Below are 57,671 nucleotides of genomic sequence, written 5' to 3'. Positions count from 1 at the left end.
CAGGCCTGCGTAAAACCCAGACAGGATATTAATACCCGGGAAGATTTCGATGCAGCCTGGCTGATGCTTGAATCAGAGTAACTTTTAACCCGCTACGTACCGCGACTTGTGTGTACAAAACCGTCTTTGCGAGCGTCAGTGAAGCAATCCCGATCCTAAATTGTCCTGATTTCGATCTGGATTGCTTCACTTTGTTCGCAAAGACGCAGGTTGGTTGTTTGGTTCTATTTATGCAACAATGCCAGTCAGGCCGCTGGAGCTGTTGCTGCCAGCTCCGAGGACATTTCATTGCCCAATGCAATCAGGTTTTTCTCAGTCTCGCAAGCGCCGGGAGTCGCATAAAAGAATTGGTGCTTATTGTCTCGTTTGGCAAAATAATCATAGGTACCAATTGCGGTGGTTTGTAGTGGCCTGAGCACATAAGTTCTAATCCATTGCGTAAAAGAATGACGTGTGCCGTCAGAATAATGTTCCATATTGCCATTATGAAGATGGTCATTCACATGTTTTATTAAAGCCTCCCTGTATTGCCTAGGATTAGTCAGATGAGGGTTGATGCTGATGTAGCTATTATTTTCCTTAATAAAGAGTAAGCGAATATTAATTAATTTCATGATACGGCGATCGATTTTGTCATACATGTTACTCTCATCATCACTGAATTCTTTCTTTGCAAGACACAAAGCAGGATTTTGAGCGAGGTCAGCCAGCATGGATTGCTCTTCTTCATTGCAAAAATTCCGCATTTTAGGGCTGTATTTTTGCAAAAGACGAATAATCTCTTTATCCAGGGCATTAATAATTTTAATGGAAGCCTGATAAGTAGGATGCTCCAGGCGTTGCTGGATAATTTTCGCCTGACGCTCCAGAGAATTTCTATATTGGATATCATAATACAGTTCATCACGATGCGATTGGAGATTGCCAAGCCAGGCTCGTATTTCAGCACCCCCTGTCGTGTCCAGATTCCTCCAGTGCGTATCCAAACTCCTCTTCTGTCGGGCCATTGCCAGATAGTGCTGTTCGAGCAATGGTTGACAGGGGTTAGTTTTACTGTACTGGGTGTAACCGGAATGAGGAGCATAATAGGCCTCATAAAGCTGCTGAAGATCTGGCTGCCATTTATTCTTAATCAGCTGTTTTACGGCACTTACGTGCTTCTCTAATTTGTTTGCAATGTATTCGGCATGCATTCTTAGCACATAGAGTGGTTGTTGTTGCTGCAAAATTTTCTCGCAAAATGAACGGGCTTCTGAAAGTTCGAAATCGACCGTTACCTTATCCCTGATTACTAGTAAGGCTTGATTCGTCTCTTGAATGCTCTGACTAAGCTTATGAAAAAGCAGTTTCTTTTGAGATTCATACTCAAGACTAAGCTTTTGCTTGAGCATCGAGTGTTCTGGCTGGTACTGCTCCATCAGCCTCTCAATTTTCTGAAGTGCCTGTATACAGGTTTCCTGCTGTTCGCAAATGGATTGCAATCGTTCCAATGCGGACAGCGATGGCGCTAGCTGACTGCATTGCTGCTGATAGGTTGCCAGGATGGCATCGACTTGATTTGACCATTCATTCAATTGAGGCCGCTTTGTTCTGGCTTTAGCAATAATCGGTTTTTCGCTGTCTTCACTGCTAAAAAGTCTGAGCCGCTCATTCAGGTCCCTGGAAAACTCACTGAGTTCTGCGGGTAATTTCAGGGCATGCGCTTTAATCGTTTGTTCATTTTGTTCAGTGAGTTGGCTTAGCATGTCAAATTCCTTAATAGCTTGAAGAGGAAAAGCAGCAATTTTAGCGTTCAGATGATGCAGCGCGACTAGCTGCTTTTTTAAAGTGACTATGGATTCCTGGCCTTGCCAGTAAAATAGATTGGTAATCAATTCACTGGTGTTTTGAGAGGCTGCTGTTTTCATAAACCAGCTCTTTACTCCAAGATGAGCATAAACTGAACGCTCTAATGTCTTGACAGTTTCCATATTCAGACCGGTAGTTTTGTCTTTGAGTAAGAGAAAGGTATCATTCAGAAAATTAATTAACTCTTTGGTAAGTTTGATACTGGTCGGATCTTTTCTATTCCCGATCCTGAGTATAAAAATGCTTAGAAAGAATTTGTCCAACTGCTTTTGAAGCGCTTTGGCTGCCCACTCTCTATGATCCTGCAGTTCATCATTATTATTGGTATCAGGGAATACTTGCGCGAATCGCTGTTCTATTGCATTCTGCAGGCTAGTACGCTGGATTGCCAGTTTCTGTAGTTGCAGGATGGTCTCAGTGATTTCTTTGATGAGAGACTGATGGTAGGCAGGGTGATCAATTCGGTTTCGATAGTGCATCAGGATTTGTTCAATGAGACTATTGGCTTTGGCTGTCATTTTCTGAAAGGCAGTGACGTACTGATTTAAACTGAATTCTCTATCAGCCACCCTGGAAACAGCATCTTCCAGCTTAAGATTGCTATGTATTTTTGCAAGGGAGTGGAAGTGCTTCATTAATTCATCAATTTCAGCAGATTGGCTGTAGTTTTCTTCGGTATCTGGGGAGAGAATAATGACTTGTCTTGGTTTTTTTGAGTTATTTCTGCGCATTTGGAAGCTCAAGACTCATTCAAGTAATCCCAAATTATCATTCGATTCTTAAGAAAATATTAAAGAAATGTAACTAAAGTGTAAATTATTGAGCTCAATAAATCATCTCGCGCTGGCATTGTTGCATAAGAAGAAAGTGACTACTGTTGTCTTTGCGAACGAAGTGAAGCAATCCAGATCGATACTTGAACATGTTAGGAGATGGATTGCTTCGCTGACGCTCGCAAAGACTTTTCAAACCGTTCATTTTTGCGAAGGCGGAAATCTATTTATGGTTTGTCACAGTGTCATCTTTGCGGATGACTTGACTCACTTGGAAAGCAGGATTCGCCGTCTCAAATAAAGAATAAAAGCAGGAAAGATCATTAGTAATATTCCACAGCTGAAAACCAGGCGAAAACGATCTGCACCGCCAATATCCATACTGTTTTCAGGAGGTATAAAACCTACGACCAAGGTAATGAAGCAGCCGATTAACCCCAGGAGGCAAGTCGCATAATAACCTGCTTTACCGCCAGGAATCTGAAAGGTTCTCGGCATGCCTGCGGCTTTACTTTTTAAACGCCAGGCGGCGATAAACATGAACACGTACATCAGAATATATAATTCAGTGCTTAAGTCGGTGAACAGCCAATAGATGGCATTCACACTCGGAAATAATAAAAACCCACTGCACAATAAGGTAACAAGAATCGCTTGCAGAATCAGAATTCGGGAAGCAATCCCATGTTTATTCAGCCGATAAAGCCAATGAGGCAGAAAACCGTTATCAGCGGCAAGTAACAGGCCTTTGGCGGGCGAAATAATCCAGTTCACCATTCCGCCGAGACTGCCTAATAGAAGCATGACGATAATTAGCGGCATCAGCCAGGTCATGTGGTAAGCCTGAAAGAAATTATTAAATGCCTGCATAACACCATCGACAAGACTGATTTGGTCTTGCGGCAAGACAAAGGCAATCGCCAGGGAGCCAAAAATCATGGTAGACAAAATCAGCAACACTGAAAAAAACATGGCTTTAGGGAAATTATGTTGAGGTGATTCCACATTTCGTACATGGACTGCAGCCAGCTCCATCCCCAGAAAAGACGTCATGATAGCCGTTAGTGAAACCCAGGATTGAGTATCCCCCCAGTGAGGAAGAAGATGAGCAGGACTTAAATCAACTGCAATCGGCTGGCCTTTGATTAGCCAGATAATTGCCAGCAGAATAATAAAGGCCATAGGAATAATCATTCCAAAAATGGCGCAAAAACTGGCAAAACGGGCAGATGCTTTGAGGCCGCTTAATCCCAGCAAGGTAAGAGACCAAAACACTGTTAGAATGACTGCGATGAGATAGTATTTATTTTGAGCCAAAGCAGGATTAACCAGATAGGCCAGTGTGCCGGCGATAAACGAGAGAATGGTAGGATACCAGACCATCGTATTGATCCATTGCAGCCAAATGGTGAAAAAAGCGAGAGTTTCTCCAAAGGCATGTTTTACCCAGGAAAAAACCCCGCCTTCTTCTTCTGACCAGGTCGAGGATAATTCGGCGGATACCAGTGCCACCGGAATTAAAAATACAATAGCTGAAAAACTGAAAAAGAATATCAGGCTGGAGCCAAAAAGGGCTGTTGCGGGTAAGTTACGAATACTATCGATCGCTCCTGTAATTAAGAGTACAAGTGCTAACACAGATATTTTTTCGGAGGACCAGGCTTTCATTAAAAAAAGTTCCAACAACAGAGATTGACAAAAAGATATACATTATAGGGGATTGAGCCTTTTGAAGAAACTGATTTTATTTAAAATTCCATATAAAAAACTTAGATCCGAATGCTTGTATCTCTTTTTTTCATGATGTTTAATGGAGGTTCTATATTAACAGGAGTTCAACATGTCTGGTTTTTTTAGTGCAAATAGTTCCTGGCGGGCCGCCTTGCAGAGACTCAACCTTGCAGCAACAGTAGCCGCTGCAGTCTACCTGCTGGCCAGTGAAGATGCGAAGGGCAGCGAATTAGCCTTTAAAATGCTGGTGCAATTGGTTACTGCTATGGGTCTTCGCGACAATAACAGTACGCTGGCTTATATTTCAAGCGTCATATTAAATGGAATGGCGCTGGGAACTGATTACTCCGCATTAACAATGTGCAGCAGCCTTCCTGACAGCGTCAATTATGTATTGAGCGTAATGGATGGAGTAAATCTGGGGACTGCTATTTTAAATACGCCAGAAGAGGAACAGAAGCAGGCTGCAGAATTAAAACCTTCCTGATTTTATGGTCTTGCGAACAAAGCGAAACAATCCAGGCCACGCTCGCGCTGGGGTATGTTTCTGATTGCTTCGCCAAAGTTCGCAATGACACTTAAATCAGCTTAGCTGCCCTGAATGGTCACTATTAATCGGCGAGCACTGGCCTGATTCCGGTGTTCACAAAGGTAAATTCCTTGCCAGCGGCCAAGCAATAACCGCCCGTCCTTTAGTGGAATGGTAAGGCTTGAGCCAAGCATCACATTTTTAATATGAGCCGGCATATCGTCTGAACCCTCAAGAGTATGACGAAACAACTGATCATCATCAGGAATCAAGCGATTAAAATGGGTTTCCAAATCTAATGGTACGTCCAGGCAGGTATTTTCGCTTATCGCCAGCGAAGCGGAAGTATGTTGAAGAAAGAGATTGGCCAGGCCAGTTTTAATCCTCGGTGCCGCCTGCATCGATTCGATGACTTCGTTTGTAATCAAATGAAAGCCGCGCGATTTGACTGGAAGTTGAATGCCGGTTTGCCAGTAAATGGATTCAGCCATGCTTGAATCCGCCCCGACAATGAGGAGAATTGCTTGTTTCCCCTTGTCGTTCTTTCCATTCATCCTCAGTGAATAAATGCATACTAAGCGCATGCAGACCCTGGCTAAACTCTTCAGCTAACAGTTTATTGATTAAACGATGCCGGGCGACTCTCGATTGGCCTTTGAATGAATCAGAGACCAGAACCAGCTTAAAATGAGTTTCTGCTCCCTCTGGTACATGATGCTGACTGGATTCATCAAGAACTTCCATGAGATAAACGGGAAGCTCCCGATTTAAAATAGATTCAATACGAGTTTTACGATTCATTGTTGCCAGTTAAAAAATGGGGTGCAACAATTATAATCCATTTACGTCTGAAAACTATGTCATTTAGTGACTGGATTGGTCCATTTTTATAAAAAATTATTGCCAGATTTCCATTTGACAAGATGCTCTACATTTGAATTAATAATAGATGTTTGAAATATCAACCATTTTTTAAGACTGGCATTTAATTTGCTTAGTTAAATCAGAATGCTGAAATTAATCGAAGGAGAGTAGCATGAAGCAAAAAGGTTTTACATTAATCGAGTTGATGATCGTAGTAGCGATTGTCGGTATATTGGCGGCGATTGCAATCCCTGCCTATCAGGATTATACCATTCGTGCTCGCGTAACTGAAGGACTCAATCTGGCCGCATCGGCTAAACTGGCTGTCTCTGAAACGGCAATTTCCAATAATGCCTTGCCGGCTACACAAGCTGCTACAGGATATGTTAGCCCTGCGGCAACAACGAATGTACAGTCCATTGCCATTGGCGCCAACGGAATAATAACGGTTACCTACACTCCTGCAGCGGGTGGAGGAACAATTATTCTGCAACCAACCCTGCAAGCGAATGGGGATGTGACATGGACCTGTACTGGCGGAACTTTACTCGCTAAATATCGTCCTGCAAGCTGCAGAGCCTAGTGACTGGCTTATATTGGCGGGAATCTTCGAGATTCCCGTCTGCATTTTCAGGTTCCTCTGTTTTATTGGATAGGGAGTTTTGGTATGAACAACAAAGAAAAAGGTTTCACACTTATCGAATTGATGATTGTCGTAGCAATTGTCGGAATTTTGGCTGCCATAGCGATTCCTGCCTATCAGGATTACACAATCCGTGCCAGAGTAGCTGAAGGATTAAGCCTGGCGTCCTCTGCAAAACATGCAGTGTCAGAAACCACTCAAACTCGCAATGCTTTACCGGCAACACAGGCAGCAACAGGCTATGTTTCTCCAGCAGCAACTGCGAATGTCTCATCAATTGCTATTGGAAATAATGGTCTGATTACAGTGACATATACACCTGCTGCGGGTAATGGAACCATTATTTTACAACCAACCCTGCAAGCCAATGGCGATTTGACCTGGACCTGTACGGGTGGAACATTATTAGCCAAGTACAGACCTGCCAGTTGTCGATAGTATTGTCATTCCCGCGGATGCGGGAAATCTATTTCATTATGAGCACAGTACCAAATCATTGATGGATTTCTGCCTTTACGGAAAAGCATGTTGCGTAAATGAGATTGGTGCACAAAAAAACGTCTTTGCGAACAAAGTGAAGCAATCCATATCCTGGCTTTGTTCAGGTTTCGATCTGGATTGCTTCACTTTGTTCGCAAAGACGACATGTTTGTTGCTTGGTTCTATTTACGCAACAATGCCTCGCGGAAATGACAGTATACCTATGCAATTCACTGCAACCGCAAGAAATTGATTTTTACATTATACTTATATGATTGAATATCGATCAATTGGGTGTAAAAATGGCTAGTGTAAAAGAATATGATGATAGAATCCGGGCAAAACAGAATGACATTTCTGCAAAAGAAAAAGAGTTGAAACAACAGGATGCGTTTCTGTTAGGAAGAATAAGGGAGCTGAAAGGCTTAGAAGAGACTCTTGATAATGTTAGAAGCAAACTGGCGAGAGTGGATTCAGAGTTTAATAAAGAGGATGCTGTTCTTGAAAAGAGAAAATTAAAGGATGAATGTGAGCAAATTGAGGAAAGCCAGAAAAAGCAATCTCTCTCTTGTGACGAAGCATCGGCAGCTCGCAACAAGATAGCTGAGGACCTTGGAAAATTAAGAGCAGAGATTGTTGAGTTAAAAAGTGCAAGAGAAAAGCAGGCAGAGCTTGAAGACCTGGAGGCAGGAAAATTGCAGGCAGAAGCAGAAGCAGAGGCTCAGAGAGTTAAGGCAGAGGCTTTGGAGGAAGAGAAAAAAGCTTTGGAAGCAGAGAAAGAGGCTGCCAGACAGAAACTAGAGGAATCTCACTTGGAAATTAACTCCATTTTAAAACCAATTGAAGATGCACTGACAACTTTAAAAGAAGAACTGGCTGCCATTGATCAGAAAGCGCAGCCGGAGGCGTTTAAAGCCGCAAGCGTTCTAATACAAAGCCTGGAGGGGGCTTTTAGCCAATACCAGCAAGCTTTAGTTATTGCTGTGGGTGCTAATCACTCTAAGGAGCTAATCAATGATGCGGGGAAAACATTCAAGCAAAGCTGCAAGAATGCAATAGAAATTGCCAGTCCAAAACTGGAGATTGGTTGGGGAGATAAACTCAAAAACTTTTTCATAGCTATTGGCAATGGAATAAAATATGTTGCTAGTAAATTGGGAGCCGATGTTAATTATTACGAATACAAGCAAAGCAAGTCACTCGGAGCAGTCGGTGTTTTCAAAACTGCTACGAAATTAGATAAAGAGGAGCCTGCAGAGTTGGAGAAGGGGAGAAGTATTACTCCTGGGCAGGGTGATTAGTCTTTGAGACGGTCGCGGTATCCAGATCAAACCAGCAGATATAATTCTGACCTTTTTAGAAACAATCCTGGATACTGCGGACAAGCCGCAGTACGTAGGAGCGGTGGTAAGACTAATAGAACCTGCAGCTCTGGCTTTGCTTAGCACACACACTCATAGCCTACGTACCGCGACTTGTTCGCGGTATCCAGACAATGCTTCTGACTGGGGAAAGCATGATAAACACACTATCCCTTTTATGGATACCGCGCATAAAGCGCGGTACGTAGGCACTATAAGCTGTTTCAATTCTGTTACCATCAGTGTCAACCGCAGTACCTGGCTGGGTGGTAAGTCATCATTATAATTTCTGATTAACAAGCTGATTCTTCAATCGAATATAAACAGGCAGACCATTATTATAATGAGGATAGGCTTCACCCTGAATCAACGGACTCAGATAACGCCGGCAGGCCTCGGTAATCCCAAAACCGTCTTCACTGATAAAGTCCGCAGGCATGGCTTTTTCCTGATTGGCCACTTCACTTAATGGAACATGACTGATTGACCAGCGATAGGGTGAATCCTGTTCTCTTTTAACGATTGGCATAATGGCATTGTGCCCGCTAATTGCGAGTTCAACAGCAGCCTTGCCCAAGGCATAAGCATGTTCCAGATCAACCTGGGATGCTATGTGACGCGCTGCGCGTTGTAGATAATCAGCAACCGCCCAATGATATTTATAACCCAGATTGCTTTTTATCAATTGCGCAATCACAGGAGCAACCCCGCCTAGCTGGGCATGTCCAAACGCATCGCGAAGACCTGCGTCACTCAGGAACTTTCCTTCTTTATTCTTAATCCCTTCCGAAACCACGACTACACAATAGCCATATTCTTTAACGCAGGCGTCTACTTTAGCGAGAAATTTCTGTTCATCGAAAACGTTTTCCGGGAATAAAATGATATGGGGCGGCTCGCCTTGCTTTTGTGAAGCCAGGCCGCTGGCGGCTGCGATCCAGCCAGCATGACGTCCCATGACTTCAAGAATGAACACTTTTGTCGAGGAAGCGGCCATTGAGGCAACATCAAAACCTGCTTCCATCGTTGAAACAGCGACATACTTAGCGACAGAACCAAAGCCCGGACAGTTGTCTGTGAAGGGTAAATCATTATCTACTGTTTTGGGAATGCCGACACAGGTAATGGGATAATTCATCTCTTTACTCATCCTGGCAATCTTATTGGCCGTATCCTGAGAATCGCCGCCCCCATTATAAAAGAAATAGCCAATATCATGCGCCTTGAACACTTCGATCAGGCGCTCATATTCCGAGCCGCTGTCTTTCAGTTTGTAACGGCATGAGCCGAAAGCGCCGGCTGGTGTGAACATTAGTCCGGCGATAGCTTCATCGCTTTCAAGTGAGGTGTCGATTAACTCTTCGTTCAAAGCGCCAATAATACCGTTTTTGGCGGCAAAGACTTTCCCGATTTTTTCTGGATGCTGGCGTGCAGTTTGAATGACCCCGCAGGCCGATGCATTGATAACTGCGGTAACCCCCCCGGATTGTGCATAAATTGCATTTTTCACTGACATTAGGACTCCCTAAATAATTGACGTGTTAAGTGGCGTAAAGGCTATCATATTCATCGATGACTTCATCAATATTACGGATTAATTCAGCGAAAGTGGTTTTCATTTCATCAATTTTTTTCGCTTCTTTAGCCTGTTTTTCCAGTTTGGAGACCTGAGTTTGCAGATGAGGTACGCCACAAAAGCAGCAGGCTCCGTATAGTTTATGGGCTGCATTCTGTAAGCCCTGGATATTCTGTTTGTTGTATAGCTCAAAAAACTCGACACGGCTTTTGTGCAGCTCCTCCACAAAGCGATTTAAAAATTCTTCAGCCAAAGCCTGATTACCGGATACCTTTTGTACGCATAATTGCCAGTCAATTGCCTGGTTTTTTGATTTTTTCAGTAAACGCAGCAGATGAGTTAATAATTGCTTTTCATCAATAGGTTTTTGCAGACAAAGGTCTACGCCTGCCTTTTTCATTTTATCTTTATTCATGTCATTGCCGCTGGCACTGATAACTACAATTGGGGTTAGCTTATTCAACATGGATTGCTGGCGTATCTGCTGTGCGGCTTCCAGTCCGCTAAGCTGCGGCATTTGCAAGTCGAGAAGCAAAAGATTATAGCGTTTGCTATTACAGGCTCTCACTGTTTCCTTTCCATCTTCAACCGCCTCAATATTACTTAACTCGCTAAGAAGTGAATTTAACAGCATGCGGTTGACTGGATTATCTTCGGCAATCAATATTTCAGGATGAATCAAACGCAATTGCTTGCGCAAATTGTCGAGTTCCTGATCCATCGCAACAGGAACGGTGGTCTGACTTGAGAGCTGCTCGATGACTTCATGGAGTTTCTGAATGCTGATTGGCTTGAACAGAAAGCCATTGGCTCCCAGTGACTGCGGATTGTGGATAAGCCACTTGGAAATCAGGACACTGGGCATTTTTTGTTTGCCAAGAATTTGTGCCACCTGTTTTTCGCAGCCTTCATTCACATTAATAAAAGCAATGGTGCAATCCCGGTGTGTGCTGAATGCTTTCTCCAGTTGATTAAAGGAAGTGACTGGCACGCATTCAATTCCCCAATAACCCAAGCCATTACACAATGCCTCCAGCTGCAGGCTGTTATCATCAAAGCAAAGCGCTTTTATGTTGTTAAAGCGGTGGCTCTGATTTTTCTCCACTTCATAGGCCGATAATTTTTCAAGTTTAATATACACTGAGAAAGTAGAGCCTTTGTTAAGCTCACTGTTAAGCACAATGCGCCCTTGCATGGCTTCAACCAGCTTTTTGCAAATCACAAGCCCAAGACCTGTACCGCCATAACGTCGGGTGATAGAGGTATCTGCCTGATTGAAGGCATTGAACAGACGGGTTTGATCATCAGGTGAAATACCGATACCAGTGTCAGTCACTGAGACACAGAGCATATAATCTTTGTCTGATTCCTGTTCAATGGAGGTGCGAACCAGCACATAGCCATCATCGGTGAATTTCACCGCATTACTAACCAGATTGGTCAGGATTTGCTTGATTCGCAGAGGGTCACCAAGCACTGTTTTAGGTACATTAATTTGGGTTGAGGGGATTAGGTCGACTCCTTTCTTATGGGCATTGGGTGCGGCCAATGTCAATACCTCATCAATACAGCCTCTCAAATCGAGTGGAATGCAATCGAGATGGAGTTTTCCAGCATCCATTTTGGAGTAATCCAGAATATCATTGATGATGGCCAGTAAATCCTGGGCCGATGACTTGATTGTTTTAACGTAGTCAAGTTGCAAGGCATCCAGCTTGCTTTCCAGCAACACATTGGTGAAGCCGATAACGCCATTCATGGGGGTGCGGATTTCATGGCTCATATTGGCAATGAATTCGGATTTTTGCCGGCTTTTTTCTTCTGTTTTCTTCTTTTCCAGAGATAACTGGATATTTTTTTCTTCAAGCAGTTCGAGACCTTGCTGTAAATCGGCTGTAGCCACCTCAATGTGATGATTGAGTTCTCGTACAATATTAAGATATTGTTTTTGTAAATGCGCGCAGCCCTGTTCAATTTCCCCAAGTTCCCCAGGACTTGAAACGGTAATTTTTGTTTCAAATTCATTGCTGAGAATTTGTTTCATACTGCGGCGAAGACGAGATATCGGCTGATAGATTCGTTTCGAGAGAAAATAGTGAATTGTCAGGCTGATAAGTAAGCCGAGTAAGGTAATAAAAATAGTAATAATATACATTTTATACTGCTTAATCAGAGTCGATTGAGTATCGATATCGATTGAAAGCCAGCCTAAAATATCGTCAGCCTGCAGAGGAATATAATCCGAAGGGGCTCTGAAAGGAGTCGTCGCATATAGGTTATATTTTGGGATAGTAATCGGTGCGACAAAATTAATAGAGTAGGGGGTGATTTGCTTACTCTCGATATAATCCCCGGTATATTCTGGCGGTTTAAATGGTTTATGAATAGAATGCTTGCCCCCGCGGTAGGCAACCAATTGTCCTTCAGCATTATAAAATGCCAGCGCCTGAACCTCTGGATTGACGGTGGAGGCATTAATTAAACCCTGCAGCGTTCGACGGTCATTACGCATCATTGCCAATTGGGCTGCTGGCAGTAGTTGTCTGATATAAGCTTCGCCCAGACGGGACATGTGTTGATGTAAATCTTTACTGAACTGGCCGTTGTAAAAAACAGCAAAAAGAAGAGCGACCAGAAATACTGGAATTAAGGTGGTTAACCTGAGTTGGTATTTAATACCAATTCCCTTCATGTGGGAATCCTGTTTTTGTGCATAAATAATAAAAAAGAAAAAATTTGGAAAACAATACAAAGTTTAGGTGAAAACATCAATCAATTCCCGCATTTTATTTTAACTATTAGTAAGCAGAACTCTTGTCATGCCTTACTGCAGTGACAGTCATTGTGCCGGGTGTCTAAACTGAGCTATGATAGCAGGTTATTAGTAACTCCCCGCGTACGTCATCCTGAACGAAGTGAAGGATCTCCTGAATCTGGCTCAGTTCTAAGCAGTTTGAGTTCCTTCACTACGCTCAGGGATGACGTGCCTGGGGAGTTACGGTTATTATTAACTAATTAATGGAGAGCCTGATGGTTGTCAGAACAAGGTTTGCCCCAAGCCCGACAGGGCTGCTTCATGTAGGCGGTGTTCGCACTGCTTTGTATTCATGGCTTTACGCCAGGCATCATCAGGGTGAATTTATACTTCGGATTGAAGATACGGATCAGGAGCGTTCGACCAAAGAATCAGTGCAGGCCATTCTCGATGGTATGGCATGGCTTAATCTCCACTCTGACAAGGGACCTTTCTACCAGTCAGAGCGTTATGAACGTTATGAAGAAGTTGCCAGCCTGTTGCTAGAGCAGGGCATGGCCTACCGATGTACTTGCTCAAAAGAACGTCTCGAAGCCTTGAGAGAAGCGCAATTGGCTGCTAAACAAAAGCCTCAGTATGACGGGCATTGCCGGGAAATGAATCTCGCGCCTACTGATGAAGCGCATGTGATTCGCTTCAAAAATCCGAAATCGGGAGTGGTTAGTTTCTCTGATCAGGTTTATGGCGATATTCACGTGGATAATGCTGAACTGGATGATTTGATCCTTGTCCGTTCGGATGGCCATCCAACTTACAATTTTGCCGTGGTTATTGACGACCTGGATATGGAAATTACTCACGTTATTCGTGGAGATGATCACATCAACAACACTCCGCGCCAAATTAATCTTTTCAAAGCCCTGAATGCGCCAATTCCTGTTTTTGCTCATTTGCCAATGATACTCGGTGATGACGGAAAGCGTTTATCAAAACGTCATGGTGCGGTCAGCGTCATGCAGTTTAAAGAGGAGGGGATATTACCTCAGGCCTTGTTGAATTATCTGGTTCGTTTAGGTTGGTCACATGGCGATCAGGAAATATTTTCTCTGAAAGAGATGATAGAGTTTTTTGACTTAAAACATGTCAGCCGCGGTGTATCAAGCTTTAATTATGAAAAATTATACTGGCTTAATCAGCATTATCTGAAAGAACAAGACCCTGCTCAAACGGCAAAAGCGCTTGCATGGCATTTTGAAACACAGGGCATCCACACAGAAAAAGGGCCCGAGCTTTCGAATATCGTCGCGCTTCAGGCGGAACGTTGTAAAACGCTGGTGGAAATCTGTGATAAAAGCCGTTATTTTTTTGAAGACGAAATTGCTTATGATGAGGATGCAGTTAAAAAACACCTGCGACCTGTCATTCTCGAACCTTTGGAAAAACTGTATAGCAGTTTGCTTGAACTCTCCGATTGGAATGCGGAAAAAATACATGAGTCGATTGACAAAGTTTGCAGCGAGTATGAAATTAATATGGGTAAGCTGGGCCAGCCTCTTCGTGTTGCAGTGACTGGTACTGGGATGTCACCTGCGATTGATCAAACACTGTTTTTAATCGGAAAAGAAAAAACTCTTGCTCGTTTGAATTATGCTCTCGAACGTATTCGTGAGCGTGCTGCGGCAAGTGCCGGCTGAGAAAGCCATGTAGGTCGGGCGCTTCCGCCCGACATTCCCGGAAACTAAGCTCTTGTCTCGAAGGCCGTCATCTCGAACGCAGTGAGAGATCTCCCAAGTCATGGTTTGTGCCAGCATTCGGAGATCTCTCACTGCGTTTGAGATGACATGGCATGACACAGTTTGATGAGCAGTCTCACGAAACCTAACTCTTAGCCCCTTCCTGCTTTATCGAACTCTTCTTAAGATTCTCCAGCCAGAGAGCGCGGCGTTCCTGCCCCATATCGGCGCTGCGGTAAACATAATGCAGGACATAAAATCCGTTATCTGTTCGGACAATTTTTTGAATTTCATCCTGCACAGAATTACTGGGCTCTTTAATTCTGAATTCAAAAATAATCTGATCAGGGGTTTCTTCGAGTATGGTTATTTCCGGATTAGCGATTTTTTTCAGGTTTTCCATAATGACGTTGGAAAATTGTTTTAAGCTGGCTTGTTTCTGCAGTTCAGGAAAATACTGAGTAGTCACCAGTTCTTGCCAATGATCAAGCCGTTCACCGGCCGGAAGATACTCTATGGTTACCATGACTGAATCTTTTTTTCCCCAGGCAGCCTGCCAGACACGATTATCAAAGACCAGGTTCTGCTGCTCAGACCTGACTATTTCGGGATCCACTTTAACTTCAGGATTCAAGATCTTTGAACTGCAATATAAACCATCCTGATAAGTGTAATATTCAACGCATTGACTGGTATTCCCCTTATCAACCTTGATGAGATCTTCCGGTTTAACCGTAGCTGCCTCTGCGTTTGGCAGGAAGGAAAGAAATAAACTGGCGCTTAGCAAACTGACAAGCTTTGTCATTGTGGGATATCCTTAATTTTAAAAGAATATTGTAAATGATTTTATGATGAAAGTCTTTTTTGAAAAAAAGTAAAAACAATCATCTATAGTTAGAATAACAAGATAAAACAGGGTGTGCTAAATGAAAATTAAGGGATTTTGTTTTCTTTTCTGGCTAGGCTTTATGATGAATGTTATCGCCGCAACTCCTGTTAAGATCGGAACTCCTTTTTTTGATCCTCCCTTTGCTACAAACGATGGCCACTACTTATTAAATGGATTTGATATCGATTTAATGAAAAAAATCTGTGAGAAGCTGCATTGGGAATGTCAATTTGTTTCCCTCGAGGGGCCGCAATTGTATACTGCCTTGTCCGAGCGAAAAATTGATTATGCGATTGGAGATATCGCGATTACCCCCTCAAGACAGCTGAATTATCTGTTTTCTATTCCATATATGATTACAGAGGGAGCATTTGTCACATTAACAGACAGCCCGCTGACCACTTTGAAATCCTTGTCTGGAAAGCGGGTGGGGGTGATGTCCTGGCGGGTTTACAATGAATATCTGCAACAACATAATGACTTGAATATCACGGTGGTTCCCTTTGATGATTTTAATAATCTGGCGATCGCTTTGGCCAGGCAGGATATTGACGCTGTTTTTATGAATAAATACAGTGCGCTTTATCTGGTTCGTCAGCATCCAGATAAAATTAAACTCATGAATATTGATTTAAAAATTAATGAGGGAATTGGAATAGCAAGCTATTATGGAAATGAGAAGAATATGGATCTGATTAATCATTTAATACTGCAATTTCAAGCCGATGGAACTTTTGTTAACCTGTATAATTATAATTTTGGATTTTTTATACGTCGCTGACTATGTCTAAATCACAAGAACAACACTTACAAGAAGAGCTTTCCGCCGCCGCAGTCATTAAAGAGCAGCTCACTGCCATTACAGATGATTTCATGCGTAAATATGAAGATGAAGGGGCGCGGCAATTTGCAAAAGTGGCGCATTCAAGTACGGACAATGCCCTTGAAGGAATGCTTAAAGCCAGAACCGCAGACGATTTTTTACTGCATGAAAAACGCCTGTCTGCCCTTTTAAAAAGTTTAAAAAAGAAATCAGATCTCCCTGACAATCTCGATGATTCACTGGCCAATTATCGTTTTTACCGATATCTGATGTCATTATTGGGTGCTGTGCATACTCACAACAGTGAAAGAATTTTAGCCCGCCAGCCTCAGTGGTTTTGCGACCATCCTGCTCATGAAGAATGGCAACAAAGACTGACTCAACTCAGCCATTTAAAAAATGAAAATGAGCTTGAAATTACAAAAGGCAAATTGTTTGAAGAGGTCCTTAAAAAAGATGCTGGCATGGATTTAGCCAACCTTGCCTCACTGGCGGTTATTGAACGGCAGGTTCGCGCGTTCAGTAAGCAGCGGCTTTCTGAATTAAAACCCAATAAACGCTGGAAGCATTTTTTGCAAGATGCGGCCTGGATGGGGCTCGGATTAGGATTAGTGATTACCTCTTCGGTACTAGGCCTCGCTTTTCCTTTTCTGGCAATACCAGGTATTGTCCTCGGGGCGGCCGTAGTAGGTTATAGTGTTATTGATTTTATCAAGCAAAGCAAAGAAGTGTATTCGGAGCTGTATCCTGAGGACAAATCTGCCCTTGTTACTCAGGAGTTCATCGAAAATTTGGAGAAAGAATATGGTGAAAGCCTTCCAGACGTTGCCTTTGGGGCGTTGGTTAAACAGCAGCTCGCCGACGATAAAAAATGGTCGCTGGAAAAAACGCTGGTGATCGGTTTAGGTTACGGATCATCCGCCACAGGGCTTGCTCTTGCAGTGGCTGGTATGGCCTTTCTTTTTCCTGGATTGGGAGTTCCACTGGCCATGATTATTGCAGTGACTGTTGCCGCCTTGGCAGTTATCAGTTTTTCCAGTGTTTTATTGGGATTTAAGGCCTATCGCGAGAATGCGGAATACAATGCCAGACAAAGTGAAATGAAGCAGTCTATTATCGAAGATAATCAGTTGATCTCCGAGGTTTCCTTGTCGCCAGTGGGTAAGTCTGAACCCAGCAGTACTGCTAAATTATTTCAGAAGGGGATTGCTCAGGCGGTAGAAGAGGAACCGCAGCCTGTTTTGGCGGATGGACACCAGCAGAATGAGCCGGCGAACCAGAACTCCGAAAATGAGAAGGACAGTGAGCCTGTCAATGTTGCTGGCAGGGAGGATGATGGTGAAAGCGAGGGGGAAAAACAAAGACCCCATTAGAAATCTGGCATGTTTCTTGTTAATAATTTCTTGTTAATAAATAGTAACCCCTTAGGCACGTCATCCTGAGCGTAGCGAAGGATCTCAAACTGCCTGGAACTGAGCCTGATTCAGGAGATCCTTCACTGCGCTCAGGATGACGCAACAATCTGAGGAGAAATACATAAAACAAATCTTCCGGGAGTCAGAGATGCGGTATTTGCCGATAGTCTTGTTTTCCCTGCTGTATTCGTTCACTTGCCAGGCAGAGACAATCCACATCATAGCCGTTGGTGATGTGCTTATTCATAAACCGCTGCGCGACAAGGGTATGAAGCTTGGCTTCACTCAGTTATGGAGTTCTCTAATTCCTGAATTGAAGAAAGCTGACATTACCTACGGCAATCTTGAAGGCCCTGTTGCCGCAATGGTAGATTCCAGAGGCCGAGCCACTGAGAGCGTTCAGGCCTCTTACACTGCCTTCCCAATGTTTAATTATCCGCCCAGTCTGGTATCGGGATTAAAAGATTCCGGATTTGATGTGGTTTCAACAGCCAATAATCATGCACTGGATCGTTATGGTGCAGGCATTGATAAAACAATTGCTGTTTTGAGTAAAAATGAATTGGCCTTTACCGGAACTAAAAAAAGCGGCAGTCAGGAGCGATGGTTCGCAGAAACCAATGCCAATGGCATTTCCATTGCCTGGTTGGCCTGTACCCAGGATACCAATGGAATTAATGATACAGAGCAGCAGGTCTTATTATGCCATCGTGATCAGGAACTGGTTTTAAGTCTGATAGCTGAATTGGCAAAAACGCATGACGCGGTCATTGTCACGCCTCACTGGGGAGTTGAGTATCAGTTAAAACCCGATAAATCACAGCGTCGTTTAGCGCAGCAGTTTGCTGATGCGGGTGCGATGGCCATTTTGGGTTCTCATCCCCATTGTGTCCAGCCCTTCGACTGGATAAAGGCGAAATCCGGACAGAAAGTGTTTGTCGCTTATTCACTGGGTAATTTTATTTCGAATCAGGGCAGTTTGAAAAACCGTTCCAGTGGCTTATTGTCCTTGTACATTGAAAAAAATGAAGTGGGTACTCATATCGATAGAGTCCATTATCAGCCTACGTATATGGAAAATCGTGGGGATGAAATGCAGGTGAATTGGGTTAATTCTCGAAACCACCCGGCCTATTTGTGGCTAAAGAAGGTTGTGGGAGAACAATATCTGAAGCTGGCAAAAGAAAGTGATAAAAAGCCTTGATTCTGTCAAGGCTAATAATTTTCGTTGATGTATATTAAGCCGCTTGAAGTGGCTGATGGCTACTAAATAATGCGTCAGCCAATGCGAGTATGGAGCATTGTGGATTTTGTTCTCTTGCTTTGTTGATATACTCTGAAACTTTTTCCCAGTCCTGATTCAGAATAGCTAACAAGGCCAGACCCGACCAGGCTTCGGAAATTAAAGGCTCAAGCCGGGTGGCCGAATGATAACAGCGTTGTGCTTCAGACAAGTCATTCATTAGCAAATAACACCAGCCCAGACCTATCCACGCTGGGTAAAACTGTTCATTCAAGTGAAGGCTTTTTTCAAGCGAGGCTTGTGCATCTGGCAACTGATGTTTTTCCATTTGCTTAACGCCATAATGATACCAAAGACGGAAGTTGGCTGAATCCACAGCAATGAAGACTTCGATATCGGTTAATGTAGTTTGTTCATCCAGAAATAGCATCACCAGCTGTGCTTCACGATTCGTATCATTTAAAGACAGACATAATTTGGCATAGTAAACAGCCTCGTGCTCATTCTCCAGCTCAAACCAGGATGCTGCCAATATACCCAAAAGCTCCGCATTCTGCTCATAGTGCGCTACAGTACGTATTAGCTCAATACTCTCTTCAAAACGTTCGAGCCGCTGCAATAATCTCGCTTTCATGACGAGTATCTCACTACTGGCCTCAAGCGGCATGAGTAACTCCAAGGCATAGGCATAATTTTTTTGTAAACTATACGAATAAGCCAGATAATAGCGCCGTTGCGGCAGATCGCGTTCCTGCAACGCTTTTTCAAAAACAGCAATAGCTTCCTCATGATTTTCCGCCGATAAGTGTAGCAGGCCCTGTTGCAGCCAAAGCGCCTGGTTGGAGGATTTTTTAGCCTGATCCAGATAGTGTTGAGCCAGAGGCCAGTTTTGCTGGTTTTGGTAGTTTTGACTGATAGAAAGAAGCAGATTGGTATTATCCGGATCTTGTTTTAAATAATGCAGATAACGTTGAAGTGTTTGATTTTCCATTGTTTTAAATCCTTTAATTTGCTTGCGAGGCAGCAGCGATTGTAAAGGATAGTGAGTGACTTAGTAAAGAAATTTAAGATCATTTTAATTACCTCAGCGAAGCGCAATACTTCCGCTGAGGCAAATTGGAAACTTAAGTGGGTGTACTAGAAGAGCTGCTTTGCTCTTTCAGATCATCATCGCCTAGAAATTGGAAATCATCTAAACTAATTTCTTCATCAGAATAAAGATTCTCAAATTCATCGGCGAGGCTGTTAACCTCTTCATCATTAATATTTTCTTTGACTGATGCTGCTGGTGATGATGTTACACTGGGTTGGGTAGAAAGAAGAACGCTCATTAAACCAAAGCCTTTCTGTGCAGCTTGACCGGCAAAAGCAAATCCAGCTCTACTGATATCACCAAATTTATATCCTGGTTTTTCATCAGGTTTTTCAGCGTGCGTCATTTCAGTAGTCGCCTTATTGGCTTCACTTGCACAATGTTTAATATGGGCCGACATTTTCTGGAACTGTTCTATTTGCTTGTCATCCAATTTTACTAAAGGATTTACTTTCGCAGATTGGTTATATTCAATGACATTTTTAATCAGAATGTCATAACGAGGACCACGTTGTACAGGCTCAATGAGATAATCCGATAAGCAAAAACCTTGCTTGTTGCTTGCATACACATAATCTTTTAATGCCAGGAAAGCCTTAGGGTTTCCAGCTTGTTGCGCAAATGCTCCATAATTTGTCGCATATTCAGCATATAGCAAAAAATAATTTTTTAATAATTGCTGGCGCTGCTTTCTTAAGGCATCTAAAGTTTCCTGCTCTTCAAGGGAGATAGTTTCTCCTGCCGCTATTTTTTGAGATATTTCCAAGCCCTTAGTCACATTTGTATCAAGTCTCATCGAAATAGCAACAAGCCTTGGGAGTAATTGTTTGAACTTATTTAAAACAGGATTAGCTCCAATTAATTCAGCTCTCGAAAAAACACTGACCAAAAAAATTAGTTTATCACGATAAGTTTCTTCAGTTTTAAACAACTCTGCCAGGGAGTGGTTAACAGGGTTAACTGGGGCTTTTGGTTCTGACTTTTCTAGCATGGTAATTCCTATCTTCTACATATAGCCTAAAAAATAACCATTTTAATCCACTTTCATTAAGAAAAAATTAAGTATGATTATTTTGACTAACTACTGACCCCTACGTTCCGTGGTTAACCGGTGTTGTGGGGTAAATAGAAAACCTATCGTCTTTGCGAACGAAGTGAAGCAATCCAGATCGAGCGTTGAACAAAGGGAGGAGCTGGATTGCTTCGCGAACGCTCGCAATGACGGTTTTTGGTGCGCCTATCTTTATTCATAGAACAATGTCGAACAAGTCGCTGAACATGGAGTAATAAGTTGCGAGAATCAGGCGGCATTAGCTGTCGTGGGACTTTCGTCTGGGCAGATGACGAGAGTCTGGCGGCTGCGTCTGGAAAGTTTGATATAGGCAAAAGGAACCACGTACAGTGAAAAGAAAGTACCCACTAACATTCCACCGAGAATAACAATACCCAATTGCCGGCGGCTTTCCGCGCCCGCTCCTGTCGCCAGAGCGAGGGGGAGGGCGCCAAGCAGCATTGCCAGGGTGGTCATTAAGATAGGACGGAGTCTGATTTTTGCACTTTCAATAACGGCATTAAATTTATCCATGCCTTCCTGTATTTTCAGGTTGGCAAATTCAGTAATCATTATCCCGTGTTTGGTGATAAGCCCTACCAGAGTCACCATTCCGATATTGCTATAAATTGAAATAGTCTGATTGGTGAGATACTGGGTGAGCAAAGCACCCACCAGGCATAATGGTACACTGAGCAGTACAATCAATGGATCGATAAAACTCTCAAATTGCGCCGAAAGCACCAGATAGATAAAGAGTAAGGCTAAAAGCATTGCGTAAATGCTGTTTCCAGAGGATTCAAGATAATCTTTGGCGGTACCAGTAAAGCGAAACTGAATATCATCAGGTAGTTTTTTATCCAAAATATCCTGAATTTTATCAATGACTTCGTTTAAATGAGCACCGGGTGCGAGTTCAGCGCTGATGCTTGAGGTTCTTAAACGATTCAAATGCGGCAAACTATCTGGTCCAATTGAATGGCTGACGTCAATTAATGTGGATAACGGCACCATTTTTTGCCGCCCGCTTTTAACATAGAGTTTATTAAGAATGGCAATATCGCGGCGCTGAGAATGATTTAACTGCAATATGACTTTGTAGGTTTGCCCGTCATAATTAAAATTAACCGGATTACTTCCGCCAAGCATTGTCGATAATAGTTCAGCGACCTGAGCCAGGTTGACATCAAGATCGGCTGCCAGTTGTCTGTCAATTTCAATATTAACTTGCTCACTATCCAGCGCGAGATTGTTTTTAACATGCCTTAACTGAGGAAACTCGCTTAAGGTTTTGGCTACATCGTTGCTTATCTCGTTGAGCCGTTTGTAACTGGTGTTTCCCATAACTGCCAGGCTGAACTGATTACTGCTGCCGCCGCGATTGCCCAAGGGATTAGGGCTTACCGGATATACATTAACCCCAATCAATTTCTGCATTTTTTCACTGAGTTCGTCACTGATTTCCTTTTGTGAGCGTGAGCGTTCATGCCAGGGGCGCAGTTTTAAAATGGTAAAGGCAGATGAGGGTTTAACGGAAACAAAATAATTCAGCTTTTCCGGAATAGATTCATAAATAGCCTCCAGCTGCCGGCTATAGTGGTCGGTGTATTCGGTGCTGGCATTGGTGGGTGAGGCAATGGGTCCTATGATGTAGGACTGATCCTCGACCGGAGCCAGATCCGCTCCTAACTGATGATAACAGAAGAAACCAAGCAGACAGGATGCAGCCAGAATCATAGATAAGCGGTATGGGCGATGAAGCATCGCGTTTAAGCTTCGGCTATAGCAATCGCCCAGTTTTTTGAAAACCTGATCAAGCCAATGACTGTAGCGGCTTTCTTTTTGATTAAGCAATTGCGAGCACATCATTGGAGATAGACTTAAAGCAACCAGCCCGGATAGTAAGACACAGATTGACAAGGTCGCGCCAAATTGAAAAAACAGTTTCCCGGTAAAGCCATCCACAAAGCCCATCGGGGCATAGACTGCCGCTAAGGTAATAGTCATAGCCAGAATAGCGAAAACAATCTCATTGCTTCCCTTTATAGCGGCTCGAATGGGAGATAAGCCGTTTTGTATGTGCCGGTGGCAGTTCTCCAACACGACAATGGCATCATCAACGACAAGGCCAATCGCCAAAACCATTGCCAGAAGGGTTAATGAATTCAGTTCAAATCCCATCCAGTACATTGGCCAGAAGGTTCCAATCAGGCAAATGGGAATGGTGACGATAGGAATTAAAGCCGCACGGATGCTGCCCAGAAACAAAAGAACCACCAACCCGACAAAGAGAGACGCTTCAAAAAAAGTCCAGTAGACTTCATGGATGGAAGCTTTAATAAACTGGGTTGAATCAAATACAATTTCAGATTTAAACCCTTCAGGAAAGGTTTTCTCCAGGCGCACCAGGCTTTTACGAACTGCTTTGGCTACGTCGACGGGATTGGCATTGGATTGAGCCAGAATCGCCAGACCGACTGCTGGTTTTCCGTTAATGCGCAGCAAGTTATCTTCATTCTCACTGCCGACGGTGACTGTTGCCACTTCACTTAAACGAATTAGCTGGTGATCTCGCTGTGCAATAACTAACTCTGAAAATTTCCTGGCATTTTGCAGCCGTGCATGAGTGACCACTGTGTAATAGCGGTTAGCACTCTTGATTTGCCCGCTGGGTACGTCAATATTTTGTTGGGCAAGCGCTTTTTTTATTTCAGCCACTGTGATCTGGCGGGCAGCCATTTTTACTGGGTCAAGTGCAATTTTGACGGCATAATTACGGCCGCCATGATAGCTGACTTCACCCACTCCCTGAATTTCCTGCAAAACCGGTTTGATGTTTCTTGAAATATAATCCGTAATTTCAAGTGGATTTTTTCGTTCATCATGAAAACCAAGCACCACGACCGGATTGGCATCAGAATCATTTTTGTTGACTACGGGTGCGTGGCTGCCCAAGGGTAAATGGGTTTGCAGCGAAGACATTTTGTTACGAATATCACTAATGACTTCATTGATATCCACACCCAGTTGAAAATCAATGGTCACTCGGCTTTTACCCAGCAAACTGGTTGAGCGCAAGCTATCGACCCCTGGAACGCTGGACAACATGTTTTCTACGGGAATAGTAATTTCTTTTTCTACCAGCTCAGGACTTGCGCCATCAAATTCAGTATTGATAGTAATAGAAGGTTTTTCAATATTGGGAAGATGCCGCAGAGACAATTTGGCAAAGTGTAAAAGTCCTGTAATTACTATCATCAGTGTTAAAACAATAGTAAAAACAGGGCGCTTAATGCAATGCTCTGGAAAGGTCACCGCGGACTCCTGATATGATTCACAGCGATAACTTTACTGCCTTCTTTTAATTTATGCTGACCGCGTACGATAATAATGTCATCTGCCTTAAGTCCCTGGCAAACTTCGGTCATGGCGGCATGGTGAGTTCCTGTTTTAACGCGAACGGTAATGGCTTTGTCGCCTCGAAGAACAAAAATTTTCTGCCCGCTAATTGTTGGAATGAGGCTTTCCTCAGGAACCAGCAAGCGTTTTCTGGCCAGACCCAGCTGGTGTTTAACTCTGACGAAAAGCCCAGCTGAAAGCTGGTTTTTACTATTATCTATCAGAGCCTCAACCGCAATGGTGCGAGTGTCTTTATCGATTGCGGGTGCAATATAATTTACCTTTCCAATGAAAACCTGAGTGGGAAAGGCATCTGAACTGATTCGTACTCTTTGGCCATTGTGAAGTCGCGGCAGTAATCTTTCAGGTACATTATATTCTACACGCAATTGCTGATTGGCAACCAGATGGACAAGAGCCTGCCCCATTTTCACATATTGACCGACACTGACTTGTTTTGAACCCAGGGTACCGGTAAATGGTGCACGCAGATTCAATTTTTCCAATTGCGCCTGTTTGACCTTAACCGCGTTTCGTTTTTCGCGCAGATCAGCCAGGGCTCGATCAAGGGCCTGTTCGGACGCCAGACTTTTCTGTGCTAATTCCTTTGTTCGTTTGTAATTGGTTTCACTGAGTGACAGGCTGGCTTTTGCACTGGCGAGCTGGCTTTTCATAACAGTACTATCGAGTTGTATCAGCAAGGTATCTTTTTTTACCAGTGCGCCGGGCTGAAAATGGATCGCTGAAATTTGCCCGGCAATTTCCGAGCTGATATCGATACTATCCATACTGGCCAGACTGCCCAGCGTTTCAAATTGCTCGGCTAATACACGCTCGGTCACATGCGCGGTTTCAACAGTGATCAGCGGCGGTTGCGGTTGAGAATGTTGTTTACCGGATACTGCGAATCTGACATAAAAAACTGAAATAACTGCCAGGATTGCTAACAGCAAAAGTGAAAATCGAGATTTCATGCGAGATCCTGGAAGGTTTGGCCGATCGGGCTATTATAAAACAACTTGCACACAGGTTCAAAAGAAAGCTTGGTTTTTAGAGGGGGAAAGCTATCCAGATTGAGCTGGGCTCATTAATTCAAATTATTTAGAAGCATTTTCTGGATTGCGGTCAAGCGAGCATTGTTACATAAACAGAATTAAGTAACTAACCTGCCGTCTTTGCGAACAAAGTGAAGCAATCCAGATCGAACCATGAACGAAGCTAGATTGCTTCGCTGACGCTCGCAAAGACATTTTTTGTGCACCTATCTTCAGTGATGCAACAACGCAGTTCTCAATTACTCAGCTGCAAGCCACTGGTTCAACACTTCAACAATTTTCCGCGCCTGATCTTCACTGGAAATATTAAATTTGGATTTCATCCAGTATTGATTATTCCTTTTCTGATAGCGTCTTATGGAATATTTGATCGGGCCGAAATCGTTTTTTGCATTATCCCAATCCTGATATTTAAACATAATAGTGGTCCAGGCTCCCTTGGTTAACACATATTTATCCAGTTCTTTGGTAGTTTCTGTGCCATTTTCGCTGAAAGCAATAGTCAAATCATCAATTGTTTCACTCATTTATAAACCTTTGGAAGAATTAATCGATGGATTGTAGTTTGCCGTCAACAAAAGTCAAGGACATGGGCGGGCCGTACTGGGAAGGCTGGTAGGTCCAAATCTGCGGTTTAGTCTGACTTTGTACAGGCACTTCGATAAAGGTATTGTTAACGATAGAGGGGCTTCCACAAGCACCATATACTTTGCCAACCGGATCACCTGCCTGGATGCTTGTCCCTCCGCAAATAGAAAAAGCATTAGTGGAGTTGCCATTCAGAACAATATCATGAACCTGATTATTAACAACGTCTACTTGCAGTTGCACCCCACCCGCAGTCCCCTGAAAGGGCGCGCTGCCGTAATTGCTGTTTCCGATAGGCAGCTTCCATACACCATAAAAGGCGGTAGGAGCTCCTTCATTATTGTAATAAAGCTGTTGCGCAGGAATTTTCTGCATCAGAGGTTTGTTAGAGTTTTGCTGACTTAAAGGTTGTCCACAGGCGGCGATAACCTGATCCTGAGTCATTCCCACATTGATATACCCGTGATTCTGCGGGCAATATACTGAATCAGCTGCCCAGAGCATACAGGGGCAAATAACGGTTACTACAGCTGCTACTGCAATTTTTCCGGCCATTTCAGCCTCCTCAAGTTCCCTCATAATCAGTATATACCCTGTGAAGAAAAATAAAGTGATTTAGTCTGCCGGAATAAAAAATGTTTTATTCAACCATTTTGTTAATAAAGGCTTCAGAATTCTTTTTTATACTTAAAGAAAGTATGTATGTAGTTGAGATTAATCATGGCTCTAACAATTAAAATTGAAAATCCTGATGAAATAAGTAAGGAAATCACAGGTAAACGAAAAAAAGTTGTTGAATTAAAAGAGGGTATTCAGGATTCTCTGAGCAATGTAAAGGACGATTTGAATGGTGGTCTGGACGCAGAACTTGCAGAAGGACGGCTCAGTCCTGAGGAATATGAGCTGCATAAAGGAACTAATGAGCAGATGTTAGAGAATTATACTAATGCGCTTAAGGCTGCTGGCAATACTATCGCTCGTTATGATCAGCTCTTAGCAGAAAACTCTGGTCTTTGTATCATAATACCGGCCAGTACTGGAAGAGATGAACTTAAGCAGATTATTCAGGGCATAGAGACGCTATTAAAAGAAAACGAGAATGCAGAAGAGGTTGAATTTTTCAATGCCATTCTTACCCGAACGAAAAATTTGAAAGATATTGTGGATACGGGTAAGGCTATCAAAGAAACCAATATTCCCATTACCAGAAGCGAATTGGCCGTCTGGGAAAGGATTGCAAAGGATCTTGGGCAGGATAATAGTCAGGCGAAAGATCTGAACTATTTGAATAGTCAGGTAGCCGCGGTACATAGCAGCAAGACATTGCGAGGAGAAGAGAAGAGTATACTTATCGGTTTATATGACAAGCTATCGTCCATTATACTAAGTGATGCTACCGACAAAGAAAGCAAGATCCAGCAAGCAGTGAGTGACGTGGCCAATACCTCTGCATCGATTAAACGCACCGAGGGGTTCAGAGGTTTTCTTAATGCCGTCTGTCAATTTTTTAAGATCCCTCTTGCCTTTACCATGAAATCAGAGTCGATAGCTAGTACGGTCAGCATTAAGCATGAATTGCAATTATTTAAGAAAGCGCAAGCTGCAGATGATTCTCCGGAGGTTGAGATTGACCATCATCAGCAACTGGATGAAGGTCAGACAATAAGCTATTCAAGCTGATTAAGCGAAGCACTTCCCTGTGCATCAGCACCTTATACCAACGGTAATGGCATGGACGCACTGATGAATAAAGTAACGACTTTGATCATCACCATCATAATGTAGGGTGCAAAATCAAATCCGGAAACATTAGGAATTATTTTGTGGCCTATACGAATCAGTGGATTTGTCATCAAATTAACCACATATCCTGCTGGATTCTGCTGTTCCCAATGCGGATTGACCCAGCTCATGATCACCCGGATCAGCAGCGCAAAAAACATCAGGTTGAGCGGCTGAACGACAAGATCAGCTATTACGAAAAGAAGAATGAAGGAAACCGGCAGCAACCCTCCATAGGCAAGCAATCCAAGACAGATGAACTTGATAATCTCAACTACAACAATCAGGGCCAATCCTGGCCAGTCATATTGGGAAAGGGGTTTTCTGGTTTTTCCCGGTGTATCCTGCTGTATCATTCGCTCAATTGGGCCGAGAACAGGACCTACAAGGGCATTAATACTCTGGTTGACAGGATGAAGAGGGCTTAAACGAAAATAACGCAGAATCACCCGCGCCCAGAGAAGGAATAGGATTAATGTAAAAATCACGGACACTAAAAAATAGGCTGCCGTTAATAGTCCTGTCATCATTTTTTTCACCTGCACTTTATGAGTCTGGCAAGCAGTCTCGAATGTTGTTTCTGCATTTTACGGCATCACAGTGATTTGACAAGAGCTGATACAGCTACAGAGGCTTATCAAAAGTAATCAGATATAGTCGGCTATTTTCATGTTTTAAACCGGCAATGCCTGTCTTTTTATCAAGTTTTCCATTCAAATAAAAATCATTATCGATAATTAGAGCAATCTGATTAGGCTTGACCAGAGTGATGCCTTCAATCTTAGAATCTCTAATACCAAGAGCGGCTAAGTCTAATACCAGTTCCTTTTGCAGGGTTTTAATCCCCAGGGCTTTAAGTGAATCAGCGCTCTGACTTTCCAGGTTTTCATTAAGCTCTCTTTTTTTCGGATCTACAGATTGCAGGTTGCTGGCATCGGCGAGATGAATCAGATAAATTTTTTTGTAAGCCTTTTTCCCAGTCTGATCATTTTGTTCAATTACTAAAAAACGTCCATTGCCGAGAGCGACCATGTCACCAATACGATCAGAGTATTTTTTGTCAAGCAGGTAGATAAATTGGCCTGTGGTTTGTTTTTTGGGTATATCAAACTCGATGAAGCGAATAATTTTTGAGTCTTTTTTAGGGTTATTGACAGGATTTTGCAGTGGACTTTGTAAAATAGCATAGACTTTTGATCCTTGCAGAGCGATCCCTTCAAATCCCCTATTGAGTTGCCGTAGTTTCAGAATAGGCGGTAAGCCTTTACCGGGATAGAAGGTTTCCAAGAGCTTTCCCTGTGAGGAAAAATGAATGATAGAAGGGCCGTACTCATCAACCATCCAATAACTGTGATCATTAGCTGCATCAATACCTTCCAGATCCATGTGCAATGGTTTGAAAGCCAGTTTATTACCAAACAAGTCCACTGGTTTTTCCTGGTGTCCAGAGGAGGGAGATAGTCCCGAAATGGGTTTGCTATCGATATTTTTAAGCAGGATTTGCTGGCTTACCGTCAATGTTTTACGAACAGGATCGGCCAGTAAAATAACCAGACGAGGGTTGAAACCTGGCAGCAGAAAGGGGCGTCTGATGATTCCTTTATCTTCATAGGCATCGGGATTAGGGCCTCTGTCTGTATGGCTTAGAAATCGCAACTTGCCGTCGCCGGTTAATCCTAAAAATCTTAATCCTGAAAATCCGCCTAGCAGAATGGTTTGTCCTGCACGGGTTTTACCTAAAGCCGGGGGGCTTTTCAGTTCAAAACGCTCAATTACCGGTGGTGAACTAATAACTGCTTGTCCGAGCGAAAAGCCAGGCCAGATCCCAACGAGAATTATAAGCGTTTTTACTGGACTCATGATGACTCATTATCCGATTTAGCCAAATATTCTTTAAACGCTTCAATCCCCTGACTGCCGGACTCTTCAAAAACATAATGAGCGGGTGAGGGAACGCGTGTGACATAAAATTTGTCTATTTCATCCAGATAGGCGGTGGCGTCTATTCCCACTTTTGAACTGAGCATGTGCTTTTTAATCGAGGGATCGAGTTTTGAGCCAAGGGCTCCGTTCACAACAACCAGGTCACGCTCTGCCTGAAAGCGAGTAGCAATAGCCCATTCGATGTCATTCGGATCGTCAATGTTAATATCATCATCCACCACGATCACCAGTTTTATGTCATAATGGCATCCAAAGGCGCAGCAAATCACATTTTTGGCTTCACCCAAATTGGTTTTTTTCATCTTAACCACCAGGTGGTAACGTCCTAATCCGCCCGTTGTTAATCTTATGTCAATGACATTGGGGAAATTAACACGAATTCTTTCCAGCAAAGAGGCTTCGCGGGGCACTCCGCCCAGAACGACATTCTCCATACCGGAAGGGTGATTGGTTTCAAAAATCGGTTTACGCCGGTGGGTGATGCATTGAATCTGAATAACAGGCAGCATCGAACTGCCGCTATAGTATTTTGGAAATTCACCAAACGGTCCTTCCAGCGCTCTTACTCCGGGTAACACCAATCCTTCGATAGCAATTTCGGCTTCGGCTGGGATATACACATCACTGGTATAAGACTTCACAACAGATAAAGGTCTTCCCATTAAAGCGCCTGCAATTTCAAGTTCGGATTGATCGCGGGGAGCAATCATTTGTGATGCCATTTTAGTGACCGGATCATGGCCTATCGTTATGGTCACAGGGAGAGGCTTCCCCATACTTTCTGCATCCTGATAATAGGCGTGCAGATCACGAGGCAGCATGAGAATACCTAACTTGTCAGGGGCATGGACCTGCAAGCGATTAATGGAGGTATTTTGCTTGCCTGTTTTTAAATTCAAACCATGCACCAGTCCAGACGTAATATAGGGACCCACATCTTTTTCATGATGAGTTACAATAGGAAAAAGCTTTAACAAGTCAATTGATTTATCATGAATAATCTCATGAACGGGGGCTTGCTCCTGATTGACAACTGCCCAGGGGAGAGGCTTGTGCAAAGCATTTTGAATGTGACCGAGCATTTCCTCTTGTCTGACATTCATGGCTTCTGCAGCCCAGGCACGCTGGCCCAGTGTTCCAGAGGCAATAGGAACAGAATGTCCAAGTGGATCTGGGAAAAAACAGGCTTTCCTGCCTTCAAATTGTTCTATCCAGGTCATCACTTCAAATTTTGGATCAGCGCCGGTTTTACAAATCATCAAACGCTCAGTACTAAACAGCCTGTCAAGCCAGTCACGAAGGTTATTCATAGTCCATCCCTGGGTTAATAGTGTTGACAATCAAGAAAATGCGAGTCACGAAATGAATCCTCAGATGGCTCGACAAGAGGTGTCGATAATGAGTGAATGTTTTCAGGTTCCAGGGCAAAAAACAATGGATATCCGGGATTGTCTTCTACCACAATACGGTAACCTTCTATTGTGATTCCCCTGCTTTTTAAAGTTTCTTTGGGCTTTTCAATCAGTTGTTTTTTCAGAGTATTATTATTTTCTGCCTCAGTCACTAAAGTGGAAATCATTTCCGCCAGCTGAGGTGATTGAATATCAGACATCTTATTCTCCTTGAGATCACTGATTTTAAGTATAAACACTTCCGAGATTAAAGGGTATTGAGTGATTCGCCCAATTCCTGAGCTCGCTCAGACGCTTTTTGAAGTGCGCTTTCAAGTAATTGCTTAAACTGTCCTTTCTGCAGTACATCCAGTGCAGCTGCTGTAGTGCCGCCTGCCGAGGTGACATTCTGCCTCAAGGTTTCTGGAGATGATTGTGTGCTATTTAGCAAATCAATTGCTCCCAGAATGGTCTGTTTAGCGATAAATTCTGCCTGAGCTCTGTTGATCCCCAGCTTTTCCGAGCCTTCAGTCAGCGCTTCCAAAAACAAATAGACATAGGCCGGCCCGCTGCCTGACAAGGCGGTAATGGGATTGAGAAGTTCCTCATTTTCAATCCAGAAAGCATAGCCTCCGGAGTTAAACAGGCGCTCAACTCGTTGACGTTGTTTTTCACTGATTTGGGGATTGGCAACCAGTGCCGTAACGCCCTTGCCAACTGCAATCGGAGTATTGGGCATGCTCCTGACGATAGCCTGGGTCTTTGGGCAGTATCGAGCCAGGTGCTCAATGCTGATACCGGCCGCCACTGACAGTAAAACGGCTTGTTCAGGCAGATGCCCTCCAATTTCGGTAAGTACTTCATTCACTTTAAATGGTTTGATCGCCAGGACGACCAGATCTGCGTTTTCAATAATCGCTTTGTTGTTAAAATCAGTGATTAATCCGCTTGGTAACTGTTCTTTTTTTAAAGAAGGCGAGGAAACAGCTAATTGAATGTCTGGCTGAGTGATTAAATTGTGCGCCAGGGCTTTGGCCATATTACCATTACCAATGATACTTATTTTCATTGACGCTCTCCAAAAATAGCTCGGCCTATTCTAATCATAGTGCTCCCTGCTTTAATCGCAGCGTCCATGTCATCACTCATGCCCATTGAGAGAGTATTGAGCTTAAGACCAGTTTGCTGATTGAGTTTGTCAAGCAGCTGAGACAGCCGTAAAAGACTCTGATATTGTTCTGTTTCATTCTCACGAGGCATGGGAATCGTCATCAGGCCGCAAAGCTCAAGACGGGGCAGTTCAGTGATTAATCTGGCAAGCGGCGCTAATTCCTCTGGCGTAATCCCTGATTTACTGGCTTCCTGGTCAAGCTTCACCTGAATGCAGATTTTAAGAGGCGGCATGGAAGCCGGGCGATGCATGCTGAGCAGGCGGGCGGTTTTTTCTTTGTCTACACTGTGAACCCAGTCAACACAGGCTGCGATTTCTGCAGTTTTATTGCTCTGAATAGCTCCAATAAAATGCCAGCGGATTGGCAGATCTCGTAAATCAGAGATCTTTTTTTGAGCTTCCTGCCAGTAATTTTCGCCGAATTCATTTAATCCTGCTGCCTGCGCCTGGCGAATCGATTCACTGCTGTGGCCTTTGCTGACTGCAAGCAGGGTGACGCTGCCTGATGGCCGGTGGAATTCGGCTTCAAGCTTTTGAATATGATTTTTTATCCGGATAATTCGCTGAGCTATAGTCATTTTCAGATTCATAAATAACAACATCATAACTGATTTTGATTCAGCAAGAATAGTCTTCAAGCGGATGTATCTGTCTTACTCCCCTGTCATTTCCGCGCAGGCGGAAATCCATCGATGATTTGGCACAGGAGTCGTGATAAAAATTAATTCCCGCCTGCGCGGGAATGACACAGTTTGTACAGTGGGACACATAATTTCTTCTTCAAGCCGAAAGGTTTTGGTTCATCGATGAATTTGCTCTGAGCAGCATCCTGAGTTACTCTTGCAATTATTCCAATGACTTAGAGCACTATATGGATATTGCCGAGCTGCTGGCTTTTTCTGTTAAAAACAACTCCTCTGATTTGCATTTGTCTGCCGGAATGCCCCCTATGATTCGGGTTGACGGTGATTTGAGAAAAATCAATATCCCCCCCCTGGAGCATAAAGAGGTAATCAAAATCATTTATGATATTATGAATGACAAGCAGCGCAAGGAGTATGAAGAGCATCTGGAAACAGATTTTTCTTTTGAAATTGCAAATCTGGCGCGCTTCAGGGTTAATGCCTTTAATCAGGCTCGCGGTGCAGGGGCGGTATTCAGAACTATTCCTTCCAAAATTCTGAGCATGGAAGATTTGGGATTGCCGCCAGTGTTTACCGAAATTGCCTCGTTCCCCAAGGGGCTGGTATTGGTTACCGGTCCTACAGGTTCAGGAAAAAGCACCACACTGGCAGCGGTGATTGATTACATTAACTCAAATCGCTACGATCATATTCTAACCATCGAAGACCCTATTGAGTTTTTGCATACCAGCAAAAAATGCCTCGTCAATCAACGCGAAGTGCATCGCGACACACACAGTTTCGGTGCTGCCTTGCGTTCTGCCCTGCGAGAAGACCCCGATATCATTCTTGTCGGTGAGCTAAGAGATCTCGAAACCATTCGTCTGGCGATGACCGCAGCAGAGACAGGCCATTTAGTGTTTGGAACTCTACACACGAATTCAGCAACCAAAACAATTAATCGAATTATTGATGTGTTCCCTGGTGATGAAAAATCAATGATCCGCACCATGCTTTCTGAATCTTTACAGGCGGTGATAGCGCAAACACTGTTAAAGAAGCGAGGCGGAGGACGACTGGCTGCTCTGGAAATTATGATGTGCAACTCTGCAATCAGAAATCTGATTCGTGAAGATAAAGTGGCTCAGATGTATTCTTCAATTCAGACAGGACAAAGCAGAGGAATGCAGACACTGGATCAGCATTTGACCCAGTTGGTTAATCAGGATTTGATAGCCAGGCACACGGCCCGTGAAATCGCGATTAACAAGTCAATATTCTAGATACTGACATCTCCTGGAAATAATGCAGCATTGAAAGGGGGGAATACTTCGATCTGTTATTAGCTTTTTATTTAAGGTAATATCGCTCATCCCAATTTTTTAAGGATAAAAAGGTGATAAAACAATGGTTAAAAGCTGGTTTTTTTACCAGTTTGATTTTTTCCGGGGTGGTTGATGCGGCAATTCCAAAATTTGGTCTGGCCCCTCTGAGCCCTACAGTCTTACAAGTTCCTTCCAACGCTTCATCCTCTGTCAGTTATCTGGTACGAAATAATACCAGCATTCCCCGTATGCTCACCATGCAGCCTCTGCCGGGCATTGCTCAGGTGGTCAATGCAGGCACTTGCAGTAATCCATTTTATTTGAATCCGGGACAAACCTGTGTGCTTGCTCTGCAAGTTAATGGCAGCCAATTACCTGTCAGCGGTATTCATGATGGTCCCGTGATTTGCAAAACCTTTGGACCTGGAAATAATAGCCCTGATCCTTTTCTGTGTTCCCGGCCAAGCGCTCTGGAAATTTTAAATATCAGTGTAGTTGCTGCGACCAGCGGACACCTGCTGTGGCTTTATAATGGGGTTCCGGTAACTAATGTTGATTTACTGACCGATACCAGTGGTAATATTACATTAAGCAATACCGGAATTAATACGGTTACCAATTTACAGATAAGCATTCCAGCGCCCTACAACGCTTATTTCTCTAATGGCTGTGGCGCCAGCTTATTACCTAATAGCAGTTGTAATATCAGCTATAACATCCCATCACCGGTATTCTCGAATAATTTCGTGATTACTGCGACGGGATTAAATGCGGATAACAGTCCCTTACCCCTGTCGGTTGAAATTGGCCCTGTAGGCCCTGTGCAATGTTGGGGGGAGAATAATACCGGACAACTGGGGAATGGTACAACAACACCTCCAGCGCTTCCTGTAACCTCTCCGGCAGACCCCTTGAGTGTAGTTCTGGGAATTACTAACGCTACCGAGATAAGCGGCGGCTCCACCTATACCTGCGCCCTGTTGGCTACTCGCCAGGTTCAGTGCTGGGGTGCCAATAACCTGGGTCAGTTAGGAAATGGCGCTCCACTTCCTGGAGCTACTTCCTTAACGGCTGTCAACGTAGTTGGAATCAATACTGCTGTGGATATTAGTGCGGGTGAGACGCATGCCTGCGCAGTGCTCGCCAATGGTACGGTACAGTGCTGGGGTGCTAATAACGTAGGCCAGTTAGGAAATGGTCTGACTACGAACAGCAGCACGCCTGTGACTGTGGCTGGAATTACTAACGCCATCGAAGTCAGCGCCGGCTTTTATCATACTTGCGCTGTGCTCGCGAACGGGCAGGTATCCTGTTGGGGAGGAAATGACTTTGGTCAGTTAGGAAATGGTACAACCGCGCCTCTGCCTCAGTTTTTCCCCGCTGCTCCAGTAATAGGCGTTGATAATGCCATTGCCATTACCACCTCGAGTTTTACCTCCTGTGCTCTTTTAGCAAATACTCAGGTCAAATGCTGGGGAGTGAACAATGTGGGGCAGGTGGGCATGGGGCAATTCAGTCCGTCCGTACCGACTCCAACAACCGTTGTGGGAGTTAACAACGTTGGCGTATTATCCGGCATTACTGATTTGTCAGGTCGAGGCTTTCATACTACAGCGCTTGGCAGCAATGGTTTGGTATATGCCTGGGGATTAAATAATGCTGCCCAATTGGGTAATGGTACGCTTGACAATAGCCCATTCCCGACTATGGTTTTGGGAATTAGCGCACCTGCAATTGATGTGAGTTCCGGTCTGGTTCATGCCTGTGCTCTTTTGATTAATGGTCAGATGCAATGCTGGGGTAAAAATGAGTTTGGTCAGTTGGGGCTTGGTAATGCGCCGCCACCACCGTCAGTTCCGCCGGATATTTATACTTCAGCGCAAACAGTGCTGGGTTTGACCAACGGCATTGGACTGCTCGAGCATGGTTCAGCGGCCATAAGCTGTGCGATTGTTTCTTAATCCTCAATAAATTGTTACCTACTGCGGGCGATGTCCGCAGTATGTAACTTCTGTTCTGCACATAAAAATTCTTTTTAATATTCTGTTAATAATTTTTTGATTAAATAAGCACTCTTTAGCAAGTTAATGGAAAAAGTATGGCTGCTTATTCGATCGATAGCCCCGTGGTTTTGTTCTCCCATTCTGAATACGGTGAAAGACTTTTATTTAAAAATGGCGCTACCAATCCAAGAAATGAATTAGGAAAAAACGGGGTTACTCTCCACAGTGGATTTGGTTCATTAGCTTATAAAACAATAAAAATCAATGCTAAGAAAATTAATCAGGATGGTACTGAAGAATTATCTACATTTAGGGTCAATCGAAACAGTCTTATTAAATACCTTGGTATTAAAAATCCTAAAGGAATGAAGGATGCAGACCTGATCGCCACTCTTCAATCGCAATTCTGGACAGATGACTACGAAAATCGAGATACCGCTAAAGCTCAGGGGATGGCTGGTGAGCGTTTACGACATGCTGGAGAACATAACAAGAGAAAAATCAGCAATTGGCGTAATGCGATTGGCGATAGCCTTAAAGGCGGCTTTCTGAGTTGGTTGTATAAAAAAACGATTAGCGGCGTAAACCGGATTAAAGCTCGTTTCCTTTTTGTACGTACGGAAAAAGACATTTTTGAGGCCGGAGAAGTATTGGCCAAGAAACGAGTTAAGCAGGCCTATAAAGAGATCCCTGCATACAAAGAGCATTTATCACGCTTCAATTGTAAAATTAATTCTGAAACCACATTTTCTGATCTCCCTGTTACCACCAAAGAAAATTATATTAAACATAATGATAAACACGAGAACAGAACGCATCGTCATGGTAAATTTCCTGCAAAAGCGAAAGTGGATACCTCAACCGGCACCACTGGAAAGCCTACTGCATGGGTCCGCAGCCATGAAGAGGTTGAGCTTGTAAAAGAATCATTGCAATTAGCTGCAAAAATTCAGTTTGGTGATCGCAAACTTCATTATATTGATGCTTTTGCACTGGGCCCCTGGGCAACGGGTTTAACTACCTATGAGCTGATGCGAAATACCGGCAGTGTATTTGCTACCGGTTGCGATAAAGAAAAGATTCTGGATGAGTTGATTCTCAGAGCTCGCTATGACACCGATTTACGAGAGCAGGCATTAGACAGGTGGCAGAATAAACATCCAGGAAAAATCACAGACGGCGATAAAGAGCTGATTGGCAAGTTAATTAAGGATACTTTGGCCAAGGTTTTAAAAAACCGTGATCTGGACTTGTATGATGCTTTGAAAGAAGCATTCCAGCAAAGTGAGGGCCGAACTGCTGAGCTTGTTCAGCGGTATAAATCTGAAATCCGACGCATGGCAGCCGAGTTAAACAAGGACAAGCAGCAGATCATTATTGCCGGCTATCCACCTTTTTTAAAGGATTTGACCGCCTATGTTGAAAGTAAAGGCTATCAGTTTGAGGATTTTTCGGCAATTGGTGTGGTTGGAGGGCAGGCCATTTCAGAGGCAATGCGTGAATTGCTGATAGAAAAAGGGTTCAACCAAATCTACTCCTCTTACGGTGCGTCAGATCTTGATATTAATCTGGGTGTTGAAACTGAATTTGAGATAGCGCTGCGAAAGGCGCTTGAAAAACACCCGGGACTAGCTCGCGAGCTCTTTGGAGAGAATAAAGGCATTCCCATGGTATTTCATTATGATACGATGAACTATCATGTGGAATGCGATGAAAATAACCAACTAATCTTTACCTGTACTCACGATTTCCAATCCTCCCAGCGCGTGCGCTATAAATTGGGAGATGAAGGCCGCCTTTATGCCTGCAGTGACGTTCAGGCAGTGATGGCTAAATATGGTATTTTCAATAAACCTAAAACCAATCTGCCTTTGATGTTTGTCTGGGGACGCGAGTCTACAGTAGTTTATAACGGGGCCAATCTGGCTTTCACAGAGCTGGAACGCGCAATCACCGATGACGATGAACTCAAGGCACAGGTACTTAAAAAAGCGTTTTATGTTTATCATGACGATGAAGGGTCTGAGAAAATGGAAATGTGGCTAGAGCTTGATGAAGGACAGGAGTTCCCTTCGGAAGAGGAAATGTTTGCTTCCTCGCAACGCCTGTATACCAATTTGGCATTGGTTAACCAGGATTTTAAATGGCAGCTGCAACAGCTGGATGAAGGCAGACAACTGCCGGTGATACGTTATTTCAAACGCGGTGCAAGTCCAATCAGTGAAACTGATGGACATCACAAACAGGTTCTGGTCTTTAAACAAAATGCCAATCTGGCTCGGGATTATCAGTTCCCTGATGAAAGTTTGTGTAAAGCCGTTACCGTGCCGATGAGTGGTGAAATTCTTAAGGAAAGGGCTGCCGAGTTCGGAATCTGAATCATCGGATTCCAGCCTCTGCGGAAAGGCGTTGTGCGTGAATAAAGACAGGTACACAAAAAACGGTCTTTGCGAGCGTTAGCGAAGCAATCCAGATCCTAATTCCATTCAAGTTTCGGTCTGGATTGCTTCACTTTGTTCGCAAAGACGGACAGGTTAGTTGCTTGGCTCCATTACGTAATAACGCCTGCTCGGAAATGACAGACACATGTATGTAAAACAGGTTAATCTGCGATAGAATACAATTTTTATCGGAAGGTTAAAAACAATGGGTGTGAACGAATCAATTTTCCTGCGCAGTCTGCGCCGAGAGGCAGTACCAAGAACTCCGGCCTGGTTAATGAGACAGGCAGGACGTTATCTACCGGAATATCGTCGGGTTCGTGCACAGGCCGGCGACTTCATGACCCTTTGCAAAACCCCAGAGCTTGCCTGCGAAGTCACCTTGCAGCCGCTCAGGCGGTTTCCTCTGGATGCGGCTATTTTGTTTTCAGACATTTTAACCATTCCGGATGCAATGGGGCTTGGCCTGCATTTTGTGGAAGGCGAGGGGCCCTGTTTCCGATTTCCGCTGCATACTGAAAATGCCATTAAAGCGCTTCCTTTTGAGCAATTAAACGAAGGGCTTTCCTATGTTTTTAACGCAGTTGAATTAATCCGTCGAGAGATGCCTGCCGATCTGCCTTTAATTGGTTTTTCAGGCAGTCCCTGGACGCTTGCCTGCTACATGGTGGAGGGGCAAAGCAGCCGTCAGTTTGTCCGCTGCATGCAACTGATTGAGAGAGAGCCGCAGATTGCCAGGCTCTTGTTAACTAAGCTGACTCATGCGGTTACTCACTATTTACTTGCACAGATCCATTCAGGTGTTAACGCCGTCATGTTGTTTGATACCTGGGGAGGGCTACTGTCAACCGAGAATTATCTGAATTTTTCACTCAATCCGATGAGAGAAATTGTCCAAAATATAAAAAAACAGTACCCCCATATTCCCGTTATCTTATTTACCAAGGGCGGGGGGCAGTGGCTCTTGCAAATGGCTGAAACCGGTTGCGATGCCCTGGGGCTGGATTGGACAGCGGATCTGGGAGAGGCCAGAGCACTGCTTGAGGACCGGTTGAGCCTGCAGGGAAATTTTGAACCGGCCTTGCTTTTAAGCGATGAAGAGACCATTACTAAAGAAGTAGAACGTATTCTCGCCTCTTATGGAAATGGACATGGTCATATTTTTAATCTGGGGCATGGGATTACACCGGACGTTCCTCCTGAACATGTCAGTATGTTATTGCAGGCTGTACAAACCTTTAGCCCTGCTTATCATAAGGAAAGCAAGTGATTACCGAGAGTCAATTTAAGCCGGCCTGGTGGCTGGGTAATGCACATAGTCAAACCATCTATCCTACTATTGCGCGCAGCATTCGATTTGTTATCGATAAAAGCGAACGCATCGAATTGGCTGATGGTGATTTTCTACAATTATCCTGGATGACTAAGGGAGTGCCACAGAATGCACCAGTGGTCGTCCTGCTGCATGGTCTTGGTGGAAATCTGAATTCGACCTATGCCGCCGGCTTAATGCAATCATTTAATAAAGCAGGCTGGCGAGCAGTAATGATGCATTTTCGTGGAGGCGGCAGTAAGCCAAATCGTTTGCCAAGAATTTATCACTCTGGTGATACCAGTGATTTTTCTCATTTCCTGAATATCCTCGCAGACAGGGAGCCTGACGTCCCGAAAGCAGCGGTAGGGATCTCTTTAGGAGGCAATGTACTCTTGAAATGGCTGGGAGAAGCAGGCGAACAGAACCTTATCCAAACTGCAGTCGCTGTTTCAGTACCTTTCAAATTAAATATTGTTGCTGAAAAAATAGATAAAGGCTTTTGCCGCCTCTACCAAGCCTATTTGCTGAAGAAATTGAAAAAACTGGTTGTAAGGAAGCAGCAGATTTATGCCGATCAATGGGAAGATATTTCCAGCAGACTGCAACAATCCAATTGTTTTCGCAGTTTTGATGAAAATATAACCGCTCCTTTGCATGGTTTCTCCAGTGCGAATGATTATTATGCCAAAGCGAGTTCGCTGCCTTATCTATCAAAAATAGCGACGGAAACCTTAATTATTCATGCCAGGGATGATCCTTTTATGACTACGGAGGTTATTCCTTCTAATCATGAGTTATCCGATAAAGTTACTTTAGAGTTAAGTGAGAAGGGCGGGCATGTGGGCTTTATCAGTGGGAGTATGCCAGGATTGCCAGTCTATTGGCTGGAAGAAAGGATCCCTGAATATATCCAGTCTGTATTTGAAGCTCCCATGAAAAAGCCCAAATAAGATCCGGTTATACCAGGGTGTTTAGTCTCCGCATAGCCGAAACGCCTGTCAGGCTCCTTGTTCTTCCTCGGTTTTTTTCATTGGGCGAGGATTAAAATGCCGGCTTAGCTGAATTGCCATTTCTAATGATTGTTCATAATTCAGGCGAGGATCAACGAGGCTTTTATAAGCGTGCTTTAAATCTTCTTCACTTAAGCCCCGGGCTCCCCCGATGCATTCGGTGACGTTATCTCCAGTCAATTCAAAATGAACACCACCTAAATTGCTGTTCATTTCAGTATGAATTCGATCGGCTTGCTGCAATTCTGATAAAATATTATCAAAATGACGGGTTTTTATTCCATCTGCAGTAGTTTCTGTATTTCCATGCATAGGATCGCAAGACCAGGTGACTGGAATATTAGTCGAGTGCACCGCTTCAATTAAAGGAGGCAATAATTGAGAAATTGATTGTGCGCCAAACCGGGTAATCAGTAATACCCTTCCCGCCTCGCAATTGGGGTTAATAATTTTCAGTACATCAATCAGCCATTCCCGCGTGGCTTTCGGTCCGACTTTAATTCCAATGGGATTTTGAATACCCCGCATAAATTCAAGATGGGCGCTATCCAGCTGCGCGGTTCTCATTCCGATCCAGGGAAGGTGAGTGGATAAATCGTACCACAGTCCGTCATGCAAACGCCGGGTCAAGGCCTGCTCATAATGCAGATGTAAGGCTTCATGAGAGGTATAAAAATCCACTTTGCTTAAGTTGTTTAAATCATGACCATTAATGGCCTGAAAAAAATCCAGCGAATCAGCAATTGAGTGCACCAGTGAATGGTATTCATCCGCTTGCGGCGAATGATCAACAAATCGCAAATCCCATTGCTGAGGATGGTTCAGATCTGCAAAGCCGCCGTCGAGAAGCGCTCGGATAAAATTGAGCGTCATCGCGGCACAGCTGTAACCCTGAAGCATTAACTTAGGATTCGGAATACGTGATTGTGCGCTAAACTGGGGTGAGTTAACCAAATCACCGCGATAGCTGGGCAGAGTCACCCCATCAATCGTTTCAAAATCAGAGGAGCGGGGTTTGGCGTATTGGCCGGCAATTCGTCCCACTCGAATGATGGGTTTACGCATTCCATGAAGTAGAATCAGGCTCATCTGCAAAAGAATTTTCAGTTTGTTACTGATAATATCCGAACGGCATTCGGTAAAAGATTCCGCGCAATCGCCTCCTTGCAGAATAAACGCTTTTCCCTGTCCTGCAAGCGCAATTTCCTTTCTGAGATTTTTAATTTCACCGCTGGTCACCAGCGGCGGTAACTGACTCAACTGTTCAACGACTTTTTCCAGCTGTGTTTGATCAGGATAGACTGCTGCTTGCTGGTAGGAGAACTGTTGCCAGGAAGTTGGCGACCACGCGTTCATAAGCACCTTGGATTACATTAATAATTCAACAAGTATGCGATAACTGCGTGGGAGTAGCAAGAAGGAATCAGCCGGGGGAGCAAAGCGTTACGAGTATCCATTGGATTCTCATCGCTACTATTCTTCAAAAAAATGATAAAAAATTTCCATGCAAGCCTTGAATTTATAGTTATCATCCCCATTTTCTGTTGTCGGTAAATTCAGGAGTTGTTCAGATGAGCAGTGAAAAAACAAAAGACTGGAAAAAAATTAAAGAAGAAATCGAGCAAAAACTCAATGAAGACACTGAAAATTCAATTGATACGGATGAAGAGGAAGGTGAGAGCGGGAGCAGTGGAAAAGCATCTGAAACTGCCCTGGATCATCCAAGCTACACCGCGCTCGAGGAAAAGCTGACTCTGGCTGAGCAACAGGCTCATGAGAACTGGGAAAAATCGGTACGCGCAATGGCCGAGCTTGAAAATGTCCGACGCCGGGCTGAACGCGATATCGCCAACGCCCATCGCTACGGGCTGGAGAAATTTATCACCTCGCTTCTTCCTGTAGCTGACAGCCTGGAACAAGCAATGCAGTTGGCTGATAAATCGGCTCAGGATGGCATGTATGAAGGCCTCGAACTTACGATGAAGTTATTTCTGGATGCGCTGGCCAAGCAGGATGTTGTGCAGATTGATCCGCAGGGGCAATTGTTTAATCCCCAGGAACATGAAGCCATGTCAATGGTGGCAGTGCCTGATGCAGAGCCTAATACAATCGTCACTGTATTTCAGAAAGGATATAAATTGGCGGACCGAATTATTCGTCCGGCTCGTGTTATTGTGTCAAAAAAATAAAACTGGTTGCAGGCATATTGGCTTGAATTTATTAGATTCATCCCCATATGTTGGACTAATTGCAATAAAAATTTATATTGGAGCAAAGGCAAATGGCAAAAATTATTGGTATTGACTTAGGTACGACTAACTCCTGTGTTGCGGTTATGGAAGGTAAAAATGTACGTGTTATCGAGAATAGCGAAGGTCATCGTACCACGCCATCCATTGTCGCATTTACTGAAGACGATGAAGTTTTAGTTGGGCAATCAGCCAAGCGTCAGGCAGTAACCAATCCGGATAAAACCTTGTTTGCTGTCAAGCGCTTAATCGGCCGCCGCTTTGATGATGCGGTTGTTCAGAAAGACATTAAAATGGTGCCTTATAAAATTGTCAAAGCAGACAATGGTGATGCCTGGGTTCAGGTTAAAGGCCAGGATAAAGCGCCTCCGCAGATCTCTGCAGAAGTACTGCGCAAAATGAAGAAAACCGCTGAAGATTATCTCGGTGAAGAAGTGAAAGAAGCGGTAATCACTGTTCCTGCATACTTCAATGACTCTCAACGTCAGGCAACCAAGGATGCGGGTCGTATTGCTGGTCTGGAAGTCAAACGTATTATTAACGAACCTACTGCCGCAGCTCTTGCTTATGGTATGGACAAAAAACGCGGTGATTCAGTGATCGCTGTTTATGACCTGGGTGGCGGTACATTTGATATTTCAATCATCGAAATTGCTGAAGTCGAAGGCGAACACCAGTTTGAAGTACTGGCTACTAACGGTGATACATTCCTCGGCGGGGAAGATTTCGACCTGGCATTGATCGAATACCTGGCTGCGGAATTCAAAAAAGACACTGGTATTGATCTGCACAATGATCCTTTAGCTCTGCAGCGGCTGAAAGATGCAGCAGAAAAGGCAAAAATTGAATTATCATCTGCTCAGCAGACCGATGTGAATCTGCCTTATATTACTGCCGATTCCAGTGGTCCAAAACACATGAACATCAAGCTGACCCGTGCCAAGCTGGAGTCACTGGTAGAAAAATTGGTTGAGCGTACTATTGAACCCTGTAAAACAGCACTCAAAGACGCTGGATTAACTGTTTCCCAGATTAATGAAGTGATCCTCGTGGGCGGTCAGACCCGTATGCCTTTAGTGCAAAAAACAGTACAGGATTTCTTTGGTAAAGAACCGCGTAAAGATGTGAACCCTGACGAAGCGGTTGCTGTGGGTGCGGCTATTCAGGCTGCTGTATTGTCCGGTGAGGTAAAAGATATTCTGCTGCTTGACGTTACTCCGCTTTCTCTGGGTATTGAAACTCTGGGTGGTGTAATGACCAAGTTAATTCAGAAGAATACTACTATACCTACCAAGGCAAATCAGGTATTTTCCACTGCTGATGATAGGCAAACCGCGGTCACTGTGCATGTTTTACAAGGAGAGCGTGAGCAGGCTTCAGCTAATAAATCGCTTGGTCGATTTGATTTGACGGATATTCCTGCAGCGCCTCGTGGTGTGCCCCAGATTGAAGTGACTTTTGACATTGATGCAAACGGTATCTTGAATGTATCAGCAAAAGACAAGGCAACCGGTAAAGCGCAATCTATCGTCATTAAAGCGTCCAGCGGTCTTAGCGATGAAGAAGTTGATGCAATGGTTAAGGATGCTCAATCTCACGCGGAAGAAGATAAGAAATTTAAAGAGATGGCCGACTTGCGCAACCAGGCAGACAGCTTGATTCACAGCAGTGAGAAATCACTGACTGACCTGGCAGGTGAACTCGATGATGCTGAGAAAAAAGGCATTGAGTCTGCAATAGCCGAGTTGAAAGAAGCTGTGAAAGGCAATGATAAAGAGCAAATGGAAGAGAAATTGAAAGTTCTCTCAGACGCTTCTGGAAAAATGGCTGAACGCGTTTATGCCAAAAAAGCTGCTGAAGGACAAGCCCAGCAAGGTGGCGAAGCGCCTCATGCCGGCCAACAGTCACATGCTGGTGAAACTCAATCGGGCAAGCCCTCTGACGGTGTTGTGGATGCTGAGTTTGAGGAAGTTCAGGACGATAAGAAATAAAACCTTAACAGGTTGTTTCTTCTTCGGTGCAGGCGCCAACTTAAGAGTTTCCAAAAATCCTCTCTCCCCTTAGGGGAGAGAGTTAGTGAGAGGGGTTTAAAGTGAACCCTCACCCTTACCCTCTCCCAACTTGGGAGAGGGGATTTCTTTTGAGGTTGACGCCCATATGCTAAAGCAGGGATTTATTTAAAAATGTAGCCTTGATATGCGAAGCGCATCAAGGTTTTTTTGCTTAAGAATGCGAAATCCGGATGTCATTTATTTCGCAAGGGCTACAATTTAATAGTATAGAATAGGTGGAAGAGCGTCGCGGTTTCGATAAACCAGGCGTTCTTTTTGTATTATTCCGTTTTTACCCCGGGTAAAAGCATAGTTATTGGTGTGTGCAGTCATGGATCAACGGGATTATTATGAGATTCTGGGTGTTAGTCGTGGAGCCAATGAAGGCGAAATAAAAAAAGCTTATAGAAAATTGGCAATGAAATATCATCCGGATCGTAATCCAAATGATAATGTCGCGGAAGATAAATTCAAAGAAGTACAAAGAGCCTACGCAGTGTTATCCGATCCGCAAAAGCGGGCTGCCTATGATCAGTTCGGTCATGCGGGAGTAGATGGGGCTGCAGGCGGTTTTGGCGGCCAGGGTGGATTCGGGTTTGGCGATGTGTTTGAAGATATCTTTGAAAATATTTTCTCAGGCGGACGCACGCATAGCCGGCAGTCCAGAGGGCAGCGTGGCTCGGATTTACAGTATAATATTCAGCTAACGCTTGAAGAAGCAGCACTGGGCAAGCAGGTAGAAATCACTGTGCCCCGGCATGCGGCTTGCCAGACCTGCAGTGGTTCGGGCGCAAAAGCCGGTTCAACCCCAAAAAATTGTGAAACCTGTGGCGGGATAGGCCAGGTACGAATTCAGCAGGGCTTTTTTTCTATTCAGCAAACATGCCCCGGTTGTCATGGTGAAGGTAAAATAATTACTGATCCCTGCACGAGCTGTCATGGGCAAGGCCGAGTCCGGGAAAGTAAAAAATTAACCGTTAAAATTCCCGCAGGTGTGGATAATGGCGATCGCGTTCGTTTGTCCGGCGAAGGCGAAGCTGGCGCTTACGGCGGCGGTTCGGGTGATTTGTACGTACAGATTAATGTCAAGCAACATGCTATTTTTGAACGTCATGAGAGTGATTTATATTGCGAGGTGCCTATTAGCTTTGCCACCGCAGCTTTAGGCGGCACGATTGAAGTACCGACTCTCGAGGGGCGCGTTAGTCTGAAAATTCCACCTGAAACACAAACTGCTAAAGTGTTTCGATTACGCGGAAAGGGTATGAAATCGGTACGCGGGCATGGGGTTGGTGATTTGTTATGTAAAGTGGCAGTAGAAACGCCAGTGAATTTATCCAAAGAACAGAAAGAACTGTTAACGAAATTACAGGAATCTTTGGACAGTAGCAAAAAAACTCATTCTCCCAAGTCAAGCTCCTGGTTTGATGGTGTAAAAAAGTTTTTTGAAGACATGAAATTTTAACAAGTCTGAGCTACAATTACGGCTTTGATGTATTTTTTCGCCGTTGTACGGCACTGCCATTCAGGAAGCGCATTGAGGAATTCGCGCCATGTGCGCGGATACAGGATTAAGCAGCTTATACTGGCTGCTGCCTCGCAGCATACAAAAGGATTTCACGCAATGGCAGCGAGACTAATGATTGCCCATTTGTAGGATTTTCTTCATGTTGAATAAACCAGCCATATTAGCTCTTGCTGATGGAACGCTTTATCATGGACTCTCTGCAGGTGCTTCCGGCCACTGTGTTGGAGAGCTCGTTTTTAATACGGCAATGACTGGTTACCAGGAAATGCTCACTGACCCTTCCTATGCCCGCCAGATAATTACACTGACCGCTGCACATGTAGGGAATACCGGTTGTAACGAAGAGGATATGGAATCATCACGAATTTGGGCCGCAGGACTGGTTATGCGTAACTGCACTCAATATCCCAGTAATTATCGCTCGACGCTATCATTACCTGAATGGTTAAAACGAAATGGGGTCGTGGCTATTTCAGGGATTGATACCCGCCAGTTAACGATTCATTTACGTGAACAAGGGGCGATAGGGGCTTGCATCAGTACGCAGGCAGACAAACCCGAACAAGCGATTGAGAGAGCCCGAGCCTTTAGCGGATTAAATGGTGCGGATCTGGCCTGTGAAGTGTCGCGTCAGGCAATTGACCGCTGGGATGAAGGCCGTGGACAATGGGCATTAGATTCGAGCCCGCTTCAATACCATGTAGTGGCTTATGATTTTGGTGTGAAGCATACCATTCTTCGTATTCTGAAAGACAAAGGCTGTTACATCACCCTTGTGCCTGCTAAAACCAGCGCAGAAGAAGTACTCGCTCTAAACCCTGATGGCGTATTTCTCTCTAATGGACCCGGTGATCCATTAGCCTGCGACTATGCAATCAACGCAACCCGAATTTTTCTGGAAGAGGGGATCCCGTTATTTGGCATTTGCCTTGGTTTTCAAATTTTGGGGCTGGCTGCTGGCGGCAAATCACTAAAAATGAAGTTCGGCCATCACGGCGCCAATCATCCTGTGGCTGAATGTGATGGGAAAAAACGCGTGTTCATTACCAGTCAGAATCATGGCTTTTCAATTGATGAAGCCAGTTTGCCAGATTGTCTGGAAGTAACCCATCGCTCTTTGTTTGATAATAGTTTGCAGGGAATAAGACACAAAACGAAGCCTGCTTTTGGATTTCAGGGACACCCTGAATCAAGTCCGGGGCCTCATGATATTGAGATCCTGTTTGAACAATTTATTTCGATGATGAAAAATGACAAGTAATTGGCACCTGTTACTATAAAGCCAGAAACTGTTTTTACATCCTGATGAATCGCGTCTCGACATAAGCATGAGACAATTTAAACCAAGAGGTTCGGGAAGCAATGTTGTTTTCCGCAAACTCAGAGCATTAACGTTAAAGGAAATATAGAAGTGACCGAGCTAAAAGTATTTACTTCAGAATCCGTTTCTGAAGGTCATCCTGACAAAATCGCAGATCAGATTTCTGACGCTATTCTTGATGCAATTCTTAGCAAAGATCCTAAAGCAAGAGTTGCCTGTGAGACTTTTGTAAAAACCGGTATGGTTTTAGTCGGCGGTGAAATAACGACTTCTGCCTGGGTGGATGTTGAAGAAATTACCCGTCAGGTGATTAAAGAGATTGGCTATAACAGTTCGGAGATGGGTTTTGATTGGGCCTCCTGTGCCGTTCTTTCGGCAATAGGCAAGCAATCGCCTGATATTGCCCGTGGAGTGGATAATCAGGATACGAAAATTATGGGTGCAGGGGATCAGGGATTAATGTTTGGTTATGCCAGCCGCGAGACGGATGTTTACATGCCTGCTCCGATTGCTTACTCTCATCGTTTGATGGAGAAGCAGGCAGAGCTCAGAAAAAATGGCAGCATTTCCTGGTTACGACCCGATGCCAAATGCCAGCTGACGCTTCTTTATGAGAATGGTATGCCGGTTGCTGTGGATACGGTTGTATTTTCGACCCAGCATCATCCTGATGTGAGTTATAATGAGCTGGTTGAAACAATCAAATCCGCAATCATTCATGAAGTGATTCCAGCTGAATGGTTGAATAGCAAAACACGTTATTTTATTAATCCCACCGGGCGATTTGTAATCGGCGGACCCTTAGGGGATTGCGGTTTAACCGGAAGAAAAATCATTGTGGATACTTATGGCGGCATGGCCAGACATGGCGGCGGCTGTTTCTCAGGAAAAGATCCATCCAAGGTTGATCGATCAGCGGCCTACGCTGCGCGCCATGTGGCTAAGAATCTGGTCGCGGCAGGAATTGCAGAAAAATGTGAGATTCAGGTTTCCTATGCGATTGGTGTTGCGGAACCTACTTCCATCAGTGTAGAAACCTTTGGCACCGGGGTTCTTCCGGAATACACCATCATCAACCTGATTCGCGAGCATTTCGATTTAACGCCGCAGGGTATTATTGATCATCACGAACTGTTAAGACCTATCTACCGTCAGACAGCCACTTATGGCCATTATGGCAGACCGGATTTTCCCTGGGAAAGACTGGATAAAGTCGATGCTTTAAAAAAGGCGCTTTAATTCATAAGCTGACAGTTATTAACGCAAGGAATATTATGAAACCAACGAATGTAGCCAGTAACCTGCAAACACATCAAGATTATAAAGTGGCTGATTTCTCACTTGCAGACTGGGGGCGCAAGGAAATCGCCATCGCCGAAACGGAAATGCCAGGCTTAATGGCCTTACGTGAAGAATTTGCTGTTCAAAAGCCGCTAAAGGGGGCCCGCATTGCAGGTTGTCTGCATATGACGATTCAAACGGCAGTTCTGATTGAGACTCTCATCGCTTTGGGTGCTGAAGTCAGATGGTCTTCCTGCAATATTTTTTCTACTCAGGATCATGCCGCTGCTGCGATGGCGGAAGTGGGAGTTCCCGTGTTTGCCTGGAAAGGCGAGACAGAAGAGGAATACTGGTGGTGTGTAGAACAGACATTACGCGGTCCAAATGGTTGGACCCCCAATCTGTTGCTGGATGATGGCGGCGATTTAACGCAGGTTCTGCACGAAAAGTATCCTGAGATGCTGAAAAACATTCATGGCGTTTCAGAAGAAACAACCACGGGTGTAGCCAGATTGTATGAAATGGCCCGAAACAATCAATTAATGATCCCTGCTATCAATGTCAATGATTCGGTCACCAAATCCAAATTCGATAACCTGTACGGTTGCAGAGAATCCTTGCTTGACGGGATTAAACGGGCTACTGATGTCATGATTGCCGGTAAGATTGCCTTGATTATGGGCTATGGTGATGTGGGTAAGGGCTGCGCTCAGGCGCTTCGCGGTCAGGGAGCCACAGTGTGGATTACCGAAGTGGACCCAATTTGTGCTCTTCAGGCTGCAATGGAAGGATATCGCGTAGTAACCCTCGATGATGTGGCACATGAAGTGGATATCGTGGTAACAGCCACAGGAAATTACCATGTGGTAGCCCATGAGCATATGATTCGCATGCGCAATCAGGCGATTCTCTGTAATATCGGTCATTTCGACTCAGAAATTGATATCCATAGCCTGAGACAATATCAATGGGAAAATATCAAACCGCAGGTGGACCATGTCATTTTCCCTGACGGCAAACGATTAATCGTCCTGGCTGAAGGCCGCCTGGTGAATCTGGGCTGTGCGACTGGACATCCAAGTTTTGTGATGTCAGCTTCTTTCTCCAATCAGGTATTGGCACAAATTGAATTATTCACCAATGCCAGCCAATATCAAAAGCAGGTTTATGTACTGCCTAAATTATTGGACGAAAAAGTGGCTCGTCTGCATCTCAAACGCATCGGGGCAAAGCTGACAACCTTGACTAAACAACAGGCAGAGTATTTGGGTGTGAAAGCGAACGGACCTTATAAGCCGGATCACTATCGTTACTAATCAATATTCCAAGCACTAACCTGTTGTCTTTGCGAACAAAGTGAAGCAATCCAGATCGAACCTTGAACAGAGTTAGGGGTTGGATTGCTTCGCTGACGCTCGCAAAGACGGTCTTCTGAATCATCAAGACTATGGAACTTTCCCCATCATATCGACCTGACCCAGACAATCTCTGAAAGCTGCGCAAGCTGGAAAATAAATGCGGTTTTTCCTCTTCTTTGATTCCCGATTATAGCGATTGTAATAGTGATGTAAAATTTCGCCTTGAACGCTTTAGAATGGAAGCAGGAGTGGGTACCCATATGGATGCACCAGCCCATTGTGTCCTGGCGGGGCCCTCGGTTGAACAAATTCCTTTTCTCAATTAGCGTTTTGTACCTCAATAATTTCAGTGTTTACTTCATTCAAATGTGAGCCGAATAAGTTGTTTATGGGCTTGATTTATGAGCCGAATAATCCTATTATTTAACTCAAAAATTGAGCCGAATAGCCTCCCTAATCGGCTCATGGAGCAGAGTTCATGAACGACAATCAAATAAAATGGATCTGGCAATTGCCCGATTGGCCCAGGTTTCAGTGGCAGGAACAGCTCATTCAGCCTTTATTGCGTGAAGTCCGATTAAAACAGGGGATTTTAATAGGTCGAACAGGATCGATAGCAGATAATATATCACTAGAGTCTGCTCTGGATACTTTATTGCAAAATATAATTGCATCTTCCGCTATAGAAGGTGAGCGTTTGAATGAAGACTCTGTGCGCTCTTCTCTGGCAAAACGACTAGGATTACATCTTAAGCAGCCTTATCCAACTAATGAGCGCTCAGAAGGTTTAGCGCAAATTATGTGGGATGCTATCGATAACTTAAACACTGATTTATCACTAGAACGCTTGCAGCAATGGCACAAATGGTTATTTCCTAACCATGAAATGTCTACATTGTATAGAGTTAACGCAGGGCAGTTAAGAGGTGATGAGCCTATGCAAGTAGTTTCTGGCCGTATCGATAAGCCAACGGTGCATTTTGAAGCGCCGCCAAAGCAACGATTAGAGGACGAATTAAATACGTTTCTGGAGTGGTTCAATCAGAGCCTGCGAGAACCAACATTGGATCCCTTATTACGTGCTGCAATTAGTCATTTTTGGTTTATAACAGTGCATCCATTTGAAGATGGAAATGGGCGGATCACGCGTGCGCTAACCGATTTAGCTTTAGCTCAAGAGGATAAGCAAAGTATTCGATTGTATGCTATGTCGGCAATTATTCTCGCTAATCGCAATGATTATTATAAAATTCTGGAAAAAAGTCAGCGTCAAACAACAGATATAACTTTATGGTTATTATGGTTTTTAAAAACTTTGGATACGAGTATTCAAACTGCAATTAATAAGATTGATCACACTCTCGCTAAGAGCCGCTTTTGGCAGATTTTTCAAGAAAGTGAACTTTCCAGGGAGCAAATAAAAATTATTAATTTAATGTTTGATGAAAAAGGCAACGCATTTGAACAAGGGATTAGTGCTGCTCAGTATAAAAAGATTACTAAAGTTAGTAAGGCCACAGCAACCAGACATCTTTCTGATTTGGTGGATAAAGGTTGTCTTGAAAAACTACCTGGTGGAGGGAGGAGTACCCGATATCGAATCACATCCAGGTTAAACTTCTAATAAGCTGCTATTCAAAAAAGTCATTCCTGACGCAGGAATGACTTGATTCGCGGGATAAAGAGACCCTTATTCCCAGGCTGGTATTGCTGCGTCACCAAATAACTCTTTGGCTTTTGCTTTGACTTGAGGTGATTGGAAAGCCTTCACAAACTCTTCGAGTTGAACTTTCTTTTCACTGTTTTGATTAATGACAATTAAATTGGCATAGGGTGAGTTTTTATCCTCAACAAAAATGGCGTCTTTAAGTGGGTCAAGGCCAGCCGGAATGGCGAATGTAGTATTGATGATCGCTGCATCCACATCATCCAGCACGCGCGGCAATTGGCCTGCGTCCATTTCCTTGATTTGCAGGTGTTTGGGATTTTCGGATATATCCGCAACAGTCATTGTAGTGTCGTCTTTCTTTAATTGAATCAAGCCGGCTTTTTGCATTAAAAGAAGGGCTCTTTCCTCGTTACTGGGATCATTTGGGATAGCGATGATGGCATTATCGCCGATTTCGCTGATAGCTTTATGTTTGCTGGAGTAGATCCCTGTTGGATAAACAAAGGTCTTGCCAATAGGCTCGAGCGTATAGCCATGGGCTTTCATGGAGGCTTTCAAATAGGGAAGATGCTGATAGACATTGGCATCAATGCTCCCATCCTGTAGCGCTTCATTTGGCAAATTATAGTCATTGAATTCAACTATTTTTACTGCTAAATCATATTTTGTCAGTGCTACTTCCTTGGCGGCTTCCACCAGGTCGGTTTCCGGGCCGGAGATGGTTCCTATAATCAGAGTATTAGGGGAGGGCTTACTGCATGCCAATAAACTAAGACTTAGAAAAATAATGGAAATTAAGCGCATGAAAAATCTCCTGTTAACAATGAGTGTAGAGTCTGGTCAATCGGTCACCTGCCATTTGTAATAACTGGACGATACCGACAAGAATGATTACGGTGACAATCATTACGGTCGAATTAAAACGCTGATAGCCGTAACGGATAGCCAGATCTCCAAGACCGCCTCCGCCGATTGTACCGGCCATTGCGGTATAATTAACCAGCGCAATAGCAGTCACCGTGGTGGCCTGGATGAGCGATGGGAAGGCTTCTGGCAGCAAAATGTGTTTAATCATTTGCCAGGTATTTGCGCCCATGGAAAAGCCGGTTTCAATCAGTCCGCCGGGAAGCCCCTGATAAATATTATCCACCAGACGTGCATAAAAGGGGATAGCACCTATGGTTAAGGGAACAATAGCGGCATTGATTCCAATGGACGTGCCTATCAAAAGGCGTGTGAAGGGAATTAAGGCGACCAGTAATATAATAAAGGGGATTGAACGCGTAAAATTAATCAGGCCGGCGGTAAAACGATTAATCCAGGCATGCGGTCTTATTCTGGAGGAAGTAAATAATAAAGTACCCAGGGGCAGACCCAGTAAAGTTGCCAGAATAGTGCTTACTGCCGTCATATAAACTGTCTCAAGACTGGCTTGAACAACATCATAAAGCAGGTTCGGTGACATAACCTAAAATCTCCACAGTTAAATTGGCTTTCTCACAACGCTCAATAAAAGCAGTTAACAAGTTGTCATCCGCTATCAGTTCTACAACCAGCACCCCACAGGTCACCGTATCGAAACGATCAATATTAGCCAGCAGAATGTTAATATCAATATGCAATTCCCGGCTGGTTTTACTGATGAAGGGTACGGTGGCATTGTCGCCCTGAAAGAGTAAACGCAGCAGAGGTTTATTATTGGGTTTCTGAGTCAGTGTGCCAGCCAGGCATGGGGGTAATTGCGGGCTTAATTGGGAATACAACATATTCCTTGCCAGACTTTGGGGATCTTTAAATGCACTGGCCAGCGAAGTTACCTCAATAATCTGGCCTTTTTCCATAACCGCCAGGCGATGGCAAATTCGCTTTACTACATCCATTTCATGGGTAATCAGAACGATGGTAATCCCATAGACTCCATTTATTTTTTTTAACAGCGATAAAATGGACTCGGTGGTTTCAGGATCCAGGGCAGAGGTTGCTTCGTCACAAAGAAGGATTTTAGGTGAACAGCTCAGAGCACGCGCAATAGCCACCCGTTGTTTCTGCCCGCCGCTTAACTGGGCTGGATAGGCATGTTTTTTGTCCTGCAATTCGACCAGTGGTAATAATTCTTCAATCTTTGCGGCGATTTCATCTTCGCTGATGCCCTGTATCCGCATGGGCAGTGCAATATTGTCATACACGGTCTTTGATTGCAGGAGATTAAAATGCTGAAAAATCATGGCTATTTTATGGCGGGCCTGGCGCAGCTCAGATTCGGTAAGCGAAGTCATTGCCTTATTGTCAACGAGAACCTCGCCTGAATCTGGCCGTTCAAGCAAATTGATACTGCGCAGTAAAGTAGATTTTCCAGCACCACTGCGGCCAATTATGCCAAATATTTCACCTTCCTGAATGAATAAACTGACGTTATTCAGAGCAGTTACCTGATGGTAAGATTTGTGAAGCCCAACTAATTCAATCATATGTCTATATTACCTACGAGGAGTACAGCAGGCGGGAATAGGGCAGGATGGGATGTGTGATCCGCTTTAGCCGTTTTACAAAAACCAGAGACTGGTCTTGTGCGCCCGCAAGCTGAAATTTCAAATCGGCGCAATGGATCAATAATACGCTATTTTTTCAATAAGGGGAATATATTTTTTAAATTTTGCTATGTTTTTGAGCAAGATAGCAGAGAGAAGAAGTTCATATGAATTTGACTTTCATTAAAGTTCTTGGCATCTTAACGCTTTTTTAGCAAGGAGCAGTAATGAAAAAAACAGTCCTCTCTTTAATGGCAGCAGCCGCTTTCTCTGTTCAGGCAGCTGAGCTGGCCAGTTTTCCAGAGGTTGCCGATGCAGTGAGTCACGGACAAGCCTTAAGTTTTGTCTGGTCGGTTAAAAATTGTGTCTCGGAAATGCCTTTACCTGACGTCACAACATCTATACAACCCAACGCTGTAATGCTGATAGCAGGTCAACTGGTCACCGCCTCCGATCGTCATTTTACCCTGAACGACCCATTTCTGCCTGGAACACCTGCCTTTGGCTATAGCAAATTTGAGCTGACTGCGGACGGTAAGGCTGCATTGAAAATTACATTAATGCGTGCTGCTGACTACAGCAAGGTTAAGGAATATAGCATCCAGTGTCATCTGGGAAATGGCTTGAATATTTTTACCGCGGGCTAATAGTAGCCTGAAACTAACCTTGATGCACTGCGCATCAAGGTTATAGATGATTACTGATTTAATTCTTCTCTATTCCTATAGTATTCCAGTGCTTCCGGGTTTGCCAGCGAACTTAAATTGCTTACTGTGTCACCATGAACCACTTGCCTGACTGCGACTTCTACAATTTTCCCGCTCATCGTTCGCGGAATATCAGCCACTTGCAAAATCCTGGCGGGCACGTGTCTAGGTGAGGCATTTTTGCGAATAATATCCCGTATTTTATGTTGTAATTCCTCAGTCAGTTGATAACCATTACGCAGCTTCACGAATAAAACGACCCGAACATCGTCCTCCCATTTCTGGGCAATTACGATGCTTTCCAGAACCTCTTCCACTTTTTCGACCTGACGATAGATTTCAGCGGTGCCTATTCTTACGCCGCCGGGATTTAATACGGCATCGGAACGCCCATAAATAATCAGGCCTTTGTGCGGAGTCAGTTCAGCAAAATCGCCATGGGCCCATACCTTTTCAAATCGTTCAAAATAAGCATGCTTATAGGCTTTTTTATCAGGATCATTCCAAAAGCCTATGGGCATTGAGGGAAATGCCTGAGTGCATACCAGCTCCCCACATTCTTCCTGTACCGCCTGACCCTCCTCATTATAAATTTTCACTGCCATGCCTAAACCGCGGCATTGCAGTTCGCCGCGGTAAACGGGCAGTATCGGGTTACCCAATGCAAAGCAGGAGACGATGTCTGTGCCGCCGGAAATTGAACTTAACTGCACATCGGATTTGATTTGCTGATAAACAAAATCATAATTTTTGGGCAGCAGCGGGGAGCCTGTCGATAAAATAGCTTTTAATGAGGGCATGGAATAGCGCGAGCCTGGAGCGGCCCCTGCTTTTTCAACAGCAGAGAGAAACTTGGCACTGGTTCCAAACACGGTAACCCCTTCTTCATCTATCAATTGAAATAACCGATAGGCGTCTGGAAAATTGGGAGCGCCTTCATAAAGAGTTAATGTCGCGCCTAAGGCCAGCACAGAAACCATCCAGTTCCACATCATCCAGCCACAGGTTGTATAAAAACAAAGATTATCCTGTTCTGAAATATTACTGTGCAGTCCAAGCTCTTTAATATGTTGTAATAAAGTGCCGCCGGCGCCGTGCATGATACATTTGGGCTTACCGGTTGTTCCTGATGAGAAAAGAATGTAAAGCGGATGCGCAAAAGGCAGGGAGGTAAACTGGCAATCTGCAGCAGGCTTAAGAAAGTCTTGCCACCAGACGGCCTTATCGATTGCGTCGATATTAAAAGGCTCATTGATGATCGGGGAGATAATGACCTGTTGTATAGAGGGAATCGCTTTTTTCAATTCAGCGATTTTGTCTTCGGCGAGATGTGTTTTGCCCATATACTGGTGGCCATTACAGGCAAATAAAACTTTGGGTTCAACCTGACCAAGCCGGTCAATGGCCGCCTGAGCGCCGAAATCGGGGGAGCAGGACGACCAGATTGCGCCAATTGAGCTGGTTGCCAGCATGGCGATGATGGTATGGGCGACATTGGGCATAATAGCGGCCACTCGGTCGCCTTTGCAAACGCCGGCATCGAGAAGGCCCTGGGTACAATAGGCCACTTGCTGCCGTAATTGTTTATAGCTTAGTTCTTCACGCTTTCCATTTTCATCAATACTTACAATGGCGGGGAAATCGTCATTGCGTTTTAATAATTGACTGGCGAAATTAAAGCGTGCTCCTTCAAACCATCTGGCTTCCAGCATATGCTCATGATCGTTTAAAACCTCTTCAGCTGAATCATCCCATTCTATGTCGAAAAAATCCGCTATGGCTTGCCAGAATTGTGCAGGTTCCTGGATAGACCAGTCATATAATTGCTCATAGTGATTGAAATCCAATGAGCAGGATTTTTCAACGTAGCGCATAAATTGCCACATTCTGCTTTCTTCAGAATGTTTGGGCTGCCATACAGGAATGTTCATAATGCTTCCTTTCTTGAAACAATAGTTTATCTGGATACGGGTTGCTGCTGAGTTATACAGTGTATTCCACCGCCGCCAGCAAACACATCCAGTGCGTCGATTTGGCTGATTCGGCAGGTGGGGAACAGTTGTTTAAACAGGACAAACGCGGCTTCATCGTAACTGGCATGGCCAAAAGAAGGCATTACAATACC

General features: G+C 44.1%; 49 protein-coding genes (2 of these 49 only partly in view). 24 read left to right on the top strand and 25 right to left on the bottom strand.

The window, feature by feature from the left end; genetic code table 11:
• On the top strand, positions 1 to 81 hold the 3' portion of the coding sequence (kdsB, locus tag E1O89_RS03675) for a 3-deoxy-manno-octulosonate cytidylyltransferase (protein WP_133138985.1). The gene continues 663 nt to the left of window position 1, outside the view; 81 of the gene's 744 nt are visible here — the last part of the coding sequence; the start codon falls outside the window, past its left edge; its stop codon occupies positions 79 to 81.
• A 164-nt stretch (positions 82 to 245) separates the two neighbouring features.
• Here kdsB and E1O89_RS03670 read toward each other — a convergent pair whose 3' ends face one another.
• Positions 246 to 2,579, bottom strand: a complete 2,334-nt coding sequence (locus tag E1O89_RS03670; protein WP_133138984.1) for a hypothetical protein — start codon at positions 2,577 to 2,579, stop codon at positions 246 to 248.
• 309 nt (positions 2,580 to 2,888) lie between these two features.
• Positions 2,889 to 4,289 carry an APC family permease gene (locus E1O89_RS03665; RefSeq protein ID WP_133138983.1) on the bottom strand — a complete coding sequence of 467 codons (1,401 nt, stop codon included), beginning with the start codon at positions 4,287 to 4,289 and terminating at the stop codon, positions 2,889 to 2,891.
• 172 nt (positions 4,290 to 4,461) lie between these two features.
• On the opposite strand from E1O89_RS03665, the gene E1O89_RS03660 reads away from it, so the two are divergent.
• Complete coding sequence (locus tag E1O89_RS03660) at positions 4,462 to 4,839, top strand: hypothetical protein (RefSeq protein ID WP_112220313.1); 378 nt, start codon at positions 4,462 to 4,464, stop codon at positions 4,837 to 4,839.
• Positions 4,840 to 4,940: 101 nt separating this feature from the next.
• Here E1O89_RS03660 and E1O89_RS03655 read toward each other — a convergent pair whose 3' ends face one another.
• Together E1O89_RS03655 and E1O89_RS03650 are read right to left on the bottom strand one after the other, a co-directional pair.
• Positions 4,941 to 5,372 (bottom strand): secondary thiamine-phosphate synthase enzyme YjbQ, encoded by a 432-nt coding sequence (locus E1O89_RS03655; RefSeq protein WP_133138982.1) that lies wholly within the window; start codon positions 5,370 to 5,372, stop codon positions 4,941 to 4,943.
• Complete coding sequence (locus tag E1O89_RS03650) at positions 5,365 to 5,682, bottom strand: BolA family protein (RefSeq protein WP_133138981.1); 318 nt, start codon at positions 5,680 to 5,682, stop codon at positions 5,365 to 5,367. Before E1O89_RS03650 ends, E1O89_RS03655 begins: the two co-directional genes overlap by 8 nt.
• Positions 5,683 to 5,917: 235 nt before the next feature.
• Between E1O89_RS03650 and E1O89_RS03645 the strand changes: the two genes are divergently transcribed.
• The 3 genes from E1O89_RS03645 (at position 5,918) to E1O89_RS03635 (ending at position 8,169) form a co-directional block, all read left to right on the top strand.
• Positions 5,918 to 6,328 (top strand): pilin, encoded by a 411-nt coding sequence (locus E1O89_RS03645; RefSeq protein WP_133138980.1) that lies wholly within the window; start codon positions 5,918 to 5,920, stop codon positions 6,326 to 6,328.
• 84 nt (positions 6,329 to 6,412) lie between these two features.
• On the top strand, positions 6,413 to 6,826 hold the full coding sequence (locus tag E1O89_RS03640) for a pilin (protein WP_112220316.1): 414 nt from the start codon (positions 6,413 to 6,415) through the stop codon (positions 6,824 to 6,826).
• A 344-nt stretch (positions 6,827 to 7,170) separates the two neighbouring features.
• Positions 7,171 to 8,169 carry a hypothetical protein gene (locus E1O89_RS03635; protein ID WP_133138979.1) on the top strand — a complete coding sequence of 333 codons (999 nt, stop codon included), beginning with the start codon at positions 7,171 to 7,173 and terminating at the stop codon, positions 8,167 to 8,169.
• Positions 8,170 to 8,509: 340 nt separating this feature from the next.
• Here E1O89_RS03635 and E1O89_RS03630 read toward each other — a convergent pair whose 3' ends face one another.
• Together E1O89_RS03630 and letS are read right to left on the bottom strand one after the other, a co-directional pair.
• Complete coding sequence (locus E1O89_RS03630; RefSeq protein ID WP_133138978.1) at positions 8,510 to 9,745, bottom strand: 6-phosphofructokinase; 1,236 nt, start codon at positions 9,743 to 9,745, stop codon at positions 8,510 to 8,512.
• Positions 9,746 to 9,770: 25 nt separating this feature from the next.
• The gene (letS, locus tag E1O89_RS03625; protein ID WP_133138977.1) at positions 9,771 to 12,497 is read right to left on the bottom strand and encodes a two-component system sensor histidine kinase LetS; all 2,727 of its coding nucleotides are present in this window, start codon (positions 12,495 to 12,497) and stop codon (positions 9,771 to 9,773) included.
• A 338-nt stretch (positions 12,498 to 12,835) separates the two neighbouring features.
• On the opposite strand from letS, the gene gltX reads away from it, so the two are divergent.
• On the top strand, positions 12,836 to 14,254 hold the full coding sequence (gene gltX / locus E1O89_RS03620) for a glutamate--tRNA ligase (protein ID WP_133138976.1): 1,419 nt from the start codon (positions 12,836 to 12,838) through the stop codon (positions 14,252 to 14,254).
• A 184-nt stretch (positions 14,255 to 14,438) separates the two neighbouring features.
• Here gltX and E1O89_RS03615 read toward each other — a convergent pair whose 3' ends face one another.
• Positions 14,439 to 15,098: a hypothetical protein gene (locus E1O89_RS03615; RefSeq protein ID WP_133138975.1), complete on the bottom strand. Its 660-nt coding sequence runs from the start codon at positions 15,096 to 15,098 to the stop codon at positions 14,439 to 14,441.
• Positions 15,099 to 15,219: 121 nt separating this feature from the next.
• On the opposite strand from E1O89_RS03615, the gene E1O89_RS03610 reads away from it, so the two are divergent.
• The 3 genes from E1O89_RS03610 to E1O89_RS03600 all read left to right on the top strand — a co-directional run bounded on the left by E1O89_RS03610 (position 15,220) and on the right by E1O89_RS03600 (position 18,624).
• Complete coding sequence (locus E1O89_RS03610; RefSeq protein WP_133138974.1) at positions 15,220 to 15,963, top strand: transporter substrate-binding domain-containing protein; 744 nt, start codon at positions 15,220 to 15,222, stop codon at positions 15,961 to 15,963.
• Between the two features lie 2 nt (positions 15,964 to 15,965).
• Positions 15,966 to 17,378, top strand: coding sequence for a hypothetical protein (locus E1O89_RS03605; RefSeq protein WP_133138973.1), 1,413 nt, complete (start codon positions 15,966 to 15,968; stop codon positions 17,376 to 17,378).
• 190 nt (positions 17,379 to 17,568) lie between these two features.
• The gene (locus E1O89_RS03600; RefSeq protein ID WP_165483050.1) at positions 17,569 to 18,624 is read left to right on the top strand and encodes a CapA family protein; all 1,056 of its coding nucleotides are present in this window, start codon (positions 17,569 to 17,571) and stop codon (positions 18,622 to 18,624) included.
• A 34-nt stretch (positions 18,625 to 18,658) separates the two neighbouring features.
• Here the strand turns inward: E1O89_RS03600 and E1O89_RS03595 are convergent, their stop codons facing one another.
• The 6 genes from E1O89_RS03595 to E1O89_RS03570 form a co-directional block, all read right to left on the bottom strand.
• Complete coding sequence (locus tag E1O89_RS03595) at positions 18,659 to 19,654, bottom strand: tetratricopeptide repeat protein (protein ID WP_133138971.1); 996 nt, start codon at positions 19,652 to 19,654, stop codon at positions 18,659 to 18,661.
• 133 nt (positions 19,655 to 19,787) lie between these two features.
• Positions 19,788 to 20,747, bottom strand: a complete 960-nt coding sequence (locus E1O89_RS03590; protein WP_133138970.1) for a RhoGEF domain-containing protein — start codon at positions 20,745 to 20,747, stop codon at positions 19,788 to 19,790.
• A gap of 309 nt (positions 20,748 to 21,056) precedes the next feature.
• Positions 21,057 to 24,122: an efflux RND transporter permease subunit gene (locus E1O89_RS03585; RefSeq protein WP_133138969.1), complete on the bottom strand. Its 3,066-nt coding sequence runs from the start codon at positions 24,120 to 24,122 to the stop codon at positions 21,057 to 21,059.
• Positions 24,119 to 25,180, bottom strand: coding sequence for an efflux RND transporter periplasmic adaptor subunit (locus E1O89_RS03580; RefSeq protein WP_133138968.1), 1,062 nt, complete (start codon positions 25,178 to 25,180; stop codon positions 24,119 to 24,121). The genes E1O89_RS03585 and E1O89_RS03580 overlap by 4 nt, the downstream gene beginning before the upstream one ends.
• 320 nt (positions 25,181 to 25,500) lie before the next feature.
• On the bottom strand, positions 25,501 to 25,788 hold the full coding sequence (locus E1O89_RS03575; protein ID WP_058507574.1) for a hypothetical protein: 288 nt from the start codon (positions 25,786 to 25,788) through the stop codon (positions 25,501 to 25,503).
• Between the two features lie 19 nt (positions 25,789 to 25,807).
• A complete protein-coding gene (locus E1O89_RS03570) occupies positions 25,808 to 26,404 on the bottom strand; it encodes a DUF2845 domain-containing protein (protein ID WP_165483049.1) in 597 nt (198 codons plus the stop codon).
• 165 nt (positions 26,405 to 26,569) lie between these two features.
• On the opposite strand from E1O89_RS03570, the gene E1O89_RS03565 reads away from it, so the two are divergent.
• On the top strand, positions 26,570 to 27,529 hold the full coding sequence (locus E1O89_RS03565; RefSeq protein WP_133138966.1) for a hypothetical protein: 960 nt from the start codon (positions 26,570 to 26,572) through the stop codon (positions 27,527 to 27,529).
• Positions 27,530 to 27,561: 32 nt separating this feature from the next.
• Here E1O89_RS03565 and E1O89_RS03560 read toward each other — a convergent pair whose 3' ends face one another.
• The 6 genes from E1O89_RS03560 to E1O89_RS03535 all read right to left on the bottom strand — a co-directional run bounded on the left by E1O89_RS03560 (position 27,562) and on the right by E1O89_RS03535 (position 32,715).
• Positions 27,562 to 28,161: a YggT family protein gene (locus tag E1O89_RS03560; protein ID WP_262337387.1), complete on the bottom strand. Its 600-nt coding sequence runs from the start codon at positions 28,159 to 28,161 to the stop codon at positions 27,562 to 27,564.
• Positions 28,162 to 28,255: 94 nt separating this feature from the next.
• Entirely contained in the window at positions 28,256 to 29,491 is a 1,236-nt protein-coding gene (locus E1O89_RS03555) for an esterase-like activity of phytase family protein (RefSeq protein WP_133138965.1), read from the bottom strand.
• The gene (locus E1O89_RS03550; RefSeq protein ID WP_133138964.1) at positions 29,488 to 30,885 is read right to left on the bottom strand and encodes a UbiD family decarboxylase; all 1,398 of its coding nucleotides are present in this window, start codon (positions 30,883 to 30,885) and stop codon (positions 29,488 to 29,490) included. The genes E1O89_RS03555 and E1O89_RS03550 overlap by 4 nt, the downstream gene beginning before the upstream one ends.
• 14 nt (positions 30,886 to 30,899) lie before the next feature.
• The gene (locus E1O89_RS03545; RefSeq protein ID WP_133138963.1) at positions 30,900 to 31,187 is read right to left on the bottom strand and encodes a hypothetical protein; all 288 of its coding nucleotides are present in this window, start codon (positions 31,185 to 31,187) and stop codon (positions 30,900 to 30,902) included.
• Between the two features lie 47 nt (positions 31,188 to 31,234).
• Positions 31,235 to 32,035: a pyrroline-5-carboxylate reductase gene (gene proC, locus E1O89_RS03540; RefSeq protein ID WP_133138962.1), complete on the bottom strand. Its 801-nt coding sequence runs from the start codon at positions 32,033 to 32,035 to the stop codon at positions 31,235 to 31,237.
• Positions 32,032 to 32,715 (bottom strand): YggS family pyridoxal phosphate-dependent enzyme, encoded by a 684-nt coding sequence (locus E1O89_RS03535; protein WP_133138961.1) that lies wholly within the window; start codon positions 32,713 to 32,715, stop codon positions 32,032 to 32,034. Before E1O89_RS03535 ends, proC begins: the two co-directional genes overlap by 4 nt.
• A 293-nt stretch (positions 32,716 to 33,008) precedes the next feature.
• Here E1O89_RS03535 and E1O89_RS03530 point away from each other — a divergent pair, with 293 nt between their 5' ends.
• From E1O89_RS03530 to E1O89_RS03510, 5 genes are all read left to right on the top strand, one after another.
• The gene (locus E1O89_RS03530; protein ID WP_112218302.1) at positions 33,009 to 34,043 is read left to right on the top strand and encodes a type IV pilus twitching motility protein PilT; all 1,035 of its coding nucleotides are present in this window, start codon (positions 33,009 to 33,011) and stop codon (positions 34,041 to 34,043) included.
• A 113-nt stretch (positions 34,044 to 34,156) separates the two neighbouring features.
• Positions 34,157 to 36,046 (top strand): RCC1 domain-containing protein, encoded by a 1,890-nt coding sequence (locus E1O89_RS03525; protein WP_133138960.1) that lies wholly within the window; start codon positions 34,157 to 34,159, stop codon positions 36,044 to 36,046.
• A gap of 137 nt (positions 36,047 to 36,183) precedes the next feature.
• On the top strand, positions 36,184 to 38,466 hold the full coding sequence (locus E1O89_RS03520; protein WP_133138959.1) for a hypothetical protein: 2,283 nt from the start codon (positions 36,184 to 36,186) through the stop codon (positions 38,464 to 38,466).
• Between the two features lie 274 nt (positions 38,467 to 38,740).
• Complete coding sequence (gene hemE, locus E1O89_RS03515; protein ID WP_262337386.1) at positions 38,741 to 39,799, top strand: uroporphyrinogen decarboxylase; 1,059 nt, start codon at positions 38,741 to 38,743, stop codon at positions 39,797 to 39,799.
• A complete protein-coding gene (locus E1O89_RS03510) occupies positions 39,796 to 40,794 on the top strand; it encodes a hydrolase (RefSeq protein ID WP_133138957.1) in 999 nt (332 codons plus the stop codon). Before hemE ends, E1O89_RS03510 begins: the two co-directional genes overlap by 4 nt.
• Before the next feature lie 48 nt (positions 40,795 to 40,842).
• On the opposite strand, the gene E1O89_RS03505 is transcribed toward E1O89_RS03510, so the two are convergent.
• Positions 40,843 to 42,210 (bottom strand): 3-deoxy-7-phosphoheptulonate synthase class II, encoded by a 1,368-nt coding sequence (locus E1O89_RS03505; protein WP_133138956.1) that lies wholly within the window; start codon positions 42,208 to 42,210, stop codon positions 40,843 to 40,845.
• 215 nt (positions 42,211 to 42,425) lie between these two features.
• Between E1O89_RS03505 and grpE the strand changes: the two genes are divergently transcribed.
• The 8 genes from grpE to E1O89_RS03470 all read left to right on the top strand — a co-directional run bounded on the left by grpE (position 42,426) and on the right by E1O89_RS03470 (position 52,266).
• On the top strand, positions 42,426 to 43,043 hold the full coding sequence (gene grpE / locus E1O89_RS03500; protein WP_058507561.1) for a nucleotide exchange factor GrpE: 618 nt from the start codon (positions 42,426 to 42,428) through the stop codon (positions 43,041 to 43,043).
• A gap of 92 nt (positions 43,044 to 43,135) precedes the next feature.
• Complete coding sequence (gene dnaK / locus E1O89_RS03495) at positions 43,136 to 45,094, top strand: molecular chaperone DnaK (RefSeq protein ID WP_112218296.1); 1,959 nt, start codon at positions 43,136 to 43,138, stop codon at positions 45,092 to 45,094.
• A 391-nt stretch (positions 45,095 to 45,485) separates the two neighbouring features.
• A complete protein-coding gene (gene dnaJ / locus E1O89_RS03490) occupies positions 45,486 to 46,619 on the top strand; it encodes a molecular chaperone DnaJ (RefSeq protein WP_133138955.1) in 1,134 nt (377 codons plus the stop codon).
• A gap of 202 nt (positions 46,620 to 46,821) precedes the next feature.
• A complete protein-coding gene (gene carA, locus E1O89_RS03485; RefSeq protein ID WP_133138954.1) occupies positions 46,822 to 47,943 on the top strand; it encodes a glutamine-hydrolyzing carbamoyl-phosphate synthase small subunit in 1,122 nt (373 codons plus the stop codon).
• A gap of 150 nt (positions 47,944 to 48,093) precedes the next feature.
• Positions 48,094 to 49,242, top strand: coding sequence for a methionine adenosyltransferase (metK, locus tag E1O89_RS03480; RefSeq protein WP_133138953.1), 1,149 nt, complete (start codon positions 48,094 to 48,096; stop codon positions 49,240 to 49,242).
• Positions 49,243 to 49,277: 35 nt separating this feature from the next.
• Positions 49,278 to 50,600 carry an adenosylhomocysteinase gene (gene ahcY / locus E1O89_RS03475; protein WP_133138952.1) on the top strand — a complete coding sequence of 441 codons (1,323 nt, stop codon included), beginning with the start codon at positions 49,278 to 49,280 and terminating at the stop codon, positions 50,598 to 50,600.
• Positions 50,601 to 50,818: 218 nt separating this feature from the next.
• Complete coding sequence (locus tag E1O89_RS15745; protein WP_410054752.1) at positions 50,819 to 50,968, top strand: cyclase family protein; 150 nt, start codon at positions 50,819 to 50,821, stop codon at positions 50,966 to 50,968.
• Between the two features lie 152 nt (positions 50,969 to 51,120).
• The gene (locus tag E1O89_RS03470) at positions 51,121 to 52,266 is read left to right on the top strand and encodes a Fic family protein (protein ID WP_133138951.1); all 1,146 of its coding nucleotides are present in this window, start codon (positions 51,121 to 51,123) and stop codon (positions 52,264 to 52,266) included.
• A gap of 66 nt (positions 52,267 to 52,332) precedes the next feature.
• Here E1O89_RS03470 and E1O89_RS03465 read toward each other — a convergent pair whose 3' ends face one another.
• Genes E1O89_RS03465 through E1O89_RS03455 form a run of 3 tightly spaced genes read right to left on the bottom strand, consistent with a single transcriptional unit; the run spans position 52,333 to position 54,779 of the window.
• Positions 52,333 to 53,115 (bottom strand): MetQ/NlpA family ABC transporter substrate-binding protein, encoded by a 783-nt coding sequence (locus tag E1O89_RS03465; protein WP_133138950.1) that lies wholly within the window; start codon positions 53,113 to 53,115, stop codon positions 52,333 to 52,335.
• Positions 53,116 to 53,128: 13 nt separating this feature from the next.
• Positions 53,129 to 53,776, bottom strand: coding sequence for a methionine ABC transporter permease (locus tag E1O89_RS03460; RefSeq protein WP_133138949.1), 648 nt, complete (start codon positions 53,774 to 53,776; stop codon positions 53,129 to 53,131).
• Complete coding sequence (locus E1O89_RS03455) at positions 53,754 to 54,779, bottom strand: methionine ABC transporter ATP-binding protein (RefSeq protein ID WP_133138948.1); 1,026 nt, start codon at positions 54,777 to 54,779, stop codon at positions 53,754 to 53,756. The genes E1O89_RS03460 and E1O89_RS03455 overlap by 23 nt, the downstream gene beginning before the upstream one ends.
• Positions 54,780 to 55,066: 287 nt before the next feature.
• Here E1O89_RS03455 and E1O89_RS03450 point away from each other — a divergent pair, with 287 nt between their 5' ends.
• Positions 55,067 to 55,486, top strand: coding sequence for a VirK family protein (locus E1O89_RS03450; protein ID WP_133138947.1), 420 nt, complete (start codon positions 55,067 to 55,069; stop codon positions 55,484 to 55,486).
• Positions 55,487 to 55,536: 50 nt separating this feature from the next.
• Here E1O89_RS03450 and E1O89_RS03445 read toward each other — a convergent pair whose 3' ends face one another.
• Both E1O89_RS03445 and E1O89_RS03440 read right to left on the bottom strand, forming a co-directional pair.
• A complete protein-coding gene (locus tag E1O89_RS03445; protein WP_133138946.1) occupies positions 55,537 to 57,477 on the bottom strand; it encodes an acetoacetate--CoA ligase in 1,941 nt (646 codons plus the stop codon).
• A gap of 26 nt (positions 57,478 to 57,503) precedes the next feature.
• A protein-coding gene (locus E1O89_RS03440; protein WP_133138945.1) for an agmatine deiminase family protein crosses the window boundary here: on the bottom strand, positions 57,504 to 57,671 show its final stretch. Its footprint extends 855 nt past the window's final position; only the last 168 of its 1,023 coding nucleotides appear in the window; its start codon lies beyond the right edge, outside the window; its stop codon occupies positions 57,504 to 57,506.

The sequence above is a fragment of the Legionella genomosp. 1 genome (assembly GCF_900640215.1).
Classification (GTDB): Bacteria; Pseudomonadota; Gammaproteobacteria; order Legionellales; family Legionellaceae; genus Legionella_C; species Legionella_C quinlivanii_A.
The sequence above is the reverse complement of the archived record's forward strand: the minus strand, read 5'-3'. Positions and strand labels throughout refer to the sequence as shown.

Coding starts and splice junctions, on each gene's coding strand:
- E1O89_RS03670 (WP_133138984.1), bottom strand. CDS start 2,579: ATGCGCAGAAATAACTCAAAAAAACCAAGACAAGTCATTATTCTCTCC.
- E1O89_RS03665 (WP_133138983.1), bottom strand. CDS start 4,289: ATGAAAGCCTGGTCCTCCGAAAAAATATCTGTGTTAGCACTTGTACTC.
- E1O89_RS03660 (WP_112220313.1), top strand. CDS start 4,462: ATGTCTGGTTTTTTTAGTGCAAATAGTTCCTGGCGGGCCGCCTTGCAG.
- E1O89_RS03655 (WP_133138982.1), bottom strand. CDS start 5,372: ATGGCTGAATCCATTTACTGGCAAACCGGCATTCAACTTCCAGTCAAA.
- E1O89_RS03650 (WP_133138981.1), bottom strand. CDS start 5,682: ATGAATCGTAAAACTCGTATTGAATCTATTTTAAATCGGGAGCTTCCC.
- E1O89_RS03645 (WP_133138980.1), top strand. CDS start 5,918: ATGAAGCAAAAAGGTTTTACATTAATCGAGTTGATGATCGTAGTAGCG.
- E1O89_RS03640 (WP_112220316.1), top strand. CDS start 6,413: ATGAACAACAAAGAAAAAGGTTTCACACTTATCGAATTGATGATTGTC.
- E1O89_RS03635 (WP_133138979.1), top strand. CDS start 7,171: ATGGCTAGTGTAAAAGAATATGATGATAGAATCCGGGCAAAACAGAAT.
- E1O89_RS03630 (WP_133138978.1), bottom strand. CDS start 9,745: ATGTCAGTGAAAAATGCAATTTATGCACAATCCGGGGGGGTTACCGCA.
- letS (WP_133138977.1), bottom strand. CDS start 12,497: ATGAAGGGAATTGGTATTAAATACCAACTCAGGTTAACCACCTTAATT.
- gltX (WP_133138976.1), top strand. CDS start 12,836: ATGGTTGTCAGAACAAGGTTTGCCCCAAGCCCGACAGGGCTGCTTCAT.
- E1O89_RS03615 (WP_133138975.1), bottom strand. CDS start 15,098: ATGACAAAGCTTGTCAGTTTGCTAAGCGCCAGTTTATTTCTTTCCTTC.
- E1O89_RS03610 (WP_133138974.1), top strand. CDS start 15,220: ATGAAAATTAAGGGATTTTGTTTTCTTTTCTGGCTAGGCTTTATGATG.
- E1O89_RS03605 (WP_133138973.1), top strand. CDS start 15,966: ATGTCTAAATCACAAGAACAACACTTACAAGAAGAGCTTTCCGCCGCC.
- E1O89_RS03600 (WP_165483050.1), top strand. CDS start 17,569: ATGCGGTATTTGCCGATAGTCTTGTTTTCCCTGCTGTATTCGTTCACT.
- E1O89_RS03595 (WP_133138971.1), bottom strand. CDS start 19,654: ATGGAAAATCAAACACTTCAACGTTATCTGCATTATTTAAAACAAGAT.
- E1O89_RS03590 (WP_133138970.1), bottom strand. CDS start 20,747: ATGCTAGAAAAGTCAGAACCAAAAGCCCCAGTTAACCCTGTTAACCAC.
- E1O89_RS03580 (WP_133138968.1), bottom strand. CDS start 25,180: ATGAAATCTCGATTTTCACTTTTGCTGTTAGCAATCCTGGCAGTTATT.
- E1O89_RS03575 (WP_058507574.1), bottom strand. CDS start 25,788: ATGAGTGAAACAATTGATGATTTGACTATTGCTTTCAGCGAAAATGGC.
- E1O89_RS03570 (WP_165483049.1), bottom strand. CDS start 26,404: ATGGCCGGAAAAATTGCAGTAGCAGCTGTAGTAACCGTTATTTGCCCC.
- E1O89_RS03565 (WP_133138966.1), top strand. CDS start 26,570: ATGGCTCTAACAATTAAAATTGAAAATCCTGATGAAATAAGTAAGGAA.
- E1O89_RS03560 (WP_262337387.1), bottom strand. CDS start 28,161: ATGATGACAGGACTATTAACGGCAGCCTATTTTTTAGTGTCCGTGATT.
- E1O89_RS03555 (WP_133138965.1), bottom strand. CDS start 29,491: ATGAGTCCAGTAAAAACGCTTATAATTCTCGTTGGGATCTGGCCTGGC.
- E1O89_RS03550 (WP_133138964.1), bottom strand. CDS start 30,885: ATGAATAACCTTCGTGACTGGCTTGACAGGCTGTTTAGTACTGAGCGT.
- E1O89_RS03545 (WP_133138963.1), bottom strand. CDS start 31,187: ATGTCTGATATTCAATCACCTCAGCTGGCGGAAATGATTTCCACTTTA.
- proC (WP_133138962.1), bottom strand. CDS start 32,035: ATGAAAATAAGTATCATTGGTAATGGTAATATGGCCAAAGCCCTGGCG.
- E1O89_RS03535 (WP_133138961.1), bottom strand. CDS start 32,715: ATGACTATAGCTCAGCGAATTATCCGGATAAAAAATCATATTCAAAAG.
- E1O89_RS03530 (WP_112218302.1), top strand. CDS start 33,009: ATGGATATTGCCGAGCTGCTGGCTTTTTCTGTTAAAAACAACTCCTCT.
- E1O89_RS03520 (WP_133138959.1), top strand. CDS start 36,184: ATGGCTGCTTATTCGATCGATAGCCCCGTGGTTTTGTTCTCCCATTCT.
- E1O89_RS03505 (WP_133138956.1), bottom strand. CDS start 42,210: ATGAACGCGTGGTCGCCAACTTCCTGGCAACAGTTCTCCTACCAGCAA.
- grpE (WP_058507561.1), top strand. CDS start 42,426: ATGAGCAGTGAAAAAACAAAAGACTGGAAAAAAATTAAAGAAGAAATC.
- dnaK (WP_112218296.1), top strand. CDS start 43,136: ATGGCAAAAATTATTGGTATTGACTTAGGTACGACTAACTCCTGTGTT.
- dnaJ (WP_133138955.1), top strand. CDS start 45,486: ATGGATCAACGGGATTATTATGAGATTCTGGGTGTTAGTCGTGGAGCC.
- carA (WP_133138954.1), top strand. CDS start 46,822: ATGTTGAATAAACCAGCCATATTAGCTCTTGCTGATGGAACGCTTTAT.
- ahcY (WP_133138952.1), top strand. CDS start 49,278: ATGAAACCAACGAATGTAGCCAGTAACCTGCAAACACATCAAGATTAT.
- E1O89_RS03470 (WP_133138951.1), top strand. CDS start 51,121: ATGAACGACAATCAAATAAAATGGATCTGGCAATTGCCCGATTGGCCC.
- E1O89_RS03465 (WP_133138950.1), bottom strand. CDS start 53,115: ATGCGCTTAATTTCCATTATTTTTCTAAGTCTTAGTTTATTGGCATGC.
- E1O89_RS03460 (WP_133138949.1), bottom strand. CDS start 53,776: ATGTCACCGAACCTGCTTTATGATGTTGTTCAAGCCAGTCTTGAGACA.
- E1O89_RS03455 (WP_133138948.1), bottom strand. CDS start 54,779: ATGATTGAATTAGTTGGGCTTCACAAATCTTACCATCAGGTAACTGCT.
- E1O89_RS03450 (WP_133138947.1), top strand. CDS start 55,067: ATGAAAAAAACAGTCCTCTCTTTAATGGCAGCAGCCGCTTTCTCTGTT.
- E1O89_RS03445 (WP_133138946.1), bottom strand. CDS start 57,477: ATGAACATTCCTGTATGGCAGCCCAAACATTCTGAAGAAAGCAGAATG.